Origin of the sequence: Colwellia psychrerythraea, from assembly GCF_000764185.1 — a bacterium.
In the GTDB taxonomy this organism is placed as follows: domain Bacteria; phylum Pseudomonadota; class Gammaproteobacteria; order Enterobacterales; family Alteromonadaceae; genus Colwellia; species Colwellia psychrerythraea_B.
In genome coordinates, this window is the sequence record NZ_JQEC01000071.1 from 115,343 (window position 1) to 173,013 (window position 57,671).

Here is a 57,671-nt window from a genome sequence, read left to right on the forward strand (position 1 = left end):
GGTATTTGTGGTTATGAAACACAACTAGAAACACAAGCATTAGCGCAAACTTATACTTGTAGCTCCACACTTAAAATCCGTTCACAAAACCTAACCTCTGCACAGCAATCATCCGCTTGTTCAACATTAGGTGCTGAGGAAAGCTATTTTCATAACAAAACACAATCTGGCAATGTGCCAATTCCTGGTGATACCAACAATCAATTGCAAATTAATATTTTCGACAGCAGTAATGATTATGGTAAATATGCCGGTCCTATCTTTGATATAAACACCAATAATGGCGGTATGTATTTAGAAGGCGACCCATCAGTTGCTGGAAACATACCTAATTTTGTTGCTTATGAGGCTTCTTATGCTGAAGCTCCGCATTATGTTTGGAACTTAGAACATGAATACGTACATTACCTAGATGGTCGCTTTGATTTATTTGGTAACTTTAATACACCAACAGAAAAAGTTGTTTGGTGGGCTGAAGGTGTTGCCGAATACGTTGCTAATGAAAATAATAACCCATCGGCAATTGATACCATTCATGATGGATCTACTTATACTTTAAGCACTATTTTTGAAACCACTTATGATGGTTTTGATCAAGATAGAATTTACCAATGGGGTTACCTAGCAGTTCGCTTTATGTTTGAAAACCACTTTAACGAAGTTAAAGCAATGATAGGGGAAACTCGTGCTGGCAACTGGACAGCCTATAAAACACGTTTAAATTCTTGGGTAAATAATTACAGCAACGAATTTACCACTTGGACACAAACCGTTAAAAGTGACGGTAGCACTACGCCAAATAATGCCGCCCCGTCAGCCAACGCAAATGGACCATATGCGGGTCAAGCCGGTGAAGTTATTAACTTTACTAGTAATGGCTCAGTAGATTCTGACGGCTCTATTGTTAGTTATAGTTGGAACTTTGGTGACGGTACAACAGGCACTGGTGCTAACGCTAGCCACAGTTACGCAAATGCGAATAATTATACTGCAACATTAACTGTTACAGATGATCAAGGTGCAATGGGTAGCTCAACCGCAGCAGTAACGATATCCTCAGGCGCCAGTCTAGAAATTGTTAATGGTGGTTCAAAGTCAGGCTTATCAGCAAGTACCAATCAAACCACTGATAGCTACTTTATTAATGTTCCTGTTGGCGCAACAAACTTAGTGGTAAATATTAGTGGCGGTAGCGGCGACGCTGACTTATTCATTAAACAAGGTACTGCTCCTTCTTCTAGTAGCTACGATTGCCGTCCTTATCAATCAGGTAATAGTGAAACTTGTACCGTTTCAAGTCCAACTGCTGGCCTTTGGTATATGAATGTTAATGCCTATAGTGCCTTTGCCAATGTTACCCTCACAGCAAGTTTTGATGAAGGTCAAGGCACACCCAATGTAGCACCTGTTGTTCATATTAATGGTCCATATACCGCTGATGAAGGTGTATCAGTAAGCTTTAGTAGTGCTGGCAGTTACGATTCGGATGGTTCAATTGCTACATATAATTGGAACTTTGGTGATGGCACAAGCAGCTCTTCAGCAAACCCAAGCCATATCTATTCTTCAGCAAATAATTATACAGTAACCTTGAGCATTACTGATAATCAAGGCTTAACAGAAACTGCAACTACAATGGCTGATATAAGTGCAACAACAATTCCTGGTGGCAATGTTCCGGATATGTGTGCCATACAAGGCTCACAATCTAGTGGTCAAGTAGCTGATGGAGAAGCCATTTGTCTTGGAAATGTAAGTACTAGTTGGTTAAGCGTTGCTGATGTAAGTGGCCATAGCAGTATAGCTATCACTACAGGTAACGGTACCGGTAATTTGAATATAGAATTTAGCAATACGGGCTGGCCAAATGGTTCAAATCATAATGGAACTTCATATAATGCAGGAAATAGTGAGTGTATTTACTTAACTAATCTATCAGAGTATTGGGGATACATTAAAGTAACGGGTGATAGTAATAATGCATCATTAGTTATTGATTTTGACACTAATGCTTGCCGTTAACACTTTCAATGAAGCTTAGCATTCAAAATTAGACATGTTAACCCCGTGACAGCTAGCGATTTGAAAGTGAGAGCTGTGACTGAATACAACGGGGAAGGTAAAAACTAAAAAGCCAGATTAACTCTGGCTTTTTCTATCATTTCAAAGCAAATAATATAGAGCTAATCTATTTCTTCAATGGCAATACCGATAAGATAACAATTGACGTTTTCTTCTTCAATGCGAACTACACGTCCACGGATATCAAGCGTTTGTACCTGACTACTCGCTGAGTCGACTTTTATCCTCACATGAGTAGAAATCGCTAAAGGATGTTCCATTTCAAACGCCATGCCTGTAGCACTCAAGTCCCGACAAGTAGCAGTCAGTTGACTATTTACTTCATCATCTATAACGGTAACAGTCACTTCACTGTTTAACATCATGCGGTAAAAATCACGTTTATCATCAAAACCGTTCATTCGCTCTCCAAAGCAGACTATTTACGACGCTATTATTTATACTGAGCAAAACCATAAGTGTCAACTAGTGCTCATAAATAATTCAAATTTTTATTGAACAGTTAAGCAATATTATGGTTTAGATGTCGATAATCGCTTAAACATATTACTTAAGCATAGGCTTTTAAATGATTTAAAATTCGTTTTACCGATATAGGTGCTGCAGTACCTAAATTTTGTGCAAATAAAGAAATCCGAAGCTCTTCAATTAACCAACGAGTTGCAAGTAAGTCATTTTCAATGGGCTTATCTTTTCGCTGTTTCTTTATAATGCTCTGGAAAACGTCATTTACTTTATTCACTTCAATCAGTTTTAACCTGTCTTGATTAGGGTCAATGGGCAGTTTTTCTAATCGACGTAACATGCCTTGTAAATAGCGAGTAATATCATCTAATTTAGTTAAACCTGAATAGCTTACAAAACCTTTGAACACTAACTGCTGGCATTGTTGCTTGATATCACCATGGGATTGGATGACATTTAACGGTACGCTACCTTTCATTTTTTTAGTGACTTCATGACGTAAACTTAAGGTGCGTTCAACTTTAATGGCTGCTGCTAAAACACAGTCTGCAATTTCAGCGCGCACATAATCACAACATAGAGAAAATTGTGCTTGCTCTCGTGGTAATTGTCCATCGTTTTGCTGCGATGAAAACTGCTGTACCAAAGACAAACAGGCACCTTGGATACAGTCCTGTAACAGATCGTTGATTGAGCCAAATGGGTTAAAATATAAACCAAGTTTGGCCTTATTAGGTAATTTTTCCTGTAAATACTTTAGTGGTGTAGGGATATTCAGCAAAATGAGTCGGCTGATACCTTTGAGCATAGCTTCTTGGGCATGTTGCTCTTGCTCAAATAACTCAATGGCAACACTGCTTTTATGGTCAACTAACGCCGGAAATGCCTTAATGGTTATATTAGCAACTTTCTTTTCATAACCTACAGGCAATTTTCCAAAATTCCATTGAGTTAAATCTACTTGTTCTATCCCCTTTTCTGCCACCTTTTTTATCGATGCTTTCACTTTTCCTTGCAAATCAGCTTTAAGATCGTTTAGATCTCGACCTTGCTTTAATAACTTACCTTTGTCATCCACCACTTGAAAATTCATGGTTAAATGTACCGGCAGTGAAATATCTTGCCAAGCCTCTTCAGGTAAACGCACACCCGTCATACGTAATAGTTGTTTCGCCAGTGCCGCTTGTAAATGGCCCTCATCACTTGGCATTGCTGCTAAACAAGCCTGTGCGTAATTAGGTGCCGGCACGAAGTTACGTCTTAAAGTTTTAGGAAGGGCTTTAATTAAAGCGATAGCAAGCTCTTCACGCAATGCAGGAATTAACCAGTCAAAACCAATATCATGTACCTGATTTAATAAGGCAATAGGTACAATAATGCTTATGCCATCATCAACATCCCCTGGGCTAAAATGATATTTTAGCGGTAAAGTTATAGCATCTTGTTGCCAAAAATCAGGATATTCCTTAGTACTTAATTTATTGGATGATTCATTCAATAAAAAAGCTTCACTAAAGTCTAATAATTGACCGTCGTCTTGTTTAGCTTTTTTCCACCAAGCGAGAAAACTTCGCTGACAGATAATGGTTTCAGGTAATTTATCACTGTAAAAATCAACCAACTGTTGTTCGTCAATCAAAAAGTCTTTGCGGCGTGCTTTTTGCTCTAACGCTTCAATGCTTGCTACCAATTGTTGATTTTTACTTAAGAATTTTTCTTTAATAACACAATCACCATTAACCAGCGCTTCGCGAATAAATATCTCACGACAAGTAGCGGGTTCAATGGTATTAAAATTAATTTTACGTTTACTGACAATACTTAAGCCATATAAGGTGACTTGCTCAAAGGCCATCACCGCACCTTGCTTTTTCTCCCAGTGCGGCTCACTGTAATTACGTTTAACAAGGTGTTGTGCCAGCGGCTCAAGCCATAGAGGGTCAATTTTAGCGTTCATACGAGCAAATAACCGGCTAGTTTCCACTAATTCTGCCGACATCAGCCACTTTGGTGATTTTTTGGTTAACGCTGAGCCAGGGAAAATAAAGAATTTCATACCGCGAGCACCTTTATACTCGCGGTTTTCATCTTGCTGTCCAATATGGCTAAGCAAACCTGATAATAAGGCTTGATGTACTGGTGTTAATGCCGAGTCCTGTTCACTTTCTTTAGCCTTGCCCTCTGCTTCGTTAGCTTGTTGAGAACTTGGTATTGAGAAGCGGTAATTAACCGAGCTTAACTGTATGTTTTGCTCTTTTAGTGTTAGCTTTAATTGACTAAAAATATCCTGCCATTCACGTAAACGCACATAGGATAGGAACTCACGCTGACATAATTTCCTGAAATGGTTTTGCGTTAAATCTTTTTTCTGCTCATTAATATACTGCCAAAGATTTAGTAAACTTATGAAATCAGAACTCTTGTTTTTAAAACGATTATGCTTTTCATCACTAAGTTGCTGCTTTTCATGGGGCCTTTCACGCGGGTCTTGAATGCTTAAAGCACTAACAATAATAAGTATTTGCTCAATACAACCAAACTCAATGGCAGAGATAACCATCTTAGCTAAACGGGGATCTATGGGGAATTTTGCTAATAAACGGCCTGACTTAGTCAACTGTGTCGTTGTTGGTTTTAGCGCACCTTTCGAAAATTTAGTTTTACTCGATGAATTAACTTTGTCTGGCTTCCCGGGACTTTCAATCGCAGCAATTTCTTCTAATAAACGGACGCCATCGCTAATATTACGATTATCTGGCGCTTCAACAAATGGGAAGTCAGCAATATCACCTAAATCAAGGGCATGCATTTGCAATATTACTGTGGCCAAATTAGTACGTAGAATTTCAGGATCAGTAAACTCAGCGCGACTGTTGTAATCATCTTCTGAATATAAACGAATACAAATACCTTCAGAAACACGGCCACAGCGGCCGGAGCGTTGATTAGCACTTGCCTGTGATACAGCTTCAATAGGTAAACGTTGTACTTTAGTACGATAACTGTAACGAGAAATCCGCGCTGTACCTGGGTCAATAACATACTTAATACCAGGGACAGTTAAAGACGTTTCGGCGACATTGGTCGCTAAGACAATATTTCGACCACTATGGGGTTTAAATATTTGGTTTTGCTCGCTGACAGTTAAACGTGCATACAGTGGTAAAACATGAGTATGTCTTAAATTGGCTTTGTTGAGCGCAGCGGCTGTGTCGCGTATTTCACGCTCACCATTGAGGAAAACAAGAATGTCACCTTGCCCACAATCACTAAGCTCATCAACTGCCGACAAAATACCACTAATAACATCAACCTCTTGAGGTGATTGCTCGTCATCGTCACTGACTACCCGATCATTTAATGGTCGATAGCGCATTTCAACAGGGAAAGTCCTACCTGATACTTCAATAATTGGCGCTGACCCCCCTGTTTTGCTGGAAAAATGCTGAGCAAAACGTTCTGGGTCAATGGTCGCTGAGGTGATTATTAACTTAAGATCAGGGCGTTTAGCCAGAACTTGTTTTAAATAACCTAAGATAAAATCGATATTTAAACTGCGTTCATGGGCTTCATCGATAATGATAGTATCGTATTGACGTAATAATCTATCTCTTTGCATTTCCGCCAGCAAAATACCGTCAGTCATTAATTTAATATAACTGCGGTCACTGACTTGATCATTAAAACGAACTTTATAACCTACCTGATCGCCAAGCGTTGTTCCTAACTCTTCAGCAATACGATTAGCAACGGTTCTTGCCGCAATTCGCCTAGGTTGGGTATGACCAATTAGACCATCCACGCCTCGGCCAAGTTCAAGACAAATTTTCGGGATTTGGGTAGTTTTCCCTGAGCCTGTTTCACCAGCAATAATGACGACTTGATTATCTTGAATAGCTTTGGAGATTTGCTCGGCATTATCTGAAATGGGTAAACCATCTGGATAGGTTATTTTTGGCAGGTTTCTAATTTTTTGTTGTTTATCATTGATTGATTTAAGGATATGTTGTTGTAACTGCTCAACCAATTTAATTTGTTTTATTGATAATAGCAAAGCCGCTATTTCAGTTGATGATTGTTGCCCAGCCTCTTTAACTATTGATTTTTTAAGATTTACTAACCTCTTTTTAAAGCGAAAAGCATCACAATTTTTCGCTTGCGGCATTAGCTCAAAAAGGTTTTGTAAATGGGAAAACGAAGTAATAACAGGCTCAATTGAAACAGACAAAGCAAACTCGGATAGGAAATCAAAAAAGTTATTTTAACAGTAAAATATCGTAATTACAGCGAGTAATAGCAAACGCATTAATTTATTGTTCTGCTTAGCGCTACGTTGGCAAGATTAAAACAAGCAAAAGAAGCTTTACAGCTCCTTTTAAAAAAAGACTACTTATTATAGGTGAGCACCTTAGCTATCAAACTGCCGCGTGCTCTTTCTCTATAGAGGCTCTTGCCTTTCCGTGTTTATAACAAGCTTGTAAAACTTCATTTCGAGAGATAGTGCCAAGTAAATTACCATCATCATCAATTACTGGATAAACTTTAGGTTTATCCTTTATCATGGTTTGGCCTAACTCAATAATACTGTCATAAGGTTTCACTGACAGCACTTTTTTGTTCATAATATCTTTAATAATCGCGACATTTTCATTGAAATAAATGGTTTCTAACATTTTCTCTAAAACATCACCTTCTGAAATAAAGCCAAGCACTTTATAGTTTTGATCTATCACTGGCCCACCAATCTGCTTGGTTTTTAAAAAGCGTAATGACGCCTCCTCCACAGACATACTTTCGGTAAAAGTGACTGGGTAATGATTCATATATTCTTGTATTTTTAGACTCTGCATATGATATTCCTTTTTAACCCCTGACTAAATTGTTATTTAGTTCTTTTATTATTATAAAAACACGAATGATATTATTAATAACTGTAGGTAAGCCTTTGCCAAAAAACCACTTTTTGACTGTCTTTATTGAGAGTTTATAACAAATATATTGAAAATTTATTAATAGACTTAGACACTGTAATGAACAACAATCACTAAAGTGTTAATAGTTATAACAAACGGATTACTTATTTATTTTTGTCCGATTGCTATTTTTACAAGGAATTAAATATGCCCGCTAATTTTTTATCAATTACGACCCTAACCTGTTTTGTATTCATAGTAACCAACAGCATAACGTCCGTGGCTTTTGCACATCAAAATGAACAAAAAAAGTTAGATAAAGCTTGTGAAGCAGCAAGAAAAATTGCGTTAAAACCCAGAAGAAGTGAAATCTTTCAAGAATGTCGGCAAAAATTCAAAAAAAGTGAATCGGTCTGCCACAATGAAGCGAAAGCATATAATGGCAACCGCATAAATGGCGCACCAATGTTCTATGAACTGCCCGCTTGTGAGAAAGCTTTTGCATTTAGGAAAAAGAACACCGAATAATAAGCCTGCCTTTTACAAGGGGCTTGTTTAAATAACTTTAGTTAAGCGGTTATATCCACTGAACGACCTTTTCTATCATCTGGGTCATTTCGGCTTGGCTCAACAGAGCTACTTTCTTGATCTTGGCGATTAACCTCTTGTTGTTGCTCTTTTACCCTTTGCTCGTCTTGCTGAGCCGCTACTTGTTGACGCTGTTGTTGCAATACTTTTGCTACAGAGCCTCCGCCATCAACTGAAGAAACCATTTCAACCTCCTAACACAATGCAAACTAGCAAAAAACAATTAGCTAATAGTGCTGCTTAATACCTCTTATAATTATAGCAGTGTATTTGAACAAGCTAACATCTCTGCAAATTTAGCCACGCTTAACGTATTCGTTATTACTTTGCTATTGCTCAGGTATGGGCAGTAATACTGAATTAGTAATTAGCAGAGCATAAAAACACATCAAAGCTTGCTGCTTTTTAGCAAATAAGAAAGCAGCACACCTACAATTAGAGACAAGAGCAACACCGTGCTATTTCTTTAGGTTTTGCTTCTCCTTACTATTAGACAAACCTCCAACGCCAATAAGATTACCAATAAGCATTAATGCCCCACCAATTAGTAAAGGCAATTCAAATGATTCATTATAAAAGCCCACCCCAACCAATGCGATAAGTGGCAACCTGAAAAAATCCAAAGTAATAATGGTAGTAATTTCAGCATATTGCATTGTTTTAGCTAAACAAAAATGTGCGAATAATGCGCTAAGGCCAATAACTACAAGCCAGAGCCACTGTTCTCCTTTCGGCCAAAGCCAATTTGACCATGATAATAATAAGCCAATGGGTAGTTGAATAACGCACATGTAGAGTAAAATAGTTAAGGGTGACTCTGTTTTTGCTAAATACTTTGTTGTGCTATGTGAGATGGCAAAACAAACTGCAGAGCCCAACACTACCATAGCGGCAAAATCAATTAAGGCATATCCAGGTTGAACAATCGCTATCACGCCTAGAGTACCCAAAAAAATCGCTATCAGTTTATTTACGGTAACTTTTTCATTAAGAAAAATACTGGCAATTAACATCGTCCAAATAGGTACTGTGAACTCTAAAGCAAATACTTCCGCCAACGGCAACAAGCCAATACCAAAAAACCAGCCGTATTGAGCAAGAAAATGAGATACATTGCGAAATAAGTGAAGTTTGAATACGTTAAGCGCTGGCTTAGGCTTTATTTTTAAAGACTGAACTTTAAAAAATCGTGCACGGATAAAGTACACCACAGATAAAAATACCAGTCCAATTGCACTACGAATGGCTAAAGACTGGCTGATACTAAGCACACCGCTGAGCTCCCGTGCGCCAATGGCGAGAATGCAAAAAGAAGCCAGTGCACCTGACATCCATAATAAAAGCGAAATAATAGTTATCCCTTAAGTTTTGCAAATATGAGTGATTCAAACAGAACGTAATAAATTGTAAGCGTATTTATTTAATATATACAATCTGTTATGGTTTAAAAAGTATAATTTACTGGTTGAACACTCTTTGAATTGGATATATTAGCATTGCAAACCTCAATTAGGTTCAAATCATATTCATCAATGGGTCATAACCCATTGTTCACAAATAAAGGGGGACTTTATCATAGGAAATACCTAGATAAAGCCAAGCCATTTTATTTGAAAGTATTCTATTTAAACGATTTTTATTTAAAATAACGTTCTACTTCAAAGATCTTTATTTTAAAGCTCTTTACTTTAAAGTAAGTCAAATACCTAGTTATAACCCAATACATACATAGCATTATCTTCCTGCTCACCAAATTGCTCAGTTAGTAGGGCTAAATTTTGCTCGTGGTTTTGTTCAACGACATCAATACAGTGATCTGTTATCTGGTTATTACTCTTGTATAAAGACAGTAACTCTGCCGGCATTATCATTCGCCTATTGCTGAAATTAGAATTGTTACTCATATGACTACCCTCACTTAGTAAATGGCTCTACCTACTTTTAAGCTTACTCCTGTAGTAATGCATCATCGATGCCAACAGAAGGTTATTGATATACCATTGAAAAATATTAAGCTATTTTAATGACGTTAGAATTTAGCTAGGATGTTTGCATTTTGCAAAAAGAATTCATAGCAAAATAGGACGGAAAGTTACGCCGTTTCAGCGGTAGTTGCTAGATGTAAATGTAGTCAGTAAATTATATTTTATGCTAGCTAGTGTACTCAAAAAATAAAAACGCTTTAGTTGATACTACTCAAAGTGAGATCAGCTAAAGCGTTACATTTTCTAGTTATAGACAGCTAATTATTTTTTATTTGACTCATTAGCGATTTTTTCTTCTGCCGCTTTTAAAGCGTTTTCATGCCAATACTGCCAGTGCATATGTAACTTATCTTCAGTTAAATGTGATGGCTGTAAATAGTCTTTGTAGGTATAACGATAAAATTGACGTGGCTTTTGCGGATTACTATCTTCGGCTTCAGCAACAAAACTGTTGTTATGTTCTACCAACCACTGATTAAATTCATCATTAAATTTTTCACCTGATTCGTCCAATAATTTTTTATAGCCGGCAAAAAAATCTGTTTGTAAGTAATGAGCCATTTTTCTATATTCATCTTGATGATGTTCATTCATAAAACGCACTGCTAGATAACCCCAGCGATAAACTCTGTCAGTACCGTCTTTATATTCAGTATTGAATACATCAGATAGACTTGGCCAATCTTTTGCTTTAGTTTCATTGACCAGCTTAAAGGCCCTTGGGTTATCATCTTCATTAGCCACGTATTCTGCTAGACCTTCAGACCACCACACCATATGACTTGGAAAGTGATTAAAAGTATCATATTTAACGAAACGGCCATCTAAGTAATGAACAAATTCATGATTTAAGTTCCAAACAGCAAATTCAGGTCTTACCCAAAAATGCTCAAATGAATAGAAAGTGGCAATATTATCGGGGTCTTGAGTGGTACCCTCTATGTACATACCGCCATTATCGGTATTAATATCAAAAACTAATTGTCCATATTTATTATATTCAGCATGATTATCGAAAATAACTACACGTAATTTATCATTAAAATCATTTGCTACCGGCTGATTATTCGTTGCTAAGATGTCATGAAAGTTACTTTCTTGAGAGATGAGTTGCTGACAAGAATCATTTAATTGTGCTTTTGTCATCGCTTGCGTCAGAATATATATTCTGTCAGAGCACTCATGATTTATCGGCAGGGCTTGCGCTATTGTTGGTGTTATACAGCGCCCTGCTAAGGTGCCCTCTTCGCATTCTGACTTTCCGCGAAAGGTATTCACTACATAGGGAATACTAAAAAGCGTTTTATTTTGTTCATTCGAAACTTGTTTATGGGTAGTTAATGCAGCCCATACATTATTATCTAGCGCATCCATTTTCTCTTCAACGTTAAGTGATAATTTATCATCATCTAAAAGTTTCTGATCATCGCTTGAGCGTTCATAGTATTCATTCCAATAGTCTTTAGTATACAAGTTATAATATTGTGCTAACGCCCATAACGCATTTTGTTTAGGCCAGTCATCGCCAACTAGAGAATTATTTTTAGCCGTAATGAATTGTATTAACGCCTGTTGTAACTCACCTTCGCCGTGAACTGCCTTAGTAAAAACCTCTTCATTTTTTCTTCTTGCCTCATAGGGCAAAATGGCGCCCGCACGTAATATTTCCCAAAGCGCATAATCTACTGCCTTATCATTTACACTACTGGTTAAATCAGCATTAGCATAAAGGGTAATTAACTGGCTTAACGGTTTAACTTGATCAGTAGTAAACGGTTGTAATGGCGCTAAGAAATACAACCGATATAAAGCAACTGCGTAGTTTTCATGTAAACGTGCGGTAGTTGAATTAACGTCAAAAAATCCAGTCATATTGTGCAAGTTAATTAATGCGCTATTAACGGATTTTGCTGTTTGCTCTGGCCAGTCTTTATCAGCACCAAAACTACTATAAACTCTAAGATAAAAGGTAAGCTTTTCTAAATTATCGCTCGCTAAGTCACCTTTTAATGCTTCAACTGAAATTGCATCAGCAACGGCTTTAAGCATACCTTCTTGGTAATGGTTGAAGTCTTGGCTCCACAACTGGTCAATATCGGTCGCTAATATTTGCGCCACGATAGGGTCAACCTGACTCATTGAAATGCTTTGATTTGAGGTATTAACATCACCACTGACGTTATTGCTACAAGCTGAAATAACCGAAGAGATAGCAATGGCCGCAATTGACATCGATAATTTATTCATAAAGGTTTCTTTATTGTTATATTGAGTGAAAACATTATTGCATACAATATACCAACAGTGTACTGACTATTTAAGTAAGTTGTAACTAACTATGTAACCTAAACCCTGGGTAACGAGTGCCTTATATTTCAATAAAAACAATAACTTACAGCTATTAATAATATAATTTACCGAATTAAATAGCGATATACGCTATCAATGTTTCAATTTATTCGATTATCAAGGCAAAAAGTTTATGAATAACGGGGGATTTATCGACGTTTTAACGCTGATAATTTGATAAAGGGGAATATTGAGCAAATGCTACTTATCCAGAGTTCAGGTTATGAAGATACAAATAGCGTTAATACAAATGGTTTTCTACATTCATTAACTTATTGACTGACTTAATGACTGAGTGAGTGGATAGATAGGTGGCTCAATAAGTGACTAAATGCCCTCTTGCAGAGCCCTTAATGTAAATAGCTATTAACTGTTCAATATTATTGGGGTAAAATCAGCCAACTTAAAAATATATAACACGTTTAATTGAATCTTATGAACATAGTCTGTGGCAACTGCTTTACTACCAATCGTATCCCTGATGATAAAGACTACACCAAAGGAAAGTGTGGTAAATGTCAGCAAGGCGTTTATTCGCCTAAACCGGTGGAGCTCACAAGTAATACTTTTTATGCCTTTGTTGAGCGTAATGACTTACCGGTAATCGTTGATTTCTGGGCTAGTTGGTGCGGCCCATGTCAAAGTATGGCACCTATCTATAACAAAGTAGCCATAGCTTCTCCTTCATTATTATTTGCTAAAATTAACACTGAAAAAGTTCAACAAATTTTCACGGAGGCTAACATTCGTAGTTTACCTACTTTAGTTTTTTTTCACCAAGGTGAAGAGCTTGATAGAATTTCTGGTGGTTTGAATGAAATGCAAATGAAACAATGGATAGTTCAGTGTCTACAGAAGGTAAGCTAAATAGGAGTGATAATATTTAGTAAACCACATAAAGTAAAAGCCGCAATTGCGGCTTTTACTTATCATTTCACAGGGTAAACTACTTACCAAATACTACTGTACTGGAATGGTAATGGTACCTGTTGAAACTTCACCTGTTTTAGTTTCTAAAGAATAATCGAAGCTGATACTATTAGTTTCAGTACTCGTATTATCTGAAATATATACCCAAGTATTAAATCGATAAACCTTTTGAGTTTCTATTTGAGCTGACTTCATTATAACCGGTCTATAAAATGCTTGATTAATTACCGATTCATTTTCAGCTAAGTGAACAATACCTACATCTGCTGCATTTATTATCCCATCGACAACCACACTATATTCTTGAAAATCAACTGATGAAATTCCATTTCTGATGACAGACGTTTGACGTAACGTTAACTTCTGTAACGCATTAATATTCAATGGAAAATATAGCTGGGCGTAATTACTCCAGTTATTAGGGTTAGCAACATCACCTGCCGAATTATTAGCAATAATCGCAACACCATTAGTGGTGTAGTTTTCATTGTCTAATTTAATATCTGCCGCGGAAAAAATGCCATCGGAATTGGCATTAATTTGAAAGGTTAACTCATCATTGTATATATCAGCCTTCTCAAGCGTGGCTTTATTCATCACCGACTTGATATTGTAGTGATATGAATCAGCAATGGTCAACGGAGTCAATGGCGTTACAGTTAAACGTGTATCGTTTAAGCTCAGCGCAAAAGTAACAGGAAAAGATATACCACCAGTAATTAAAGTTGTTCCTGCAGAAATTTGATCATTTTCATCTGCATCCCCCTTTAACACAGTAAAAGCGTGGTCATTGGTTAATAATATATTTTCAACGTCAATTGCTATCCCTTGAGAATAAAAGACACTAAAACTAGAATCTACTAAGTTAACATCAGCAGCAGCAAGCACAACTTCAACTGCTGTTTCGCTTTCAATAATTGCTTGTGGAGCAAGTGCAAAATTGATCACTTCAGTCATTGGAATAACAACACAGCAGTTATTATAAACGCCGTTTTTAACAATACGTAAATTACCATCGTCTAACTTACTGACAGTAAAAGCACTACTTTGATATTTATTACCATTATTAATAAAAGCGGGTAATTGAAGACTAAGGCTATCTTTGATTTGTGTACGAATTACATATTGGTTAGTTGACTCATCATAAGTACTATCAACAACACTGTCCTCTCTATAAAAAGTTGCGCCAAGCAGAGGCTGCGCCGTTTCATCGACTAAGGAAAGTCTTATCTCAAGGTCTGAAGCAGCGTGCACTTCATTAATATAAACTGTTGAGAACTCTTTTGTGTTTGCAGAGCCTATGTATAAATCACGACCGCGTAAAAGATTATTAAGTTCGGGTAAATAATCGACCTCACCGTCTTTATCAATATCTAAGTTAGCACGAATACTGGTATCGATAAATTTTGGTAAGGTAATGGTGTAGATACCCGTATCCGCATTAAATGTTGATACATGCTGATACTTATAAGCCGATGAATTAGTACCTGAGTGCGAAAAAGCAACAAACTCTAATGTAGTTAAAGCACTACTTTTTTCATTGTCTATAACAGAAATTTCAACATCAACTGATTCAGAAACAGCAAAATTACCAAAGTCATCAACGCTATCTTTGCTACCATAGAAAGTTTGGGTAAAGAAAGTTCTTGCAAGGAATTGATTATCCGGACTAGAAATTATGATATCTATATCTGAAGATTGAGGTAAACCCGTTAATTCAAAGTCACCATTGGTAACTTCAAAATTTGAAATGAGCTCTGTAGAGCCAACTTTCACAGTTATTAATGCGTTATCTACAGGTTTTAAATCAAGGGCATCAACAACGACACCTTTGATAGTCATTTTATTATCTTCGGTGATAATTTGAGTTTGATTATCAATTAATGCTTGAATATCGGAGTTGTCGTTGTCTTCCACTTCCAAACAACCATTTAACAGCACTATGGCTAGGAGCGACGTGGCAAGATTTGAATACTTCAATTTTTCTTCCTTTTTTAATAATAAAGCAAAGGAAGTAAGCAATATAAGGTAACGCACTCCTTTACATGGTAATACCAATTAACACTGATAAAAATCGGAATGGATTTTACCCAATACATCAAGAATGCACAAGTATTCATGAACTTAAAAATATTGATATATATTAATACTTTCTAAATATTAGATTTATTAAAAGGTGTATCTTCATCACCTCAATTAGATAATGATTTGTTGCTTTAAGAAGCAAAGGTTCCCTACTTAATCTCATGAGTCGGCAATAACTCCACTCTCATTAATCGACATCTCCGTAAAACTTTTCAAATATTGCATTAACTCATCAAAGAAAATTCAATTATTTAAGGTTACCCATAAACTATTGATTAGCTCTGTTATCTCTTAATTTTGCTAGATTTCAACATTAAATAAAACAAGGACAAAAGATTTTAGGGAGGCACTATAGTGATTTCTTGAATTTAGGGATATTCAATAAAAGTAGTCCTAGACGAATAAAATCGACTATCTAGGACATAGGTTAGTAACTCTAAAGCTCAGCCATAAGGACAATTTTTCTTTAGCAATATTACTCAACTTTGGCTTAAATCAGTGATTGATTACTAACTTTTAATCTTTGCAATTACAGCCGTTACACGCTCTTTATTCATAACTACACCCGCCTGTAAGGTTTGCCACTGCGCTTTAACATCATCTATATTGACTGCATTACCCACTTGGATAACGCCGAGCATACCCAGAGCGAAATGTGGTGTACATTTATATAGGTAAGCGCCTTCTTGTTTGAATTCTACCACTGCAGCTTTTCCCATAGGAGTATTAAACGTAACCCCCCCTTTTGGACTAACTAAAGATTGAGCATTGTGGGATGCATCAGAGGGAATGAAACGCACAGTATCACCTTGCTCTATTTTTAAAAAATTAGGCTCCATGATCATAGTTTGACCGCTTGCATCTGTTGTTAATAATTTTACTTGGTGTTCTTTGGCCGCGAGTACAGTAGGCATTAATAATACCAAGGCAAGAATTAGTTTTTTCATTTTGTTCTTCTTTAGGTTGTTTATGAGTCACAGATGATAACAATTCTCATTATCGATAACAATGACGTTTAAGTACAAATATATGCACAGGTTATGAATCATATTCACGAAGAAGCAAATAGCTCTATCACATCTTTTAGTAAGCTAATCGGCAAGCACTACGGCAACAATATGCCACTTAGCGGATCAATGTTGTTAACTGAACAACTACTAACCTTAAATGAGGCGTAAGATAGTTTAAATAATCAACTAACTATTTACTTAGATCTCCTATAGCCATGTATTTATCAATGCTTAACTTTATTTTACTGTCTCGGTAATCTCCCCCTAAGTACTGGCACAAAATATGCTCTGTGAATATTATTAAGCGTAAAACACCTTAAAATATAAGCAAAGGACGCCTTATTATGATGATTAACAGTAATTATGCTCAACAGGTAGAGCGAGCAAAAAATGATAATGCATTAATAGTTAATTTTGAAAATAACTCTCCTGCAGTACAAGCTACTCCTGGTGAAAAAGATACCTTAACATTATCCGATAAAGCCCTAGCCATGATGAGCGGTAATAAAATTAAAGAAGTAGTCCCAATTTATGTAAGACCCCAAACTGCAAGGGCGTTATTAGCTGAAAGTGAAGAAATCAACTCAAAAAAAACGAATGTCAACAAAGAGCAGCAAGTTGTTGATAAAGGTTTTAGCCAAATAATGCAAAATATTTTGGATCAACGATTGGGTGTCGACCGTGAAAGACTTGCAGAGCTAGAAGCCATGATGGAAGAAATTGGCAACAACGAAAATATGAGCTCCGAAGAAAAAGCAGCGGCCTTAGAGAAATTGGCTGAGATGAGAGAAAAGATAATTGAAGAAAGTAGAGATATTCGAGAAATAGTGCAACAAAAAGATTAATCTTTTATCGGCTCACGTTAACATTAACTAATGGCTAATGCTTTTATCTTTATTTATATTTGAGCTAATGGGTGTCATATTTATATGAAAAAAATAAAAGCTTCTTTAAAACCCCTGATGCAGACCTAGAGTCTCATTTATCAAAATACTTACTTAAGTCTCATAAAGAAGACTTGCTTGCCGCGAAAGAGATAACGGCAGATATCACTGATTGGAGTTTTGCCGATTTATATGGTTCAACCAGAAGCTATGGTGGTAGTGTTTCAAATAACTCGGCAGCATTAATAGACGCATTTGTTGCTCTACCGGGTGCAGGTGTTTCATTTACGAATTCAGGTGCATTTAATGGCCAAATCAGTAACATTTCTCCTTTGCAAAGATTATCACCTAAACACCGTAGCCATTTAATGGAAATTTTAAGGGTAAGAGAAATAAAGAAAGGAAGCGTGACTGTTCAGGACTTAGAGGATACTGAAGAACAGGGTAAATAAGCCCTTATTCATTATCAGCCCTAACACCTGCAATTCGCTTTAAAACAAAAACCGCTAATAAGGCGGTTTTTTATTTTGCTTAAAAAAAGTGACTAACAAATCATCTAACAGAGGCTGCCAGTTATCCCAATTATGGCCAAAACGAACAACCTTATAGTTAACATCGTGGCCATTGCTGACTAAGACGTTTTTGAAATGTCTAATGGCAGATAAGTTATCATTTTTTCTACCTCCAGAAATAAACACTTTAAGTTTTTTAATATCGGCTTGCTCGTATGAGTTCGATACGATTTTTAAGAACTTAGTATTGGCTGGAGACAACATAGCAATACCGCCAAAAACATGTGACGCCCCGCGGCCAAAACACGCCGCATTTAGACCGCCAAATGAAACACCCGCAATAACTCTACTCTCTCTAGTTGACATGACAGAATAGTCTTCTTCAACGCTAGGCATTAATTCATTAACAAAAAAACCTAAATATTTAGCATTACAAAAAAACTCCTGATTGCGTCTGTTATTCCTTAAATCTTCAGGGTTTCGGCTATCAATAAATACAACAACAATAGGTTTTATTTTTCCTTGATTAATTTCGTTATTGATAACCTTAATAATGTTCCCGTATTTAATAAACCATTGGCCATCAACAACATACAAAGTCGAAACTTTTATGTTTTTATCAGAAATCTCAGGAAGATAAACTCTATAATGCAACGAGTAACCTAAGGTTTTACTTTTAAAGAGCATATTAGGCGATAACGAGCCATTGGCATGGCTATATTCAGTACCGAGAAAGGACAACAATATTAGTACAAAAATACGCATTATAAGTTTTGTAATCACAAGGAGTGTTAATAGTAAATATAATGGAGATAAAGATATATAGAAACTAAAAACCGATAATGAATGGCTGTTATTAACAACTGCCAAGTGTATTTTAATTATCAAGTCACTAACCAAACAACTTGTTTGTAAATTTTCTGTGAGGCCGCTACTTTGCTTTCATGTAAAATATAAAAGACATAAGCTAACTGAAATTATCTTCATTAGTATGCTAGCATTACAACTTATTTAGCTGTTCCTGCGATTTAAATGAAAAATATACTTTGTTTTGGTGACTCAAATACTTGGGGCTACACACCTATTACCGGCGAGAGATATGAACGAAGTAACCGCTGGCCTGGTGCTTTACATAACTTCCTTGGCAAGCTATTTCACATTTATGAAGAAGGTTTATGTGGCAGAACCATTGCTAACAACATTGAGGGTAGAGCTCCACGTAGTGGTAAAGAGATATTGCCGGTATTACTTGAAAGTCACCAACCTCTTGATTTAGTCATTGTTGCACTAGGTACTAATGATCTTATGCATAGTTTTGCTCATTCAGCAAAAGGCATTGCCGAAAACATGAAAGAGTTATGCCTTTTAATCAGCGATAACCAATTTATTACACAACATCAACCCAAGACAAAAATACTGATAATATCCCCGCCGCATTTAGCTGCTTTACCAGCAGAAGATCAACTGCTATTTCAATATGGAGTTGAGAAGTCAAAACAATTAGCCGCTCACTATCAACATATTGCCCAGGAACTCGGCATTGCTTTCCTCGATGCACAAACCATTATTCAAACAACTGATTTAGACGGTATTCACTGGACAGTCGAACAACAAAAGCAACTTGCACGAGCGTTGAGCTTTAAAGTTAAGAGCTTATTAACCGATTAACACTGCGCCAAAAAAGATTTCTACTCTAACCACAGGTTACTGACAGTTGTCAAAATGACAATTTCATCACTGAAATGGCCTATGAATATTTCACTTTTCTCTGTCCCGTTAATTTATTTTCATGTCGTTTTGATGATACACAAAACACTTCAATTTTATTTAATTTAACCTGAACTCTGGATAATGAGTGCTTGATGTTTAAATAAATACAAAAACTTGCGGTTATCAAAAATAAAATTTACCAGATTAAATAGCTATATACTCTATCAATATTTCAATTTATTCGATTATCAAGGCAAAACGTTTATGAATAATGGGTTATTTATCGACGTTTTAACGCTAAGAATGGGATAAAGGGGAATATTGAGCCAATGCTGCTTATCCATAGTTCAGGTTAATTTATACTGAACCCGTATATTTTCTATTATTGTTTTTTATTTTTCTTTTAAGCTTCTACACTTAACTGGTGTAATATCGAACAAGGAAGATGTCATGAGTAAAGATATTTGGTTTTATGAACCTTTTAATGCCGATGGATATTTATCCAATTTTGCTAATTACCCCATAAACTTCGAACAACAAGTATGGCAAACCAGTGAACATTGCTATCAAGCAAGTAAATTCACAGATACCAAAATAATTAATCAAATTAAAAAGTCGAAAACACCTAAAGAAACATTTGAGCTAAGCCGAAAATTTTCTGCTCAAGTACGTGATGACTGGCTTGAAATCCGCTACCAACGCATGCTCGACATTGTCAGCGCTAAGTTCGCCCAGCATACTCGACTCGCCTATTACTTAGTTGCCACTGAAGATAAAATCATCAAAGAGCACTCTCATAAAGATGATTACTGGGGTGATGGCGGTGATGGCCATGGCAAAAATGCTCTGGGTAAAATATTAATGCAGGTCAGAGAAGAGCTCAAACAAACCGCACGTTTTTCATTATTACGTTATTCAGAATCAACCAAATTACCAACCCAATATGGTGAGTTTAAAATGCACGGTTTTTTTGAACCAAACACAGGTAAAGAACACGTGGCATTAAGTTTAGGTAACTGGCAACAAGATGAAGCTGTTTTACTTCGTATCCACTCAGAGTGCTTAACTGGTGATGCATTTTCCAGTTTACGTTGTGACTGCGGAGCACAGCTACAGTTTGCCATGAAAAAAATTGCCGAAAATGGCTCAGGTCTTCTTATATACCTTCGCCAAGAAGGCAGAGGCATAGGTTTACTCAACAAAATAAAAGCTTACAACTTGCAAGATAGAGGCGCTGATACTGTAGAAGCTAATGTTTTATTAGGATTTGAATCCGACCAACGCAGCTACTTCTTTTGCAAGGGTATATTTGAATTTTTTAACATAAATACAGTTAATGTAATGACAAATAACCCACTTAAGTTACAAGCACTTGATGAAATAGGTATCAAGGTAAATAAACGCGTACCGTTAAATGATGGCCATAACAGTCATAATAAACATTATCTCACCACTAAGAAAAACAAAATGGGTCATATATTAACTATTGAAGATGTGTAACTTGTGCGTATAAATAATGACTTTTAAGTTGTCGCTGTGATCGTGTATAGCCAAAAGTAAAGACCGTTCTTCTTTTCAAGAGCGGCTAATGCAACTAGGTATTTAATAGAAACTTTATGCGATTACAGGTTTTTGTATAATCGACCTTCACAGTTACGATTACACACAAGGGTTGCTATGTTAAGTAAAATACGAGAGGTTAATAATCACGGTTAATGTTTATATCTGTTAAATCCCCTATAATTATCAAGGTTGATGACAAGCTAATAAAATAAATAACTCTGATGAATTTTCGGGATTACGGCTCTGAACTTGACAACTTTATTAAAAAATTACTGCCCGTGTGAGTTTAGATATGATGAGGTTTATCTTTTATCGCCACTACCCACGAGATTGCGCTTTCAATAGCTGCTGCTCGGTGTGTTTAAAGCTATCAAATAGCATATTGCGCGCCTTTATAACTTCAGGATGTTTTAAGGCTTGCTGTAAGGCAAGTTTACTCTTTTTGTCGGTGCCTAATGTTAATGTTAGATATAACCCCTGACTGCCAAATCCTGCTTCATCAAATACCGCGAGCTGCTCTAGCATATTTAATTCGTAACCTAGGGACTCTAATTTCCCCGAAACGGCAAAAGTAGTACCAACAAAGCGGTCAACACGGCCTTTAATCAGTGCATTTAATGCTTGGGTTGAATTAAGGAACTCAAACACATTATCAGGATGAAAGTATGATCTGATTCCTTTAGCTTTATGAGAGTTTCTCTCCATTGAAACCCGAAGAATCATATTTCTCGGGTCAATAGCATTTCTTTTTTTCCAAATATATTGCTGCCCGGCATATACCGTGGTTAGCCAAATAAAATTATCTATGCGCTGCGGAGTTTTAGAAATAGATAGGATGAGCTTATTGGGTAGCTTAGCATCTTTAATTATGATCCTCGCCCAAGGTTTCGCAGTAAAGCGAGCTGGGATTTGTGCATGTTTTATTAACTTTTTTGCAAAATCATAAACAGGCCCATAACCTTTCCCATTATGATCAACCATTTGAAATGGTGGGTTATGCTCAAAAATAACTTCTAAGGTTTTAGCCTCTAATGACAAAGATAAAATTGGTAAAACAAATAATATAATGTTAAGCATTCTACGCCACGAACGTTTATCAATAGTTAAGTATAATATGAAATCTTTATGAACCCCTGCCATGTTCTCGAGGTTACCTTAGTGATAACCTCGAGAAAATGGCGTTTCTCCTTTTAAATTAGAGCTAAGCCTTAAGTAAAGGGTATGTAAATAAATATAGATGAATCATGTTCAAACAGAAATGGATTAAAATCGCATACCAAAGTTTACCTGTCTTTAGATAAACAAAGCCGTATAAAAAACCTGCCAAGGTAGCGACAAATACATAACTAAAACCGCCCGAAAAATGTGCAATACCAAACAGAAAACTAGCAACAATAAGCCCTGCCATAGGGTTAAATAATTGTACTAATTTATTCTGGATTACCCCTCTAAAGAATACCTCTTCAATAACACAGGTTAGTAATAAATTATTTAACGCAAACAGCCACCACCAGCTTGGTAACTTAGGCTCAATAGTAATTAATGACAGGAAAGTGGCTAAGCTAAAGATCACCAATAAAGTAGCCGATATCACAGTAATAACATGCAGTTTAGTTTCTATTTTAAATAGTCTAATTTTTTTATTATTCATCAACACTGTCGGATACAATATCAAAAGAACAAATAGAATCATCGGTTTATCAAAATTAAGATACATTGTAAAAGGCATACTGTTGATACTTTTTTCTACATTATATAATACTGGTAAGTTATTAAAGCCCGGTAATAAGTGCGCAGCCAATGCAATACAGCATATGAAAATTAACACTGTAATGACCGTTTTAATGCCTTGATTCCACGCATTTTTTGAGGGCATATTTGCAAAATAAGCCAGAGTAAATAACAGTGTAACTACGCCAAGACCTACCAAGTCTATCGCGTTATAAAGCAGTCCGCTCACTAGAGTACAAAGTAAACCAAAAGGCCATAACTTAGGCTTTACAAAAGCTGCTACTAAGGTGATTACTAAGAATAGCCATGGGTATACTGCAGGGAAAATATCTTGTGTTAAAAGCATAGAATAGATCATTAATGTAAATTTTAGCTAAGTTAACATAATGTTAACTTAGCTAAAATGATTTAATAACAATAACATCACGGTGATAGCCTCAGGGATTGTAATTTGAGTTACCATGTACTGTTTATAAAACAACCAGAACCATCTATAATAAACATTGAGTTTAGCTAACTAGGAAACCTTACAATGAATGCTGTGAATTCAACTGCGTCTAATTATGTGGGTCTAGTACAAAAAGCGGTTACAAGGAATACAGTCCATCAAGTTGTTGATGCGAAACAATCTGGTACGCCAATAAACAAAGAAGAGATTAAAGAGTCAAACCAAGAAATTAAAGATAAATCGGTTCAAGCGGGAATTTCTGTTTATCAAGCTAATTTAAAGAAGCAAACTGTAGATACCTATATTCAGTCAACTGAAAAAGCCAATGACATATACGGTACTGATTCATCAGACTCCACAGATACTGAGATTAACAGTTTTGATGCTCAAGCCGTTAACGATGCGCGTTCAACCGTTCACAAACGAGCCATTGGAATATCAGTATATGAACAAGTGCAATCGACTAAAGACGATAAACAAACATTATAATATCTTCCTTTCCGATGGGGCATAACGTGCCTCCCTTCTTCCCTATTAGCCAAAATTTAGCAGAACATTCAATAACAAACGAAGCCTGAGGCTAGGTTATCTTGGTGATAACTTCGAGAGCACGGAGTTTGATTTTCTGCTTGGCGTCGCGGTGGCGACTACACCCAAAGGGAGTCTGCCTCCGGCCTCCCCTTGGAACCCCACGGAGTCCCTACTCAGTGAAAACATGAATAACCATTTTGAGTTTACAGTCAATACCTGCGTTTATTACTCAACAAAAGTCGTCCATGAAAAGCGGCAGTCTTCGCCATCAGGACAATATGCTCCTGCATTGTCTAATAAATCACATCCATGTGACGTCATGGCTCAGCTTGACTGACACTTTTCAAAATGGCCATTCATTCACTGAGATGGGAGTTAGAATACTTGGCACTGATTGATTGACTAATTTCTGTTATCCTCGTGGTGGGTTAGTCGAGGATCCATAGACCTAAAAACTAGATTACCGATTAGACACTTCGGGAATGACAACTTCAAATTCCAATGTCTAACAGCACAAGCACCTACCCCATCAACAAACTTCAAGCCTGCTTTAATCAAGTGCCTAAATGAAAGGCAATATTCACGTATGTTCATCATGACGGTACAGGATGTACCTTATTAGACAATGCAGGAGCATATTGTCCTGATGATGAACAAAGCGATGTAGGCACATGGATGTGCCTTCATTACTGTTACGTCGAAGATATTGCTTTGAATGGAGGATTACACTTGATTAGCAGCGACGGGAGAGTCCAGAGAGGGTTCGTCGTTCAACCCTCTTTGGGTGTCGTCGCCACAGCGACAATATATGAGAAAAAAACTTAGGTATAGTACTAATGAAAAAACTTACTTTAAAAGTTTCTTTATGCCATCTTGTGCTTGTTTGTAACGTAAGTTTATTAGTGTCATGGCAACTTGACCAACATCCTCATAGAGATTGTCTGCAAACTCATGTAGATTTAACGAGGGGTCATAATTTTTTGATAGAACAAAATCTAATATTTTTCGCTCTCTTGATTGAAAGTTAACTCCAGCTTTAACTTCTAAGAAACCTCTCCAAGGCTTTTGTTGCTTTTCATTATTACAGGGCTGACAACAAGGAACTACGTTTCCCCATGCGTGCAAACCTAAAGTAGATTTATTCATTGGTATTAAGTGATCTTGTGACAATGACTTGCGATTGATAATTTCTCCACAAAAACAGCATTGATTCTCAAAGTAATCTAATAACTCATCTTTTTGCGCTATTTTTGGACCGAAAGGCTCAAAACCTCGTTCTTCATCATAGAACTTGCCTACATTTTGTAAAAAGATTCTAATTGCACTATTGGAGATATCTGATTTACTTCTAGCCATAACTTTCCCTACTGACATATAAACAAAAAACCCGCATTCTCTATTAGAAAATACGGGTTTTTATTAAGATTTACAAGCTGTAAGCTACTAGCTTACCATCCTGTTTTCTCTTTAAGTGCTGAGCCAATTTCAGCTAAAGAACGTACAGTTTTAACACCGGCCGCTTCTAGTGCTGCAAATTTCTCATCAGCTGTACCTTTACCACCGGCGATAATCGCGCCAGCGTGACCCATACGCTTACCTTCTGGTGCAGTAACACCAGCAATGTAAGATACTACAGGTTTAGTAACGTTAGCTTTGATATATTCCGCAGCTTCTTCTTCAGCAGTTCCGCCAATTTCACCAATCATTACGATTGCTTCAGTTTGTGGATCGTTTTGGAACATTTCCAATACGTCGATGAAGTTAGTACCTGGAATTGGATCACCACCAATACCTACACAAGTAGATTGGCCGAAACCAAAATCAGTAGTTTGTTTAACGGCTTCGTACGTAAGCGTACCAGAACGTGAAACAATACCAACTTTACCTGGTAAATGGATGTGACCTGGCATGATACCAATCTTAGTCTCGCCCGGCGTGATAACACCTGGACAGTTAGGACCGATCATACGAACGCCAGTTTGGTTAAGCTTAGCTTTAACGTCAACCATATCTAAAGTTGGAATACCTTCAGTAATAGTGATGATAATTTTAATGCCCGCATCGATAGCTTCTAAGATTGCATCTTTACAGAATGGAGCTGGAACGTAGATAACTGTAGCTGTTGCGCCAGTTGCTTCTACTGCTTCACGTACTGTGTTGAATACTGGTAAACCAAGATGCGTTTGACCGCCTTTACCTGGGCTTACGCCACCAACCATTTGTGTACCGTAATCAATAGCTTGTTCTGAATGGAAAGTACCTTGACCACCAGTGAAACCTTGACAGATAACTTTAGTATCTTTATTAATTAATACAGACATTATTTGCCCTCCGCAGCAGCTACAACTTTTTCTGCAGCATCAGTTAATGATTCAGCAGCAATGATGTCTAAGCCAGAGTTTTTAAGAACTTCACGACCTAATTCAGCATTTGTACCTTCTAAACGTACAACTACAGGTACTTTAACGCCAACTTCTTTAACAGCGCCAATAATACCTTCAGCAATCATGTCACAACGAACGATGCCACCAAAGATGTTAACTAAAACAGCTTTAACGTTTTCGTCAGATAAAATGATTTTGAATGCTTCAGAAACACGTTCTTTGTTTGCTCCGCCGCCAACATCTAGGAAGTTAGCTGGCTTGCCGCCGTGTAAATTAACGATATCCATAGTACCCATTGCTAGGCCTGCACCGTTAACCATACAACCTACAGTACCATCAAGAGCTACATAGTTAAGCTCCCATTGTGCTGCATGTGCTTCACGTTCATCTTCTTGAGATGGATCATGGAAAGCGCGCATTTTAGGTTGACGGTAGATAGCATTGCCATCGATACCAATTTTTCCGTCTAAACAGTGAAGATTACCTTCGTCAGTAATTACTAACGGGTTGATTTCAAGTAATGCGAAATCACAATCTTCAAACATTTTAGCAAGACCCATGAAGATCTTAACAAACTGCTTCATTTGCGTAGCGTTTAAGCCTAATTTGAAACCTAATTCGCGTGCTTGGTAAGGTTGAGCGCCAACTAGTGGGTCAATCTCTGCTTGGTGAATTAATTCAGGAGTCTCTTCAGCAATCTTTTCAATGTCAACACCGCCTTCGGTAGATGCCATGAAAACAACTTTTTGTGAAGCTCTGTCAACAACAGCGCCAAGATATAACTCGTTAGCGATGTCAGTACAGCTTTCAACTAAAATTTTAGCTACTGGCTGACCATTAGCGTCTGTTTGATAAGTAACTAAGTTCTTACCTAACCATTGTTGTGCGAAGTCTTTGATTTCTTCTTTAGACTTAACTAGCTTAACACCGCCAGCTTTACCACGGCCGCCCGCGTGTACTTGAGTTTTAACAACCCACATATCGCCGCCGATTTTATCAGCCGCTTCTGCAGCTTCTTGAGGTGTATCGCAAGCGAAACCTTCAGAAACTGGTAAACCATATTCAGCGAATAATTGTTTCGCTTGATACTCATGCAAATTCATGGTGTTTTATCCATTTATCTGTAAATAATGACAGTCAATTGCACTTCAAAGAAATACTTAAAGTCTGCCCGTGAAAAGTATCCCGATTATAGTACAAATGCTCTAGTGACGGTAGTCATAAGAGCTAATACTATAGTCGAGTACCAAATTTTTATAGCTTGATTTTTTACTTAGAAAATACCTAAGAAAACGACTTAGATATCAATTTATATATCTAAAAGAAGACGTGTTGGATCTTCTAACAAATCTTTGATGGTTACTAAGAAACCAACAGACTCTTTACCATCAACTAAACGATGATCATAAGACAATGCTAAGTACATCATTGGTAAAATTTCTACTTTACCGTCAACCGCCATAGGGCGGTCTTGTATCTTATGCATACCTAAAATTGCCGCTTGCGGTAAGTTTAGGATTGGTGTTGAAAGCAATGAACCAAATACACCACCGTTAGTGATAGTGAAGTTACCGCCAGTCATATCTGCAATTGAAAGCTTGCCGTCACGACCTTTAATCGCTAATGCACGAATACCGTTTTCAATACCGGCCATGCTTAGTTGATCAGAGTCGCGTAATACTGGTGTTACTAAACCACGTGGCGTAGATACCGCAATAGAGATATCGAAGAAATTATGATAAACAATATCATCACCATCAATTGAAGCATTGATTGCTGGATAGCGTTTTAACGCTTCCGTTACTGCTTTCACGTAAAAAGACATGAAACCAAGACGAGTATCATGAGTTTTCTCGAACAAGTCTTTATACTGCTTACGAAGATCCATAATTGGCTTCATGTTAACTTCGTTAAACGTTGTTAACATCGCGGTAGAGTTTTTCGCTTCTAATAAACGTGTGGCAATCGTTTTACGTAAACGTGTCATTGGCACACGTTTTTGTGTACGTTCACCTAGCTCTTGAACCGCTGGAGCAGGCGCTGCGGCTTTCGCTACTGGCGCTGCTTTTGGCTTATTCGCTGCGGCTTCCACGTCTTCTTTAGAAATACGACCGCCTTTGCCCGTACCAACCACATCAGATGCTGTTAGGCCTTTTTCAGTCATTAAACGACGTACTGAAGGGCTAGCAAGTTCATCAGAACTTACTGCTTCTTCTGACGTTGCAGTCGCTGTTGTATTCGCTGTAGCGCCGGCATTAAGCTCACCAATTTTTTGAGCGCCTAAAACAGTATCGCCTTCAACATGGATAATTTTACCAATTACGCCATTGTCTTGAGCAACAACTTCAAGTACTACTTTATCAGTTTCAATATCAACTAAATTTTGGTCAACTGATACTGTATCGCCTTCGGCAACATGCCATGTAGCAACTGTTGCATCAGCTACAGATTCAGGTAAAACCGGTACTACGATGTCGATTACGTTAACAGAAGCTGTTGCCGCTGCTGGAGCACTTGCTGCTGCAACAGGTGCAGGAGCTGCTTCGCTTCCTTCAGAGAAAGTACCAATTACTTGATCGCCTAAGACAGTCGCGCCATCAGCTTGGCTGATATCAGTCATAACACCATCGCAAGTCGCTGGTACTTCTAATACGACTTTGTCAGTCTCAATATCAACAAGTACTTGGTCACGTGTAAATTTTTCACCAACTTGTACATGCCAAGTTGCCACTGTTGCATCAGCAACTGATTCTGGTAATACCGGAACTTTGATTTCGGTTGTCATTTTTTATTCCTTACAAACTTTCTTTGCGCTTACTTTCAGTAAAATAAGCGCACCAAAGAGTTAATCTACTGTTAATGCTTGAGTGACAAGCGCTTGCTGTTCTTTAACATGAAGTGACATATAACCAACAGCTGGTGCTGCTGAAGCCTTGCGGCCTGCATAAGTCAAATAAGTACCTTCAGGAATGGCAGCTCTAAAGTGATGCTGCGAACAATACCAAGCACCTTGGTTTTGCGGCTCTTCCTGACACCAAACAAATTGCTTAACATGTTGGTATTCTTTCAATACCGCTTGAAGCTCTTGTTCGGGGAATGGATAAAGTTGCTCAATACGCACAATAGCAACATTATTTAGCTCATTTTTACGACGTTGGTCAAGTAGCTCGTAATAAACTTTACCACTACAGAAAACAACACGTTCAACCGCTTTGGCATCAAGCTCGTCAACTTCACCAATAACACTGTGGAATATACCTGTAGACATTTCTTCTAGTGAAGAAACCGCTAATGGGTGACGTAACAGTGATTTAGGTGACATAACGACAAGAGGACGACGCATAGGACGAACAACCTGACGACGCAGCATATTAAATACTTGCGCGGGTGTTGATGGTACACATACTTGCATATTGTGATCAGCACAAAGTTGTAAGAAGCGCTCTAAACGGGCTGATGAATGCTCAGGACCCTGACCTTCGTAGCCATGTGGTAACAACATAGTTAAACCACATAAACGGCCCCACTTTTGCTCACCTGAACTAATGAATTGATCAAAAACTACTTGTGCACAGTTAGCAAAATCACCAAATTGCGCTTCCCAAATAGTTAAGCCAGCTGGCTCAGCGGTGGTATAGCCATATTCAAAGGCTAATACAGATACTTCAGATAACACAGAATCATGCACATCAAATGGGCCTTGGTCTGCTCTGATATTTTGCAGTGGTAAATAAGTGCTACCATCGTCTTGGTTATGTAAAACCGCATGACGATGGAAGAATGTACCACGCCCTGAATCTTGGCCGGTAATACGCACTCTATCGCCACGATCAACGATGGATGCATAGGCTAAGTTTTCAGCCATCCCCCAATCTAGTAATTTCTCACCTGTTGCCATTTTCAAACGGTCATCGTAAATCTTTTTAACACGAGAATGTATTGGATGACTTTCTGGGTACGTTGACAACTTAAGTGCTAATTCTTTTAGCTTCTCAAGGGAAATCTCTTTGTCGTAGTCATCATCCCACTCATGGCCTAAGTATGGAGTCCAATCAACTGAGTGCTCAGTCATTGGGCGCCATTGCTCAACCGTGCATTGACCTTCATCAAGTAACTTACGGTAGTAGGCTGTTAACTCATCAATTTTTCCGGTAGTTAAACTACCTTCAGCCGCTAATTTATCAGCATACAATTGACGTGGTGTAGGATGTTTTTTAACGATTTTGTACATAAGGGGCTGTGTGGCACTTGGCTCATCAGCTTCGTTATGACCATGACGTCGGTAACAAACTAAATCGATGACAACGTCACGTTTAAATTCATTACGATAATCAAGCGCAACTTGCGTTGCTAAAATAACAGCTTCAGGATCGTCACCATTAACGTGAATGATAGGAGCCTGCACCATTTTAGCAATTTCAGTACAATATTCGCCTGAGCGAGTATCTTCGGCAACGGAGGTAGTAAAACCTACTTGGTTATTCACTACAATACGTACAGTACCGCCAACTTTAAATGCGCGTGCCTGTGACATATTAAAAGTTTCTTGTACTACACCTTGACCAGCTATCGCTGAATCACCATGAATAGTGATAGGTAATACTAAGTCGCCTTGGTCACCTTCAACACCGCCGCGTCTATCTTGTCTCGCTCTTACCGAGCCAATAACAACAGGATTAACGATTTCAAGATGCGAAGGGTTAAACGCAAGGGCTAAATGAACATTACCGCCAGGAGTAACAAAATCTGAAGAATAACCTTGATGGTATTTCACATCACCTGAGCTTGATATTTCATCATGTTTACCGGCAAATTCATCAAATAATTTTGATGGATTTTTACCCATAACATTAACCAGTACATTTAAACGACCACGATGTGCCATGCCCATAACCACTTCTTTGGTACCAGCAGCACCAGCACGTGTGATCAATTCTTTAAGCATGGGAACGAGTGCGTCACCACCTTCTAATGAAAAGCGTTTTGCACCGGGGAATTTTGCACCTAGATATTTCTCTAAACCATCAGCGGCAATTAAACCTTTAAAAACTTCGGTCTTCTCTTCAACGCTTAAATTAGCTTGTGACTGAACTGATTCAAGACGTTGTTGTATCCAACGCTTTTCATCAGTTGAGGTCATGTGCATATATTCTGCGCCAATTGAACCACAATAAGTTGCTTTTAAAGTTTTATATAACTCACCTAACTTCATGGTCTCTTTGCCAACAGCAAATGAGCCTAAATTAAATTCTTTATCAAAGTCGTTTTCTGATAAGTCATGATGTGACAATTGTAAATCACGTACTTTATCACGTTGCCATAAACCCAATGGATCTAAGTTGGCGTTTTGATGACCGCGAAATCTAAAAGCATTAATAAGCTGTAAAACTTTTACCTGTTTAGCATCGCCACCAGAAACTACAACTTGTTTTTGGGTTTGTTTTGCTAAGGTTTTAAATTCATCACGGATAGCACTGTGGCGGTATTCCACCTCACTGCCTTCGACTTTAGGGAGTTGACCGAAGATTTCTTGCCATTCTGTAGATACAGAGGCAGAGTTATCTAAGTATGATTCGTACAATTCTTCAATATAAACGATGTTGCCACCGTTTAAGTGGGAAGACTCTAGCCAAGCCTTCATTACACCTTCTGGCATTGCCTTGTTCCTTTGCTGGTCTGTAGCAAAAAAAATAACGTAATAATTATTTTTTACACTTTGTGAAACTATTTGCTTAAAGTATCTATATATAGAATAAAATCAATACTTTTGCATCAAGATAAACAAATTGCTAATAAAAATCATTACAATGTTTAAAATTATTATAAATAAATACAGAGTATTAACGTAATAGTAACTAATATTTGCAACTATTATAGTGCTTATTAAAGCTCTTTTTAAAGATAGTACTCTGCTTATTCTGTCATAAAAAACAATTAAGTAAATTTAGACTAAAGCAGTAGTTAGATAACTTTAGCTAAGTTTAAGGTTAATTAAACCGCGCGGTTTAATAACATTGATTTAATATGACCAATTGCTTTTGTTGGGTTTAATCCTTTAGGACAAACATCAACACAGTTCATGATACCGTGACAGCGGAAAACACTGTAGGCATCTTGTAAATCATCTAATCGCTCTTCGGTAGCTGTATCACGGCTATCGATTAAAAAACGATAGGCATGTAATAATCCAGCTGGACCGATGAACTTATCAGGATTCCACCAGAAAGACGGACATGATGTTGAACAACAAGCACATAAAATACACTCATAAAGACCGTCTAATTTGTCACGTTCTTCAATAGATTGTATGTTTTCACGGGCTGGCTGCTGAGCATCGTTAATCAAGTATGGTTTAATTTTTTCATATTGCTGATAAAATTGTGTCATATCAATAATTAAGTCACGCACTACCGGTAAACCTGGTAACGGACGTAAAACAATAGTTTTTGCTTTTAATTCTGATAATGGCGTAATACATGCTAAACCATTTTTACCGTTCATGTTCAAGCCATCCGAGCCACAAACACCCTCACGACAAGAACGACGGAATGATAATGTTGAGTCTTCTTCTTTCAAAAGAATAAGCGCATCAAGGATCATCATGTCAGAGCCTTCAGGCACTTCTAGTTGATAATCTTTCATGTATGGCTTAGCGTCTACATCAGGATTGTAGCGGTAAATCGAAAAATTTTGTTTCATCGTATATCTCCTACAATTAAGTCCTTAGTAAACACGTGCTTTCGGTGGGAAAGCTTCGCGGTGAACAGGTTTCATATTAACATCACGTTTAGACATTGCTTCAGTCTCAGGCGTGTAAACCGAGTGACATAACCAGTTTTCATCATCACGTTCGGTGAAGTCTTGACGAGCATGAGCTCCACGAGATTCCGTACGGAAGTTCGCTGCTTTTGCACTACAGAAAGCTGTTTCCATCAAGTTGTCTAATTCTAAACACTCAATACGCTGAGTATTAAACTCAGAAGACTTGTCATCTAAACGTGCATCTTTAAGACGATCACGAATTTCAGATAATTCTTTCATGCCTTGCGCCATAGCTTCACCTTCACGGAATACCGAGAAGTTCATCTGCATACACTGTTGCAAGTCTTTGCGAATTTGTACTGGGTCTTCACCTTTAGTAGATGATTCCCAACGGTTAGTACGGGCAAGTGAGGCTTCTAAATCAGACTCTGAGGCATCAATGCCTGATTGAGTTTCATTTAAGTAAGTGCCTAAGAAGTTACCGGCAGCGCGGCCAAACACCACTAAATCAAGTAATGAGTTACCACCTAATCGGTTGGCACCATGTACAGATACACAAGCAATTTCACCAACAGCGAATAGACCTTCAACGATAGTTTCTTTACCATCAGTGCCAATGTTAAGCGCTTGACCATTAACGTTAGTCGGTACACCACCCATTTGATAATGACAGGTAGGAATTACTGGAATAGGCTCTTCTGCTGGATCAACATGAGCAAAAGTCTTAGATAAGTCACAAACACCTGGTAAACGTTTGTATAAAGTTTCGCGACCTAAGTGATCAAGTTTTAACTTAATATGTGGACCGTATTGAGGATGATCACAACCACGACCTTCACGAATCTCTGTCATCATTGAACGAGCAACAACATCACGACCAGCTAAATCTTTAGCGTTTGGCGCGTAGCGCTCCATGAAACGTTCGCCGTCTTTGTTAAGTAGATAACCACCTTCACCACGACAACCTTCTGTAACTAATACACCCGCACCAGCAATACCGGTTGGGTGGAACTGCCACATTTCCATGTCTTGCATTTGAATGCCAGCACGAAGTGACATACCAACACCGTCACCAGTATTGATATGTGCATTGGTAGTCGAGGCGAAAATACGACCTGCTCCACCGGTAGCTAAAACAGTTGCGCGCGCTTTAAAATAAACGATTTCGCCAGTTTCAATACAAATAGCTGTGGTACCTACAACAGCACCATCATTATTTTTAACTAAATCTAAGGCATACCATTCTGAATAGACGTTAGTTTTATTTTTAACGTTTTGTTGATACAAACAATGAAGTAGCGCATGACCAGTACGGTCAGCGGCAGCCGCAGTACGTGCTGCTTGTTCACCACCAAAGTTTTTAGACTGACCACCAAACGGACGTTGGTAAATTTTACCTTCTTCTGTACGAGAAAAAGGTAAACCCATTTTCTCTAACTCAATGACAGATTCAGGACCCACTTTACACATGTATTCAATAGCGTCTTGGTCACCAATATAATCAGAGCCTTTAACGGTATCGTACATATGCTGTTCCCAGTGATCTTCATGGGCATTACCTAAAGCAACGGTAATACCACCCTGAGCAGATACTGTATGAGAACGAGTTGGAAATACTTTAGAAATCAGGGCACAAGACTTGCCTGACTCAGAAATTGCTAATGCAGCGCGCATACCTGCGCCGCCTGCGCCAATAACTATGGCGTCAAATTCACGAATTGGAACGCTCACTTATACACCCCACACGGTTAAAAAGCCAAACACTAGGTAGGCTAGTAAGATAACTGAAAATACAAATTGCAAAGCACCGCGTAAAAACGCAGGTTTAACGTAATCTGACAATACTTGCCATACGCCAATTTTAGCGTGAGTAAGCAACGCTAACAATGCTACGATTGTCGCTACCTTAACGCTGGTACATGCAAAAAAACCTTGCCATTGTTCAAAGGTAACAGTTGGTGTTACTACAAAGAAACCGGCAAGCAGTAAAGTGTATAGCGCAAGAATAATTGCACTAGCTCTCAAAAGAATAAAATCATGTACGCCATTACGGCCTACTGATGCGACGACGTTTACCATAACCAAACTCCTATTACTGCCGATACTGCTAACCACATAATCATGATTAATTTAGCTGTGGCATTACCTGAAGCTAATTCTTCAAAATAACCCATATCCATAAACAAGTGACGAACACCGGCTAATAAATGGTAGGTTAATGCTGAAAGACAGCCAAAGATAATGAAACTAAAGAATAAGCCATCAAGATAACCTTGTATTTGGGCAAATCCAGCAGCAGAAGAAAGAGAGGTTGAAAGGGTAAACAATAAAATACCGATAGCAAAAACCATAATAACACCAGATATACGGTGTAAAATGGAAGCGTTAGCAGCGGGATGCATCTTTATTGTAGTTAAATCTAGGTTTACAGGACGTTGTTTTTTCACAATTGTTGCCTAAAGAGCTCGAAAGCCTTCAACTTTTATTATTGTTACTCATGAACTACCTTTATTTACTCGACTTTAAACTTAATTGAAACTAAAAAATCAATATAAAAAAAGCAATTCCCGAAAGTGAACGGTAACTTTACACTAGCTTTTATGCGAGCGTACCAATTCGCTTACAATTCTAACCAACTTTATGGCACGATTCTAGTTAGATTTTGTAATAAGACTCAAAAAAATAAAGCTAAAATGAATCTATAATCAAATAGTAGAAAGTTACAGCACGTTAATATTATATAATCGATAACAGTGAATTACAATTTCACTTAGCGCACATAAGTTGACTCTGGATGATTTTTAAACAGTTTGTTGTTCTGTATTAAACTTTAGTATAATTACTCTTACAATTTAAATTCATTTCAGGGTAGAATGGCGCCAGTTTGAAAAACCCAAGAAAAATCACAAAAACTGACTATTTATTCACTACGCTTAGTATGGGAATTGAGCAATTTAGTTGAATGTCAGTAAATGTAAATTAATTATAATTTGATAGGGGAAAACATTATGGCTGAATCAAAAGCCTCTCTGAGTATTGATGGCAAAGAAATTGGCGTATTTCCAGTTTTAAAAGGTACTGCTGGTACTGACGTGATTGATATTAGAACTTTAGGTAGCCATGGCTATTTCACCTACGACCCGGGCTTTCTAGCGACGGGTTCTTGTGAATCATCTATAACCTTCATCGATGGTGCCAAAGGTATCTTACAACATCGCGGTTACCCTATAGATAGCCTTGCCAAGCAAGCAGATTACTTAGAAGTTTGTTATATCTTATTAAATGGTGATGCACCAACTCAGTCTGAATATGATAAATTCAAGTCCATCATTACCACACATACTATGGTACATGAAAAGCTAGCGCATTTTTTCCAAGGTTTCTTACCTGATGCGCATCCAATGGCTATGGTATGTGGTGTTGTTGGCGCTATGTCATCTTTCTATCACAGTGACTTAGATATCACGGATCCGGCTCAGCGTAAGCGTAGTGCCCATAGATTGATTGCTAAAATGCCGACAATTGCAGCAATGGCTTATAAATACAGTGTTGGTCAACCATTTGTTTACCCGCGTAATGAGCTTTCATTTGCTGAAAACTTCCTTCATATGATGTTCTCAGTACCTGCTGAAGAATATATTGTAAGTCCTACAATTGCTAATGCAATGGACAGAATATTTACTTTACATGCTGATCACGAGCAAAATGCTTCTACCTCGACAGTACGTTTAGCGGGTTCTTCTGGCGCTAACCCGTATGCTTGTATCGCAGCAGGTGTTGCCTCTTTATGGGGCCCAGCACATGGCGGCGCGAATGAAGCATGCCTAACTATGCTTGAAGAAATTGGTAGCTTAGATAGAGTTGACGAATATGTTGCTAAAGCTAAAGACAAAAACGACTCATTTCGTTTAATGGGCTTTGGTCATCGTGTTTATAAAAACTTCGACCCTCGTGCAACGGTGATGCGTGAAACATGTCATGAAGTATTGAAAGAGCTAGGCATCAGCGATCCATTACTTGATGTTGCTATGGCTTTAGAGAAAGTAGCACTTGAAGACCCATACTTTATCGAAAAGAAATTATACCCTAACGTAGACTTCTACTCAGGCATCATTCTTAAAGCTATTGGTATCCCTACCAGCATGTTCACAGTAATATTTGCTATGTCTAGAACAGTAGGTTGGATTGCCCACTGGGATGAAATGTTATCTCAGCCGGGTCAAAAAATCGGTCGTCCTCGCCAGAAGTATACTGGTGAAATTAACCGTGAATTTGTACCATTAAACAAAAGATAATGACTTAACTAAGTCATCTTAGTTTTAAAAGGCAGCATTCGCTGCCTTTTTTATGCTTGTTTTAAGGGAAATCCCCTACCCAACCCATAACCCTAGGGTATACCTATCATTCACAAAAGAAATAAAGATAATTGGTATTAGCTAGATATAAAGCCACTTTTTTCGATGTAATATCAAGCCCAATTAAGTTTTTATCTTGTTGTGCTCAGAAAGTCACATCAAAGTAAGGCGCTCGATTAACTAATAACTGGCTATTGTGGTTTAGAGCAAAATCGACTTCGAGTATTTTAACCAGCACAAGTGGCAATTTTTTAATGAAATTGGGATAGGCAGTTAAATTTCATTTCACTCCCTGAAGCTAGCCGTTATAATGTCGTGCTAAAACCTTTCACTTTCACAATAAGACCCCTTTTTACTTATGTCTGAATACTCTTTACGATTCGGCGGTATTAGCCGATTATATGGCGTACATGGCGCTAGCATATTACAACAGTCCCACTTTTGTATTATTGGTATTGGCGGCGTTGGCTCTTGGGCTGCTGAAGCTATTGCCCGTAATGGTATTGGAAAAATCACGTTGATCGATTTAGATGATATTTGTACTACCAACATAAATCGTCAAATCCATGCATTAAGCCAAACTGTTGGTCAGAGTAAAGTTGAGGTAATGGCTGAGCGAATTAAACAGATTAATCCTGAATGCCAAGTCAATATTATTGAAGACTTCGTCACCATGGAGAATTTATCCAGTCTAATTACTAAAGATTTAGATTATGTGATTGATGCTATTGATTCTGTTGACATAAAATCACGTCTCATTGCTTTTTGTAGGGGAAGTAAACTACCCATTATCACTATTGGTGGTGCTGGTGGTCAGGTTGACCCAAGTAAAATAGCAATAACTGACTTGAGTAAAACCTATCAAGATCCTTTACTTGCTAAGGTAAAAAATCAACTACGCCGAGAGTTTAACTTCCCTCGCGCGGATCTTAAAACAGCCGGTAAAAGAAAGTTCTCAATTGATGCTGTATATTCAACAGAGCAATTACGCTATCCAGCTGATAATAACGCAGGTGAAGTTTGTTTGGCAAAACCAGATATCAGTAAAGGTGAAAATACCAGCTCACGACTAGATTGCCATAGCGGTTTTGGTGCCACCACACATGTTACTGCAACCTTTGCCTTTTTCGCCGTTGGTAGGGCAATTGACAAGCTGTTGAAAAAGCGTCAAAAGTAGATTGGTTATGAATAATAGTTACGAATAATTATTCGTAACTATTATTCTTTAGCCAATAATTTAATTTTATCTACAATGGCCAATAAACCATTTCCTCGAGAAGGGCTTAAATGCTGAATCAAACCTAACTGATTAAAATATTCTTTGATATCAAAATTATGAATTTGCTCTGCTGTTTTATGATTAAAAGCAGCAAGTACGATAACCAACAACCCACGAATAATCTTTGCATCACTGTCTGCAGAAAAAAAATATACACCTTGTCTGGTTTGTTCTACTTTCAGCCAAGCAAGACTTTCACAGCCCGTTATAATTGTTTGCTCATTCCGTAGTGCTTGTTCCATACGAGGAAGGTTTTTACCTAACAACATAATTTCTCTATGTCGACTGTCCCACCCTTTAACTGTCGTAAAAAGAGTAATAATATCTTTCATCTCTTTTGTTCTTAAGTTTATTAACTGCTCTGTTTTAGCGTGATTTTTTTGTTGTAACTCTACTTGTACACCTGCTTGGCTGAAATCTTCAAGTAAAACCTCTCTTAAGCAATTGATGAAATAATCAATTTCTTCAATGGTATTATAGGCCGCCAACGAAACTCTCAAACAACCATCAATATTCAAATGCGCCATTAATGGCATAGCGCAATGATGGCCAGAGCGAATAGCAATACCTGATGCATCAAGAGATGTAGCGACATCATGATTATGGTGTCCGGCTATAGTAAAAGCGATCACCCCAATATCAGGTATACCCTCAACAATGAAATTGACTTGCGCTATTTTAGCGAGTTCTTGATAACAATGATTAACCATTTTCTGCTCATAAAGATTATAACCTTTTTGAATATCAGCTAACAAAGGCGCTAAAAAAGTAATGCTTTCACCAAAACCGATAACAGCGGCAATATTGGGAGTTCCGGCTTCAAACTTAAAGGGTAATGAGTTAAACGTCGTTGTTTGAGTAAAACTAACTGTTTTAATCATCTCCCCTCCCCCTTGATATGGAGGCATATTTTCAAGTAATGCTTGTTTACCATAGAGCACGCCAATGCCTGTTGGTCCATACATTTTGTGCGCTGAGAACACATAAAAATCACAATCAAGTGCTCGTACATCTACAGCAATGTGCGCTACTGCTTGGGCACCATCAATCAAACTTATGGCACCTACAGATTTTGCTTTTGCTATCACTGCCTTAATCGGATTTATCCGTCCTAGAACATTGGAAATATGAGCGCAAGCGACAAATTTTGTTTTTTTGCTAATAAACTCATCGAGGTTACTAACATCAATAAAACCTTGCTCATTTAAAGGTAGGATTTTGATCACTGCGCCCGTTTGCTCAGCTACAATTTGCCATGGCACAATATTGGCGTGGTGTTCGCTTGCACAAAGTACTATTTCATCTGCTGATGTTAAGGTATTTCTAGCTAAGCTTTGCACGACAAGGTTAATGCTTTCTGTTGTACCTTTGGTCCAGATAATTTCTTTAATACTGTTCGCACCGATAAATTTTTGAACCAAGGTACGTGCCTTTTCAAAAGCAAAAGTAGCGTTAGTACTTAATTGATGTGAGGCTCTATGCACATTTGCGTTGTACTCACCATAATAACGTTGTTGGCAAGCAATGACTTGTTCTGGCTTTTGCGTTGTGGCCGCGTTATCGAAATAAACAATTGAAGACTTTGACTGACTTTTATCAGTCGAGTATTTAGCATAACGTGTTATCAATGGGAATTTTTGACGAAATTGTTGAGGTACAAAAAGGTTCATATTTAGGATGAAAAACTTATAAAATTAATAAATAAACTGTCTTTTATTATAACTTACTTTCCCTCAGTAATTTAAGTACTTAGTTGAGGAGAAATTTTTTAGCTATGCCTGTAGAACAAGTGTAAGTCTGCTTTGTACTGGGTGAAAACGTAAAGTTTAGGCTATAACTAATAAGGTGTCCTCTAGGAAGGGTATTTAAAATGAGTTTTTTTGCCTATCTTTATCAAGTCAAAGCAAGCTTTAGAAGGTTTTTTTATTCAAGTACCTCTGTTACGCCCGAACAGGAAACGACCCAATATGCGCAAGAAGTTAACGACGAGATAAAGCACAACCTTAAAATAAAATGTCGAAGAGCTGCACAAGAGATACAGTACCTCAGATGCTTTAGTCATTGGCCAATTGCTAGAGCTAAAATAAAAATAGAAAAAAATTCTTTAGTCTACCTAGATATTAGCCGCAGTAAACGCAGTAATTTTGAACATATCGACCAACATAGGGATAAAGTTATCGCACTTAATAAAACAGTACGTCCTAATAAAATAGTGAAGAAGATCCCCTAATATATACTGATAGCATATTTCAAAAAGCCCCTTTGAAAATTCTCGACTTTTTCATCGGGTCATTTTCCCATTTTGATGCTTGTAGCAACCAATATTTAGCATCAACTATATTACCTTGTTTAAATAAAGCTAAGGCAATATTGTAGTGAAAACTAGGCATTAAATATGTCGACGGCTTTGCCTCTAGCAACGTTAGGTATTCTTCAGGAAAATCATTGGCAAAATACCTGAGCTGTGTGCGTCGACTCAAGGGTTTAAAGGCGGTAATATTTGATGATAAGTTATTGACAAAACTTGAATTCTGACAACTTTCAGAAAAATGCAATCCTACGTGTTGTTTAAATTCTATCGGTGTCCCTAATTGCCAGTTTTTCTGCATATTTGAGTTGATATACACTCGTTGCATAATAGGTGTGTCAGCTTTAATACTGGCCGACCAGGGGATTTCCTTCAATATCCTTGCTCTTAATTCTTGTTGCTCTCCTTGATAGTAGCTCTGTAATACCGCAATATTATGCGCAAAAGGGCGTTGCTGTATACGTTGACACTTCTTATGACCTTTTCTTAAGGGGTATTCATCGACAAAACCGAGTAAGTGACTAACTTCATGGCTAAAGACGTTAACATTATCCTCTATATCGAAATAAAGGATGCCTAGATGGACATTAGCACCGCCTTTATTGAGCATTAAACCTATGTGCCGACTATCCACTTCTGTTGCGATACTTTGCCATTTTGTTTCATCACAATTAATGGCTTTGTTTGAGTAAGTCATACAGTCAAGTTGTTTAACACTAATATATCTTGGGGCTGGCAAACATATATATTTCGCTAGGGGTAATTTCTCTTTGAAGGCTTTAATCAATTGATCAAGATGCTTTAAATGTGAAAGGTTAGTAGCAAAAAGCTGTAAACTAGTAGTACAACTCAATGAAGCGCTGAGCTGAAGACTCTTATTACCTCTCACATTGCTTTTCATTAATGTTTTGTTTTTTATTACTGCATATCGTTTTAGGTCATAAAAAAGACTCTTTATTTGGTTAGTATCAGCTATATTAAACACGTAAGAGCCTATCAACTTTTCAACTTGGTCCACATTTCCTAACGCTACAGCGATCTTAATACGTAAAACCAATGCAGTTGTTACTAAGTGATTTTCATTTATATTTACAGACAAACGTTGCAATGTCGCTTGTGCCTTTGATAACTTACCTTGCTGAAAATATAGCTGAGCGAGCGTGACTACACCTTGCTGAGAATTTAATCGAATAGCTTGCTCAAACCACATAATAGCAGTGTTAAATAGTGTAGTGCTTGATTTATACTGATCCTGTTGCTCATACCAATAACCAAGTTCTAATGCGGAACTCTTTTTGCTTTTCGCTAACGCTTGATTTAGAGCAAGCCAATTCATACTGCCATAGTCTGCTTTATCTTCGGCTAAAGTTAATGCTGCTATGTTCTTACTCTTTAGCGCATAATTAAATTGTCCTATACGATAATTATTTCCCTCTAGTTGTTCTGTTAAATAATCAGATAAAAAAAATGAGCTTGTGGACAAAAATGTCATCAAACTCATGAGGGTTATCACTATTAATACTTTTCGCGAGAACATGTACACTGGTTTAACGTTTAAGGCTGAGTATTATTAGCTTTTTGAATACGCATAAGATCTAATTCAAGCTTAGCGTATCTATGTTCAACAAATTCATAAACATTAGTGCCTAATGCTAGTTTAAAGAAGTTAGCCGCACTTCCCTGATAACCGAGTGTTTGGTTATACTTGCCTAAGTAAAAATAGGCTTCGCATAACCGCTCGGTCAGCTCTTTGTTTGAACGAACGTTTTTAGTCAAGTTTTTAACAAATTGACCTTGTGAAATTTCACCTAGATAAAGATATATTACCTGTTTCGCCCAAATACGATCATCAACTAACTCTGCTCGCTGTTTTAATGAGTATTTTGCTGCCAGCGGGTCAACTTCATATTCAGTTAAATACAACCATAATAGACGATATGGGTCATCTTGTTGCTTTTGATGAAAGGCTTTAAAATCAAGACTAGCCAGCTCTGGCCTTTCGCCATAATAAAGGGCTATGCCACGATTTAAATAAGCATACTCATGTTCAGGAGCTAACTCTAATGCAGAATCAAATTTTTCATAGGCTTGGGAAAACTCCTGCAACTGTGTGTAATGTATACCTAAGAAATTATAAGCATCAATTAGATCAGGTTTTAATCGAAGCGCATGAGTAAAGTCGAACCTTGCTAACGAACGTAAGCCAACACTGTCGTATAAAACACCACGGTCATAAAAAAGTTGTGCCCTTTGCTCATCAGATATTTGGGCATTATTTATCACTTCCGATAAACGTGCGATGGCAATTTCACTTTTGAAGTTAACCGTGAGCGGCTCAGCGATAACAAGGTTATTCATTATTGCTGAGGAAGTATCTCCCCCTCCTTGGCTTGAAGCACAACCTTGGGTCAGCAGTGTACTAGTTAACAATAAAATTAGAAGCGTTGTTTTGAGAAGTGAATGCACAAAAATGCCTTATAAATAAATAACTAACAATAAGAATTAATTCATTATAAACAAAAAAGGAGCCGTATGGCTCCTTTTTTACTGAATGAAATGTAAAAGTTTTTTACTTTATCAGTAAACTATTACTCAGCAGCAGGTGTTTCTGTTGTTGCTGGTTTTTCCATTGCTTCTTTAATACTTAAACGTACACGACCTTGGCGATCAACTTCAAGTACTTTAACTTTCACTTCTTGACCTTCTGTTAAGACTTCGCTTACGTTATTAACACGCTCTTCAGAGATTTGTGAAATATGAACTAAACCATCTTTACCCGGAAGTACGTTAACAAAGGCACCGAAGTCAACGATACGCACTACTTTACCAGTGTAAAGTGTACCTACTTCAATTTCAGCTGTTAATGCTTTAATACGGTTGATAGCATCTTGTGCTTGATCATTCGAGGTTGCGGCAATTTTAACAGTACCGTCATCTTCAATTTCAATCGTTGTACCCGTTTCTTCAGTAAGTTGACGAATTGTTGCGCCGCCTTTACCGATGATGTCACGAATTTTATCTTGGCTTACTTTCATAGTATGAATGCGTGGAGCGAATTCAGAGATATCATCTCTGTGGCCACCGATTGCTTCATCCATTACAGATAAGATGTGAGTACGTGCAGCTTTTGCTTGGTTTAAAGCAATTTGCATGATTTCTTGGGTAATGCCTTCAATTTTGATATCCATTTGAAGTGCAGTAATACCACCTGTAGTACCGGCTACTTTAAAGTCCATGTCACCTAAGTGATCTTCATCACCTAAAATGTCAGAAAGAACCACGAATTTCTCGCCTTCTTTAACTAGACCCATTGCGATACCAGCAACAGAAGCTTTGATTGGTACACCCGCATCCATTAGTGCTAATGAAGTACCACAAACAGAAGCCATTGAAGAAGAACCATTTGATTCAGTGATTTCAGAAACAACACGTACTGCGTACGGGAATTCTTCAAGTGAAGGCATAACAGCTAACATGCCGCGTTTTGCTAAACGGCCATGGCCGATTTCACGACGCTTAGGGCTGCCAACAAAACCAGTTTCGCCTACACAGTAAGGAGGGAAGTTGTAATGAAGCATGAATGGGTCAGTTTTATCACCCATTAAAGTATCAAGACGTTGTGCATCACGTTGAGTACCAAGTGTAGCAGTAACTAATGCTTGAGTTTCACCACGAGTGAATACAGCAGAGCCGTGAGTTCTTGGTAATACACCTGTCATTACGTCTAACGCACGGATTGACTCAGGATCGCGACCATCAATACGAGGGTTGCCATCAGTGATACGGCCACGTACAACAGTTTTTTCTAGGTCGTGAAATAAATCTTTAGTTTCTTGCACGTCTAAGTCAGCATCTTGTGCTAATAACGTTTCAACTACTGAGTTACGAATTTCTTTAATTTTTTCATAACGAACAGCTTTTTCAGTAATTTGGTAAGCTTCGTTTACTTGCGCTTCACTTAACTCAGCGATTTTTGCTAATAACTCAGCGTTTTTAACTGGTGCAGTCCATTCCCATACAGGCGTGTTTACTTCAGCTTTAAATTCTTTAATTGCTGAAACAGCTACTTGCATTTGCTCATGGCCGTACATTACCGCGCCAAGCATGACTTCTTCAGATAATACATCGGCTTCAGACTCAACCATTAATACCGCTGAATCAGTACCTGATACCACTAAGTCTAATTGACTTGTCGGTAATTCAGCTTGTAGTGGGTTAAGTATGTATTGACCATCAACATAACCAACACGTGCAGCGCCAACAGGACCATTAAATGGAGCTCCTGAAATAGCTAATGCCGCAGAAGCACCGATTAATGAAATGATGTCAGGGGCAATTTCAGGATTAACTGAAACAACCGTGATGATAACTTGAACTTCGTTAATAAACCCTGCAGGGAATAATGGGCGAAGTGGACGGTCAATTAAACGAGCAATCAATGTTTCTTCTTCTGAAGGGCGACCTTCACGTTTGAAGAAACTACCTGGGATTTTACCCGCGGCGTAGGCACGCTCTTGATAGTTTATTGTTAGTGGGAAAAAGTCTTGGCCTGCTTTTGCTTCTTTCTTAGCAACAACACTCACTAATACACAAGTATCATCCATGCTTGCCATTACAGCACCAGATGCTTGACGAGCAATAGCGCCAGTTTCAAGTGTCACGGTATGTTTACCGTATTGGAATTTTTTAGTAATTGGATTTAACATCTAATTAGTTTCCTTAAATTTTGTCTTTATTAATAATATTTACCAATCTGTACAATTATTTATTCACTGGATATTTTATGCCAAAAGTATGGCTACCAAGTCGAACAAAAAATTATACAGTTTGGATTGGTTAGTGTTTTAAAAAATAACTATGCCGCTTTCAAGTTTATGCAAAGAACAACACAGGTAAATTTTCACCGACATTATACTAAGTAAGCAGGTGAATACTAGCGTCAAAGCGTAATTAGTACTGTAAAGCATAGATTAACTGACATTTATTTTTCAATTGATAAAAGCATAAGCGTCAGAAAACAAAAAAGGAGCCAATAGGCTCCTTTTCAAGTCGTTTAAGTTACGTTCTTTAGCAAGCTGCTATTAACGACGTAGACCTAATTTACCGATTAACGCGCCGTAACGGTCAACGTTTTTACCTTTTAAGTAATCAAGTAATTTACGACGTTGAGCAACCATGCGTAATAAACCACGACGTGAATGGTGATCATGGATGTGTGCTTTAAAGTGACCTTGTAAGTGGTTGATTTGTGTAGTTAACAAAGCAACTTGAACTTCTGGAGAACCAGTATCACCTTCTGATTGAGCATATTCTGCAACGATTGCAGCTTTTTCTGTAGCATTTAAAGACATAATTAATCCTTAGTGTGTTAACCCTGACTCAATTACATTGAGATGAGAGTATTGAAATACGCATCAAGCCGAACACTAATTCAGCTTTGATGACGAAAGAGCGCGTATTCTAGCAGCCAATAACTAAAATGCAAGCGAATAGTACGTTGGAACGCCATATATATTCACCTGCCAAAAATTACAGCCTGCCTCGCTAGTACTGTTCTATAACTACGATGCGTTTAGGTGCAAGTAAACCATCATCATTGATAAAACCAACACCAATGAATTCAGCATTAGCATCATTTTCATCCTCACCAAGATACACCTGTACACTACCTGATTCAGGTTGATTATAGGCTTGAACAGGATTACCGTGGCGTAAGAAGTTTGCCGACATATCATCAACATACACGCAGTGCATACCATCAACTGCACTATTCATTGGTAATAATAATGGGTCAAGTACATCTGACGGTGTTATTTTATCTTCATTAGCTTGTTCAAGTAATGCTTCAAGCTCTGGTAAGGTAATCATTTTATCAACAGGATAATTACCTACCGCTGAACGTCTAAGATGAGCAACATGTGCACCACAACCTAATAACTCGCCTAAATCATCTACAATAGTGCGAATATAAGTGCCTTTAGAAACATGAATACTCAGTTCAACGTCATCACCTTCGAAGCGTAATAGCTCAAGGTTAAAGACGGTTATAGCTCTTGATTCACGAGGTACTTCAATGCCTTCTCTTGCATATTTATACAAAGGTTGGCCTTTGTGTTTAAGCGCTGAATACATTGAAGGTACTTGCTGAGTTGTACCGCGAAAACTATCTAATGCTTCTTCTAACTGCTCACTTGATACATCAACTGACTTTTCACTAACTACTTCACCACCAGCATCACTGGTTGTTGTACGAACGCCTAACCTAGCAGTCACTTGATAAGTTTTATCCGTATCAAGTAAATACTGTGAGAACTTGGTACCTTCACCTAAGCAAATGGGTAACATACCCGTTGCTAAAGGATCTAGTGCACCGGTATGCCCAGCTTTTTGGGCAAAATAGATGCGCTTAACAGTTTGTAATGCATGGTTTGATGACAGTCCATGAGGCTTATCTAATAACAAAACACCATTGACCGGACGGCCTTTTCTACGTTTTGCCATGACTTATTCGCCTTTCTCACTATCAGTATTTTTGTCTATATTTTCTGATTCATCGTCAGCTGGTGATTCATTATTTTGATCACTCGCAACCGCTTGATCAACTAAAGCGCTCATGCGTACACCTTCACTCATTGAACTATCATAAACAAAGCGTAAGTGCGGCATAATACGAGCACGTAAGCGTTTGCCTAATAATGAGCGAATATAACCTTCAGCTTCAGCAAGTACTTCTAGTGATGCTTTAATTTCATCTGCATTGTCGTTAAAAAAGGTAACAAATATTTTTGCGTAAGCTAAGTCACGAGTAACTTCAACAGCAGAAACAGTCGTCATACTTAAACGTGGATCTTTAATTTCGCGCATTAAAATAACGGCGATTTCTTTTTGGATTTGCTGACCAACTCGGTCAGTACGGGCGAATTCTCTAGCCATCGTATACTCCTATGAAGCTATTATTTATAACAGCTTTCAATTATCAATAATTAACACAAAAGGGGCATAAGCCCCTTTTGAAAAATAGTTAACTATTAGCTCGAAGCTAGTTGGTTCAAGTATAAGGCGGAAGCACGGAGTTGACGCATGTCAATGAGTACTTCCAACGTAATAGTTGATTCTACTAGCAATGAGTTAATAGTTATAATGAACGTTTTATTTCAACCGTTTCAAATACTTCTATTTGATCGCCTACACGTACATCATTGTAGTTCTTAACGCCGATACCACACTCAGTACCGTTGCGAACTTCTTGCACGTCATCTTTAAAGCGACGTAATGACTCAAGTTCACCTTCGTAGATAACAACGTTTTCACGTAATACACGAATTGGCGCTGAACGTTTGATAATACCTTCAGTAACCATACAACCAGCAATTGCACCAATTTTAGGTGATTTGAATACATCACGAACTTGCGCAAGACCAATAATTTCTTGTTTAAATTCTGGCGCTAACATACCACTCATGGCTTGTTTAACTTCTTCGATTAATGCGTAAATAACGCTGTAATAACGCAAGTCGATATTTTCAGTTTCAATCACTTTACGGGCAGCAACATCAGCACGTACGTTAAAACCAACCATGATAGCATTTGATGCAGCAGCAAGAGTTGCATCAGTTTCAGTGATAGCACCAACACCTGAGCCGATGATTTTAACTTTTACTTCATCCGTTGAAAGTTTAAGTAAAGAGTCGGTGATTGCTTCAAGTGAACCTTGAACGTCTGATTTAAGTACCACATTAACTTCTGATATTTCACCAGATGCCATACTAGCAAACATATTTTCAAGTTTAGCTTTTTGCTGACGAGCAAGTTTCACATCACGGAATTTACCTTGACGGAATAAAGCAACTTCACGTGCTTTTTTCTCATCTTTCACGACAGTAGCTTCATCACCTGAAATTGGTACACCGCTAAGACCGATAATCTCTACAGGAATCGAAGGACCCGCTGATTGAATTGCCTTACCATTTTCATCGCGCATTGCACGTACACGGCCGTATTCCAGACCACACAAAACGATATCGCCTTGATTTATAGTACCTTCTTGAATCAGAACTGTTGCAACAGGACCGCGGCCTTTATCTAGTTTAGACTCAACCACAACACCGCTTGCCATCTTATCAACAACAGCCGTTAATTCTAAAACTTCTGATTGTAATAATATTGCATCGAGTAATTCATCAATACCTAAACCAGTTTTGGCTGATACATGACAGAATTGAACGTCACCGCCCCACTCTTCTGAAAGTACATCGTGTTGTGATAACTCACTCTTAACGCGATCTGGATCAGCTGACTCTTTATCCATTTTGTTAACAGCAATAATGATTGGCGCATCAGATGCTTTAGCATGTTGAATTGCTTCAATGGTTTGTGGCATAACGCCATCATCGGCAGCAACAACAATAATAACGATATCAGTCGCTTTAGCACCACGAGAACGCATTGCAGTAAAGGCAGCATGACCTGGAGTATCTAAGAAAGTGATCATACCATGACCCGTTTCTACGTGATAAGCACCTATATGCTGAGTAATACCGCCAGCTTCGCCATCTGCCACTTTCGCTTCACGAATGTGATCAAGTAGTGATGTTTTACCATGATCAACGTGACCCATGATAGTAACAACTGGTGCACGAGTAATCGCATCACCTGTATCACCACGATCAGCAAGTACCGCTTCTTCCAAGGCATTTTCTTTAACAAGTACTACGTTAAAGCCCATTTCTTCAGACACTAACGCGGCAGTTTCTTGGTCAATAACTTGGTTAATGGTCGCCATAGCACCCATTTTAAACATAGCTTTAACAACTTCAGCGCCTTTCTTTGCCATTTTATTAGCAAGTTCAGCAACAGAGATTGTTTCGCCAATGCGAATGTCTTGTAATTTCGTTTCAACTGGCTTAGTAAAGCCATGTTTTAAACTTTGTGGGGCAGATAAAGTAGCTTTGCGGCCACCTCGAGCATTACGTCCACCACGAGCATTACGATCTGCTGGTTTTTTCTTCTTACGGCGTCGACCTGCTGTTTCATCGGCAGCATCAACTTTATCTTCTGCTTCTTGCGCATATACTGAAGAAGTTACATGAACAACTTCTTTTTCTTTCACTTTACGCTCAGCTTCTTGTTCTTTCCAGCGACCTTCATTTTCTTCGGCTAATTTCTTAGCAGCATCACTAGCTTCTTTCGCCTCAGCTTCAATCTTAGCTGTAGCTTCTTTTTCTTGTATTAGACGAAGTTTTTTAGCTTCTTCAGTTTCAGCAACTTTTTCAGGCGCTTTTTCAATATTCTTAGCTTTTTCTACTGCTACTTGTTTAGCTTTAGCTGCTGCTTCAACTTTAGCTTCTGCTTTCTTTTCTGCAGCAACTTCAGCCTTAACGACCGCTACGGCTTTAGCATTTTCAGCTTCTTTTGCTGCAGCTTCAGCTTTAAGCTTTGCATCAGCTTCGGCCAAAATAGCTGCTTCAGCTGCTGCTTTCTCCGCTTCTTCAGCTAACTTCTGATCTTCTACGTCACTACGTTTTACATAAGTGCGCTTTTTGCGAACCTCAACATTAACCGATTTAGCTTTACTACCATGACCCATGGTCAAAGTTGATTTAGTTTTACGGTTTAAAGTGAGTTTGTTCGGTTTTGCTTCCGACTCATCACCATGTTGCTTTTTAAGGTGTCCTAATAAGGATTCTTTTTCATCTTGCGAAATAGCATCGGTAGCCGATTTATTCACGCCTGAGTCAGCTAACTGACTTACTAAGCGATCCACCGGTGTTCCGATTTCTTTGGCAAGTTCTGCTACAGTTATATCTGCCATCTATTATATTCTCCGGTGTTATTATTCTTCGTTAAACCAACAAATGTTACGAGCAGCCATGATTAGCTCACCCGCTTTGGTTTCAGTTAATTCTTCAATATCACTTATTTCATCAAGACCTTGCTCAGCTAAGTCTTCAAGAGTGCGAACACCTCGGCTAGCTAAAACAAATGCTAAATGACGCTCTAAACCTTCAAGGTCAAGTAAGTCTTGCGCAGGCTCTGCACCTTCTAAAGTCTCTTCGCTAGCAAGGGCTTGTGTAGTCAACGCTTCTTTAGCGCGTTCCCTTAGCTCTTCAATAATTTCTTCATTCAAGCCGTCAATGTCTAACATTTCAGCTGCAGGTACGTAAGCAATCTCTTCTAGTGAAGTGAAACCTTCCTCTGCAAGTAATGTAGCAAAATCTTCATCAAGGTCTAACTTGTCGATAAATAAGTTTAATACTTTATCGTTTTCAGCTTGATGTTTCTCTTTCATGTCAGCAACAGTCATAACATTTAGTTCCCAGCCAGTTAACTGACTTGCTAAACGAATGTTTTGACCACTACGGCCAATGGCCATCGCTAAATTGCTTTCTTCAACAGCAATATCCATGGTGCCTTTGTCTTCATCAACAATGATTGAGGCTACTTCAGCAGGTGACATAGCGTTAATGACATATTGAGCAGCGTTGTCGTCATATAAAACGATGTCAACACGTTCGCCACCTAGCTCGCCAGATACTGCTTGGACACGTGAACCACGCATACCAACACAAGCACCAACAGGGTCAATGCGCTTATCATTACTTTTAACAGCAATTTTAGCACGTGAACCTGGATCGCGAGCAGCACCCTTAATTTCTAACATCTCTTCGCCAATTTCTGGCACTTCAACGCGGAAAAGCTCTATTAACATTTCAGGCTTAGTACGACTTACAAAAAGTTGTGCGCCGCGTGCTTCTGGTTTGATTTCATATAACAAACCACGGACACGATCACCTGGACGAAATGATTCTCGTGGCAACATATCATCGCGGTAAATAACGGCTTCAGCGTTATTACCTAGATCAATGATGACACTTTCACGGCTTGCCTTTTTAACAACACCGGTAACAATCTCACCTAATTGATCTTGATACGCTTCCGTTATCAAAGCACGTTCAGCTTCACGTATCTTTTGAACGATAACTTGCTTAGCTGTTTGCGTAGTAACACGGTCAAATTTTACTGACTCAATTTGATCCTCCGAATAATCACCTAAGTTTAACGTAGGATCATCGTATTGTGCTGCAGCTAAACCAATTTCAGCATATGGGTTTTCCATTGGCATACTGCCATCTTCAACGATTAACCAACGACGAAAAGTTTCAAATTCACCACTTACACGGTCAATAGAAACACGTACTTCAATGTCACCTTCGTATTTTTTCTTGGTAGCCGTTTCTAAAGCGGTTTCCATCGCTTCAAAAATGCTTTCTCGTGGTAATGCTTTTTCATTAGAAACCGCATCAACAACCAGTAATATTTCCTTACTCATGCTACTTAGCCTTTAATTTATGTTAACTGTTCTTAAAATTATTTAACGTTTAAAACTTTGCGACAAGATTCGCTTTATCTACGTTGTTGATAGCTAGTTCGTAATCAATGCTGTCAACTTCTACAATTAAGGTATCGTTTTCTATAGCAACTAATGGCCCTTTAAATTTGCGACGACCATTTAATGGCATCGATAATTTTACATTAATCGTTTCACCAATCACTTCTTGAAAATGTGCCAACTCAAATAAAGGACGGTCAACACCAGGTGATGAAACTTCTAAGTTGTATTCACTGCTAATAGGGTCTTCTACATCTAATAGTGCACCAACTTGACGACTCACTTCTGCACAATCATCAACATTAATGCCATTTTCATGGTCAATAAACAAACGTAAAACCGAGTTGTTACCCGCACTGATAAATTCAATACCTAGTAATGTTTTGCCTGTTTCTTCAACTGCAGGTCTTATTAATTCAGTTAGTTTTTGCTCAAATTTAGCCAAGCGTTATCTCCTATTATCTACGCTTATGATAAATTCATAAGCAGTACAATCAAAAATTTAGATATAAAAAAAGGGCATATAGCCCAGCGAAATTTTTACTACATTCGCTTTTATCACAAAATTATCAGGCAATAAAAACAAAAAAACCCCAATTGAGGGGCTTATTTCACTGCTTTCCCCCTAGATTAAACGGTTTACGCTGTTTAATCTGGTTATTATTAGCTGAGCTAACAATAATATTAATAAGAATATAAACCACACAACACTTGTGAGCTTATTCAGTGACATCTTACTAAGTTCTATTGCCGCAAATTATATAGTGGTGCGCTACTAAGCGCAAGGGGCATTAAGCAATATCGATTAGAAAAGTACATTATTTTACTACCCTCTGACGAATAAATGACCGTAAAACATTTGCTATAATTAATTTATATTTTACAATGCGTTAGTATTGAACCTATAATATAGCTATCATTTCCAGCAAAAAATTTGCAAATAGGAGCGAGCCCTTGCTTCTTGGTAGGATTTAAACGGAGCATTTAATTTCATCATGTATAAGTTTTCTAAGCTATTCATCAAAAACATATTATTTGCGTTAATATTTATTATGGCTCTTGCAGTCATAACATTCTTATTATTATCTACCTATATAGATAATAAAACCCAAGAGCACCAGCAAAGCATACAAGCTATTAGTCAGCAACTTGCTAGCAATGATGTTTCTATCGAAGAAATGGCGTCAAAACTCGCTGCCATATTAACCGCCAGCACAGATTACCAGACATTAATTATAAAAAATAATTCTAAAATTTTATTCAATTATAAAAATAACCAAGTGCAACCGCTTGATTTCGGCTTTACAAAACGTAAAACAACCTCTGCTGGTAGACTGAACCTACAGGTTCAATACCAACTCAACTTTACTACTATCTTTAATTTCCTAAGCCAGCTATTCATGGGCATTGTTGCTTTATGTGTTGTGTTTGTTTTTATTTCAGCAAAGCTCAATTATAAATTGCAAACCGTTATCTTTGGTATTATCAGTAAACAAATTAGTAATGAATTAGCCAAGATTAACAATGCTGATTTTATCACTAATGAAAACGGTAACGATCAATTATTAGATATCCCTGCTTTGCAAGATGGCATTGCGGAAATCAGGTCAATGATGACCGAGCAATTTAAAAACACCACCAGTTTAGAAATAGAGGCCCATGTTGATACTTTGACGGGCATTGAGAATCGAAATCGTTTTGTGCAATTCTATGAAAACAACATAGTTAAAGACAGCCCGGTTAAATTTGGTGTGCTACTTATTACTCGTTGCTCTGAGCTACAAACCATTAACCAAGTGCATGGTTATAACTCAGGCGACAACTACATTATAAAAGTTGCTGATATCATAAAAAGCGCATTATCAACTAGACCAGCAGGTAAAATATTTCGTTTAAATAGTTCAGATTTTGCCACTATATTACCTAATGAACAGTTAAGGTTTGCTGAAGATTACGCGAAGGAGTTAACGCTTAAATTTAATGACTATCAGCAAGTCAATGAGTTAGAGTCTGTTGCTTTTACAGGTTTAGTTTATTTTGATAAGTCGAAACCTCTTGGTGAATTGTTAGCATTAGCCGATACCGGAGTCAGTGTTGCTCAAACTCAAAAAACGAACTCTTGGTATTCACAAACGGATGTCAACATTTTAACAGATAATAGCGCTAATTTTGGTAGTCAAAATTGGCGACAAGAAATAGATAGTGTTTTAGATGGTGGCCGTATCAACTTGTTAGTTCAACCCATTCAACCAAGTGGTCGTAATAATAAAGTCTATGGAGAAATATTAGCGCGTTTTCTAAATGCTAATGATGACATGTTACCCACAGCCACATTTATCGCAATGGCAGAGAAGCTTGATAAAATAATAGATGTAGATCGGTTAATCATTGAAACAGTAATCAAAGAAATCACCAGCAAAAACATGCTCGATAGCAGCTATGGTATCAATATCAGCGCTCGAAGCATTAATGATGAACATTTTATGATTTGGCTAGAGCGTAAATTATTACGAGAGCCTGCGGCGGCTCCTCGCTTAGTGTTCGAAATATCTGAACTAGGATTACAACAAAACATAAAAACAGCTAAACGCTTAGTAGACATGTTACATCGTGTTGGTTCAAGAGTTACCGTAGAGCGTTTTGGTGTTGGTTTAACGTCCTTTAAATTCTTCAGAGATTTAACGCCTGATTACATCAAAATGGATAGCTCTTATACACGTGATATCGACGATGATAAAAACAACCAATACTTTTTGCGTTTGATGGTTGATTTAGCGCATAGACTAGGCATCAATGTATTAGCCGAAAGTGTCGAAAGCCAAGAAGAAAAACACACCTTAGAGAAATTATTTATTGATGGTTGTCAGGGTTATTATGTAGGCAAGCCTTCTCAATTATAATGATTTAAACCGCAATAATATTTAAAGCCGAATGGTTCACTCTCATTCGGCTTTTTTGCAGAGTCCTCCTTTGTTATTTTAATATAAAGAAAATAGAAAAAAGTGTAATACCCTTACTGCTGGTGTGTTGTTAAATAGTATAAAAACACGGATAATGGCGACATTATTATAACTAATAACCTAATGACCTTTAAGTAAATGACTGATTACCTGTTACTACTCGTTGGCACTATCCTGGTAAATAACTTTGTTTTAGTGCAATTTCTTGGCCTATGTCCTTTTATGGGGGTTTCTTCACGTACTGAAACTGCTATCGGTATGTCATTCGCCACTGTTTTTGTCATGACTTTGGCATCTCTACTTAGTTACTTAGTTACCACATACCTGCTCGTGCCCCTGGATCTTGAATACCTCACCACCATGAGTTTTATCTTAGTGATTGCTGTAGTTGTGCAATTTACTGAAATGATTGTCCATAAAACTAGTGCCAGCCTTTACCGGTTATTAGGAATATTCTTGCCATTAATCACTACTAACTGTGCAGTATTAGGTGTGGCATTATTGAATTTAAGATTACAACACGGTTTCTTTGAGTCTATTATCTATGGTTTTGGTGCTGCAGTAGGCTTCTCTTTGGTATTGGTGATGTTTTCTGCCATGCGTGAAAAATTAGCTCATGCGGATGTTCCAGGTCCATTTAAAGGTACTGCTATTGCGATGATCACCGCTGGTTTGATGTCATTAGCATTTCTTGGTTTTACTGGTTTGGTGAAAATTTAACATGAACATCCTCCTTGCCATTGTTGTTCTGGGCAGTATTGCCGCAATTTTTGGTGCATTATTAGGTTTTGCATCCGTTCGCTTTAAAGTCGATGCTGACCCCATCGTAGATCAACTTGATGCCCTACTGCCACAAACGCAATGCGGTCAATGTGGCTATCCTGGCTGCAAGCCATACGCACAAGCTGTTGCCGATGGCGAAGCCATCAATAAATGTGCTCCAGGTGGCGAAGACACCATCAAAAAAATTGCAGATTTAATGGGCGTTGAAGTTCAGCCTCTTGATGATAGTCACGTAAGTGGCGATGCTGTGCAAAGTAATCGCCCTAAAGTTGCCTTTGTTATTGAAGAAGATTGTATAGGTTGCACCAAATGTATTCAGGCTTGTCCTGTTGATGCCATTATCGGCGCAGCCAAACAAATGCACACTATTATCATAGATGAGTGTACGGGTTGCGACTTATGTGTTGCGCCCTGCCCAGTAGATTGTATTGAAATGCGTGAAGTGCCAGATACTATTAATAATTGGCAATGGGATTTAACCAGTATTCCAGTAAAACAACTGGATTAGGAGAGTATGGTGGAATCAGTAATCGAGCGTATCACGCGTGGACATTTTTGGGATTTTCATGGCGGCATTCATCCCCCAGAACAAAAATTTCTAACTGCAAGTAAACCTATCAAGCAGCTGGCATTACCAAAGCAATTAATTATCCCACTGCAACAGCATATCGGCCGTGAAGGTGATTTGTTAGTAAGTATTGGCGATCACGTATTAAAGGGACAAGCGCTAACGCTAAGCACTAACCTTATGGTTGTGCCCATTCATGCACCTACCAGTGGTACTATTAGCGCAATTAAAACCTCAATTATTGCCCACCCTTCTGGCTTTAGCCAGTTGTGCATTTTTCTCGATGTAGATGGTGAAGATACTTGGCGTAAAAGAAAAGTTTGTCCTGATTTAGAACAATTATCTAATCATGAAATCATTAAAAAAATTGCCGATGCTGGTATTGCTGGTATGGGCGGAGCGGGCTTTCCTACTCATATAAAAGTAAATAGTAAACCTGACATTAACTTTCTTATCATCAATGGCGCAGAGTGTGAACCCTATATCACGGCTGATGATCTATTAATGATGGAGCAAAGTGACGCCATTGTAGATGGCATAAAAATTCTTGATAAACTACTCAGCCCGGCTTTTATTTTAATTGCTATCGAAGACAATAAACCTAAGGCAATTAAAGCGTTACAGCAAGCCACTGCTGGCATTGAAAAAATAAAAGTTTGTGTTGTACCGACAAAGTACCCTGCAGGGGGCGAGAAGCAGTTAATTCAAATTTTAACGGGTAAAGAAGTTACCTCAGGTCAACTGCCTATTCATGCCGGTATCGTAATGCAAAATGTTGCCACTTGTTTTGCTATTAATGAAGCCGTGAGACACGATACACCACTTATCCGCCGTGTTGTTACGGTAACTGGGCAAGCCTTAGATAAACCACAAAATGTGTGGGCCTTATTGGGAACTCCCGTTAATTTTTTACTTGAAAAATGTGCCGTGCAAGCGCTTGAAAATGAGAAACAGCCGGTAATCATGGGCGGACCTATGATGGGCTTTAGCATTGCTAGCGAGCTAGTACCTATCGTTAAAACCAGTAACTGTATTCTAGTACCAAGTAAAACTGAAATGCCGAGTGCGTTTGAGAAAGAAAGTAACGAAGTCGAATG

The 57,671-nt window shown here is 37.9% G+C and carries 46 protein-coding genes and 1 pseudogene (2 of these 47 running past the window's edge); 16 read left to right on the plus strand and 31 right to left on the minus strand.

Going from position 1 to position 57,671, the window contains the following annotated elements; translation table 11 throughout:
• Positions 1–2,022, plus strand: the 3' portion of a protein-coding gene (locus GAB14E_RS01845) for a collagenase (RefSeq protein WP_033084324.1). The gene continues 1,077 nt to the left of window position 1, outside the view; 2,022 of the gene's 3,099 nt are visible here — the last part of the coding sequence; its start codon lies off the left edge, out of view; its stop codon occupies positions 2,020–2,022.
• 161 nt (positions 2,023–2,183) lie between these two features.
• Here GAB14E_RS01845 and GAB14E_RS01840 read toward each other — a convergent pair whose 3' ends face one another.
• From GAB14E_RS01840 to GAB14E_RS01830, 3 genes are all read right to left on the minus strand, one after another.
• Positions 2,184–2,483, minus strand: coding sequence for a PilZ domain-containing protein (locus tag GAB14E_RS01840; RefSeq protein ID WP_033084325.1), 300 nt, complete (start codon positions 2,481–2,483; stop codon positions 2,184–2,186).
• 149 nt (positions 2,484–2,632) lie between these two features.
• Complete coding sequence (gene hrpA, locus GAB14E_RS01835) at positions 2,633–6,712, minus strand: ATP-dependent RNA helicase HrpA (RefSeq protein WP_033084404.1); 4,080 nt, start codon at positions 6,710–6,712, stop codon at positions 2,633–2,635.
• Positions 6,713–6,962: 250 nt separating this feature from the next.
• Positions 6,963–7,397 carry a CBS domain-containing protein gene (locus tag GAB14E_RS01830; RefSeq protein ID WP_033084326.1) on the minus strand — a complete coding sequence of 145 codons (435 nt, stop codon included), beginning with the start codon at positions 7,395–7,397 and terminating at the stop codon, positions 6,963–6,965.
• A gap of 270 nt (positions 7,398–7,667) precedes the next feature.
• Here GAB14E_RS01830 and GAB14E_RS01825 point away from each other — a divergent pair, with 270 nt between their 5' ends.
• Positions 7,668–7,988 carry a hypothetical protein gene (locus GAB14E_RS01825; protein WP_033084327.1) on the plus strand — a complete coding sequence of 107 codons (321 nt, stop codon included), beginning with the start codon at positions 7,668–7,670 and terminating at the stop codon, positions 7,986–7,988.
• Between the two features lie 41 nt (positions 7,989–8,029).
• On the opposite strand, the gene GAB14E_RS01820 is transcribed toward GAB14E_RS01825, so the two are convergent.
• The 4 genes from GAB14E_RS01820 to GAB14E_RS01810 all read right to left on the minus strand — a co-directional run bounded on the left by GAB14E_RS01820 (position 8,030) and on the right by GAB14E_RS01810 (position 12,280).
• Positions 8,030–8,233, minus strand: a complete 204-nt coding sequence (locus GAB14E_RS01820) for a hypothetical protein (RefSeq protein WP_033084328.1) — start codon at positions 8,231–8,233, stop codon at positions 8,030–8,032.
• A 273-nt stretch (positions 8,234–8,506) separates the two neighbouring features.
• On the minus strand, positions 8,507–9,379 hold the full coding sequence (locus tag GAB14E_RS01815) for a DMT family transporter (RefSeq protein WP_033084329.1): 873 nt from the start codon (positions 9,377–9,379) through the stop codon (positions 8,507–8,509).
• 375 nt (positions 9,380–9,754) lie between these two features.
• Complete coding sequence (locus GAB14E_RS24970; RefSeq protein WP_156115799.1) at positions 9,755–9,952, minus strand: hypothetical protein; 198 nt, start codon at positions 9,950–9,952, stop codon at positions 9,755–9,757.
• A gap of 342 nt (positions 9,953–10,294) precedes the next feature.
• On the minus strand, positions 10,295–12,280 hold the full coding sequence (locus GAB14E_RS01810) for a collagenase (protein WP_033084330.1): 1,986 nt from the start codon (positions 12,278–12,280) through the stop codon (positions 10,295–10,297).
• A 537-nt stretch (positions 12,281–12,817) separates the two neighbouring features.
• Between GAB14E_RS01810 and trxC the strand changes: the two genes are divergently transcribed.
• A complete protein-coding gene (gene trxC / locus GAB14E_RS01805) occupies positions 12,818–13,249 on the plus strand; it encodes a thioredoxin TrxC (RefSeq protein ID WP_033084331.1) in 432 nt (143 codons plus the stop codon).
• A gap of 93 nt (positions 13,250–13,342) precedes the next feature.
• Here trxC and GAB14E_RS01800 read toward each other — a convergent pair whose 3' ends face one another.
• Positions 13,343–15,292 carry a hypothetical protein gene (locus tag GAB14E_RS01800; RefSeq protein ID WP_156115800.1) on the minus strand — a complete coding sequence of 650 codons (1,950 nt, stop codon included), beginning with the start codon at positions 15,290–15,292 and terminating at the stop codon, positions 13,343–13,345.
• Between the two features lie 614 nt (positions 15,293–15,906).
• Positions 15,907–16,344, minus strand: a complete 438-nt coding sequence (locus GAB14E_RS01795; RefSeq protein WP_033084333.1) for a plastocyanin/azurin family copper-binding protein — start codon at positions 16,342–16,344, stop codon at positions 15,907–15,909.
• Positions 16,345–16,751: 407 nt separating this feature from the next.
• On the opposite strand from GAB14E_RS01795, the gene GAB14E_RS24310 reads away from it, so the two are divergent.
• Positions 16,752–17,252 carry a hypothetical protein gene (locus GAB14E_RS24310; protein ID WP_052094092.1) on the plus strand — a complete coding sequence of 167 codons (501 nt, stop codon included), beginning with the start codon at positions 16,752–16,754 and terminating at the stop codon, positions 17,250–17,252.
• Between the two features lie 71 nt (positions 17,253–17,323).
• Entirely contained in the window at positions 17,324–17,743 is a 420-nt protein-coding gene (locus tag GAB14E_RS01790) for a hypothetical protein (protein ID WP_033084334.1), read from the plus strand.
• 54 nt (positions 17,744–17,797) lie between these two features.
• On the opposite strand, the gene GAB14E_RS01785 is transcribed toward GAB14E_RS01790, so the two are convergent.
• On the minus strand, positions 17,798–18,568 hold the full coding sequence (locus GAB14E_RS01785) for an alpha/beta hydrolase (protein WP_156115801.1): 771 nt from the start codon (positions 18,566–18,568) through the stop codon (positions 17,798–17,800).
• 267 nt (positions 18,569–18,835) lie between these two features.
• Here GAB14E_RS01785 and GAB14E_RS01780 point away from each other — a divergent pair, with 267 nt between their 5' ends.
• The 3 genes and pseudogenes from GAB14E_RS01780 to ribA all read left to right on the plus strand — a co-directional run bounded on the left by GAB14E_RS01780 (position 18,836) and on the right by ribA (position 21,013).
• The gene (locus GAB14E_RS01780) at positions 18,836–19,471 is read left to right on the plus strand and encodes an SGNH/GDSL hydrolase family protein (protein WP_033084336.1); all 636 of its coding nucleotides are present in this window, start codon (positions 18,836–18,838) and stop codon (positions 19,469–19,471) included.
• Between the two features lie 492 nt (positions 19,472–19,963).
• Positions 19,964–20,386 (plus strand): annotated as a pseudogene (locus GAB14E_RS25610) (NADAR family protein); the annotation flags it as partial.
• Positions 20,375–21,013, plus strand: a complete 639-nt coding sequence (ribA, locus tag GAB14E_RS25615; RefSeq protein ID WP_052094103.1) for a GTP cyclohydrolase II — start codon at positions 20,375–20,377, stop codon at positions 21,011–21,013. The pseudogene GAB14E_RS25610 and the gene ribA, both read left to right, overlap by 12 nt.
• A gap of 381 nt (positions 21,014–21,394) precedes the next feature.
• Here the strand turns inward: ribA and GAB14E_RS01775 are convergent, their stop codons facing one another.
• Both GAB14E_RS01775 and GAB14E_RS01770 read right to left on the minus strand, forming a co-directional pair.
• A complete protein-coding gene (locus tag GAB14E_RS01775) occupies positions 21,395–22,153 on the minus strand; it encodes a substrate-binding periplasmic protein (RefSeq protein WP_197061251.1) in 759 nt (252 codons plus the stop codon).
• A 124-nt stretch (positions 22,154–22,277) separates the two neighbouring features.
• The gene (locus tag GAB14E_RS01770; protein ID WP_033084338.1) at positions 22,278–23,153 is read right to left on the minus strand and encodes a CPBP family intramembrane glutamic endopeptidase; all 876 of its coding nucleotides are present in this window, start codon (positions 23,151–23,153) and stop codon (positions 22,278–22,280) included.
• Positions 23,154–23,339: 186 nt separating this feature from the next.
• On the opposite strand from GAB14E_RS01770, the gene GAB14E_RS01765 reads away from it, so the two are divergent.
• A complete protein-coding gene (locus GAB14E_RS01765) occupies positions 23,340–23,744 on the plus strand; it encodes a hypothetical protein (RefSeq protein ID WP_033084339.1) in 405 nt (134 codons plus the stop codon).
• An 888-nt stretch (positions 23,745–24,632) separates the two neighbouring features.
• Here the strand turns inward: GAB14E_RS01765 and GAB14E_RS01760 are convergent.
• The 9 genes from GAB14E_RS01760 to sdhC all read right to left on the minus strand — a co-directional run bounded on the left by GAB14E_RS01760 (position 24,633) and on the right by sdhC (position 35,379).
• Positions 24,633–25,142 carry an HNH endonuclease gene (locus tag GAB14E_RS01760; protein ID WP_033084340.1) on the minus strand — a complete coding sequence of 170 codons (510 nt, stop codon included), beginning with the start codon at positions 25,140–25,142 and terminating at the stop codon, positions 24,633–24,635.
• 92 nt (positions 25,143–25,234) lie between these two features.
• A complete protein-coding gene (gene sucD / locus GAB14E_RS01755) occupies positions 25,235–26,107 on the minus strand; it encodes a succinate--CoA ligase subunit alpha (protein ID WP_033084341.1) in 873 nt (290 codons plus the stop codon).
• Entirely contained in the window at positions 26,107–27,273 is a 1,167-nt protein-coding gene (sucC, locus tag GAB14E_RS01750) for an ADP-forming succinate--CoA ligase subunit beta (protein ID WP_033084342.1), read from the minus strand. The genes sucD and sucC overlap by 1 nt, the downstream gene beginning before the upstream one ends.
• Positions 27,274–27,479: 206 nt before the next feature.
• Positions 27,480–28,955: a 2-oxoglutarate dehydrogenase complex dihydrolipoyllysine-residue succinyltransferase gene (odhB, locus tag GAB14E_RS01745; RefSeq protein WP_033084343.1), complete on the minus strand. Its 1,476-nt coding sequence runs from the start codon at positions 28,953–28,955 to the stop codon at positions 27,480–27,482.
• Positions 28,956–29,015: 60 nt separating this feature from the next.
• Positions 29,016–31,826 carry a 2-oxoglutarate dehydrogenase E1 component gene (locus GAB14E_RS01740; RefSeq protein ID WP_033084344.1) on the minus strand — a complete coding sequence of 937 codons (2,811 nt, stop codon included), beginning with the start codon at positions 31,824–31,826 and terminating at the stop codon, positions 29,016–29,018.
• Positions 31,827–32,161: 335 nt separating this feature from the next.
• A complete protein-coding gene (locus tag GAB14E_RS01735) occupies positions 32,162–32,869 on the minus strand; it encodes a succinate dehydrogenase iron-sulfur subunit (RefSeq protein ID WP_033084345.1) in 708 nt (235 codons plus the stop codon).
• Between the two features lie 24 nt (positions 32,870–32,893).
• Complete coding sequence (gene sdhA / locus GAB14E_RS01730; protein ID WP_033084346.1) at positions 32,894–34,663, minus strand: succinate dehydrogenase flavoprotein subunit; 1,770 nt, start codon at positions 34,661–34,663, stop codon at positions 32,894–32,896.
• Positions 34,664–35,011 carry a succinate dehydrogenase, hydrophobic membrane anchor protein gene (gene sdhD / locus GAB14E_RS01725; protein ID WP_033084347.1) on the minus strand — a complete coding sequence of 116 codons (348 nt, stop codon included), beginning with the start codon at positions 35,009–35,011 and terminating at the stop codon, positions 34,664–34,666.
• Positions 35,005–35,379 (minus strand): succinate dehydrogenase, cytochrome b556 subunit, encoded by a 375-nt coding sequence (gene sdhC / locus GAB14E_RS01720; RefSeq protein ID WP_033084348.1) that lies wholly within the window; start codon positions 35,377–35,379, stop codon positions 35,005–35,007. Before sdhC ends, sdhD begins: the two co-directional genes overlap by 7 nt.
• 561 nt (positions 35,380–35,940) lie before the next feature.
• On the opposite strand from sdhC, the gene GAB14E_RS01715 reads away from it, so the two are divergent.
• Both GAB14E_RS01715 and tcdA read left to right on the plus strand, forming a co-directional pair.
• Positions 35,941–37,227 carry a citrate synthase gene (locus tag GAB14E_RS01715; RefSeq protein ID WP_033084349.1) on the plus strand — a complete coding sequence of 429 codons (1,287 nt, stop codon included), beginning with the start codon at positions 35,941–35,943 and terminating at the stop codon, positions 37,225–37,227.
• Between the two features lie 418 nt (positions 37,228–37,645).
• The gene (gene tcdA, locus GAB14E_RS01710) at positions 37,646–38,464 is read left to right on the plus strand and encodes a tRNA cyclic N6-threonylcarbamoyladenosine(37) synthase TcdA (RefSeq protein ID WP_033084350.1); all 819 of its coding nucleotides are present in this window, start codon (positions 37,646–37,648) and stop codon (positions 38,462–38,464) included.
• 41 nt (positions 38,465–38,505) lie between these two features.
• On the opposite strand, the gene GAB14E_RS01705 is transcribed toward tcdA, so the two are convergent.
• Entirely contained in the window at positions 38,506–40,236 is a 1,731-nt protein-coding gene (locus GAB14E_RS01705; RefSeq protein WP_033084351.1) for a SufS family cysteine desulfurase, read from the minus strand.
• 200 nt (positions 40,237–40,436) lie between these two features.
• Here GAB14E_RS01705 and GAB14E_RS01700 point away from each other — a divergent pair, with 200 nt between their 5' ends.
• Positions 40,437–40,796, plus strand: coding sequence for a hypothetical protein (locus tag GAB14E_RS01700; RefSeq protein WP_033084352.1), 360 nt, complete (start codon positions 40,437–40,439; stop codon positions 40,794–40,796).
• A gap of 19 nt (positions 40,797–40,815) precedes the next feature.
• Here GAB14E_RS01700 and GAB14E_RS01695 read toward each other — a convergent pair whose 3' ends face one another.
• The 9 genes from GAB14E_RS01695 to rimP form a co-directional block, all read right to left on the minus strand.
• Entirely contained in the window at positions 40,816–42,366 is a 1,551-nt protein-coding gene (locus tag GAB14E_RS01695; RefSeq protein WP_231562122.1) for a tetratricopeptide repeat protein, read from the minus strand.
• Between the two features lie 62 nt (positions 42,367–42,428).
• Entirely contained in the window at positions 42,429–43,340 is a 912-nt protein-coding gene (gene nlpI / locus GAB14E_RS01690) for a lipoprotein NlpI (protein ID WP_033084354.1), read from the minus strand.
• Positions 43,341–43,462: 122 nt separating this feature from the next.
• Positions 43,463–45,580 (minus strand): polyribonucleotide nucleotidyltransferase, encoded by a 2,118-nt coding sequence (gene pnp / locus GAB14E_RS01685; RefSeq protein ID WP_033084355.1) that lies wholly within the window; start codon positions 45,578–45,580, stop codon positions 43,463–43,465.
• A 375-nt stretch (positions 45,581–45,955) separates the two neighbouring features.
• Positions 45,956–46,225 carry a 30S ribosomal protein S15 gene (gene rpsO, locus GAB14E_RS01680; RefSeq protein ID WP_011043025.1) on the minus strand — a complete coding sequence of 90 codons (270 nt, stop codon included), beginning with the start codon at positions 46,223–46,225 and terminating at the stop codon, positions 45,956–45,958.
• 193 nt (positions 46,226–46,418) lie between these two features.
• Positions 46,419–47,375, minus strand: coding sequence for a tRNA pseudouridine(55) synthase TruB (truB, locus tag GAB14E_RS01675; protein ID WP_033084356.1), 957 nt, complete (start codon positions 47,373–47,375; stop codon positions 46,419–46,421).
• A gap of 3 nt (positions 47,376–47,378) precedes the next feature.
• Complete coding sequence (gene rbfA, locus GAB14E_RS01670) at positions 47,379–47,807, minus strand: 30S ribosome-binding factor RbfA (protein WP_033084357.1); 429 nt, start codon at positions 47,805–47,807, stop codon at positions 47,379–47,381.
• Positions 47,808–48,009: 202 nt separating this feature from the next.
• Positions 48,010–50,685 (minus strand): translation initiation factor IF-2, encoded by a 2,676-nt coding sequence (infB, locus tag GAB14E_RS01665; RefSeq protein ID WP_033084358.1) that lies wholly within the window; start codon positions 50,683–50,685, stop codon positions 48,010–48,012.
• Positions 50,686–50,706: 21 nt separating this feature from the next.
• On the minus strand, positions 50,707–52,203 hold the full coding sequence (gene nusA / locus GAB14E_RS01660; protein WP_033084359.1) for a transcription termination factor NusA: 1,497 nt from the start codon (positions 52,201–52,203) through the stop codon (positions 50,707–50,709).
• Positions 52,204–52,252: 49 nt separating this feature from the next.
• Entirely contained in the window at positions 52,253–52,708 is a 456-nt protein-coding gene (rimP, locus tag GAB14E_RS01655; protein WP_033084360.1) for a ribosome maturation factor RimP, read from the minus strand.
• Between the two features lie 607 nt (positions 52,709–53,315).
• Between rimP and GAB14E_RS01650 the strand changes: the two genes are divergently transcribed.
• The 4 genes from GAB14E_RS01650 to rsxC all read left to right on the plus strand — a co-directional run.
• Entirely contained in the window at positions 53,316–55,163 is a 1,848-nt protein-coding gene (locus GAB14E_RS01650) for an EAL domain-containing protein (RefSeq protein ID WP_231562123.1), read from the plus strand.
• 198 nt (positions 55,164–55,361) lie between these two features.
• Positions 55,362–55,943, plus strand: coding sequence for an electron transport complex subunit RsxA (gene rsxA / locus GAB14E_RS01645; RefSeq protein WP_033084362.1), 582 nt, complete (start codon positions 55,362–55,364; stop codon positions 55,941–55,943).
• A gap of 1 nt (position 55,944) precedes the next feature.
• Positions 55,945–56,514, plus strand: a complete 570-nt coding sequence (rsxB, locus tag GAB14E_RS01640; RefSeq protein WP_033084363.1) for an electron transport complex subunit RsxB — start codon at positions 55,945–55,947, stop codon at positions 56,512–56,514.
• 6 nt (positions 56,515–56,520) lie between these two features.
• A protein-coding gene (rsxC, locus tag GAB14E_RS01635; RefSeq protein WP_033084364.1) for an electron transport complex subunit RsxC crosses the window boundary here: on the plus strand, positions 56,521–57,671 show its beginning. Its footprint extends 1,171 nt past the window's final position; 1,151 of the gene's 2,322 nt are visible here — the first part of the coding sequence; its start codon is at positions 56,521–56,523; its stop codon lies off the right edge, out of view.

Coding starts and splice junctions, on each gene's coding strand:
- sdhD (WP_033084347.1), bottom strand. CDS start 35,011: ATGGTAAACGTCGTCGCATCAGTAGGCCGTAATGGCGTACATGATTTT.
- GAB14E_RS01795 (WP_033084333.1), bottom strand. CDS start 16,344: ATGAAAAAACTAATTCTTGCCTTGGTATTATTAATGCCTACTGTACTC.
- GAB14E_RS01770 (WP_033084338.1), bottom strand. CDS start 23,153: ATGCTTTTAACACAAGATATTTTCCCTGCAGTATACCCATGGCTATTC.
- GAB14E_RS01765 (WP_033084339.1), top strand. CDS start 23,340: ATGAATGCTGTGAATTCAACTGCGTCTAATTATGTGGGTCTAGTACAA.
- GAB14E_RS01830 (WP_033084326.1), bottom strand. CDS start 7,397: ATGCAGAGTCTAAAAATACAAGAATATATGAATCATTACCCAGTCACT.
- rbfA (WP_033084357.1), bottom strand. CDS start 47,807: ATGGCTAGAGAATTCGCCCGTACTGACCGAGTTGGTCAGCAAATCCAA.
- nusA (WP_033084359.1), bottom strand. CDS start 52,203: ATGAGTAAGGAAATATTACTGGTTGTTGATGCGGTTTCTAATGAAAAA.
- GAB14E_RS24310 (WP_052094092.1), top strand. CDS start 16,752: ATGATGATTAACAGTAATTATGCTCAACAGGTAGAGCGAGCAAAAAAT.
- GAB14E_RS01700 (WP_033084352.1), top strand. CDS start 40,437: ATGAGTTTTTTTGCCTATCTTTATCAAGTCAAAGCAAGCTTTAGAAGG.
- GAB14E_RS01650 (WP_231562123.1), top strand. CDS start 53,316: ATGGCTCTTGCAGTCATAACATTCTTATTATTATCTACCTATATAGAT.
- GAB14E_RS01840 (WP_033084325.1), bottom strand. CDS start 2,483: ATGAACGGTTTTGATGATAAACGTGATTTTTACCGCATGATGTTAAAC.
- GAB14E_RS01695 (WP_231562122.1), bottom strand. CDS start 42,366: ATGACATTTTTGTCCACAAGCTCATTTTTTTTATCTGATTATTTAACA.
- GAB14E_RS01810 (WP_033084330.1), bottom strand. CDS start 12,280: ATGAATAAATTATCGATGTCAATTGCGGCCATTGCTATCTCTTCGGTT.
- GAB14E_RS01715 (WP_033084349.1), top strand. CDS start 35,941: ATGGCTGAATCAAAAGCCTCTCTGAGTATTGATGGCAAAGAAATTGGC.
- infB (WP_033084358.1), bottom strand. CDS start 50,685: ATGGCAGATATAACTGTAGCAGAACTTGCCAAAGAAATCGGAACACCG.
- rsxA (WP_033084362.1), top strand. CDS start 55,362: ATGACTGATTACCTGTTACTACTCGTTGGCACTATCCTGGTAAATAAC.
- pnp (WP_033084355.1), bottom strand. CDS start 45,580: ATGTTAAATCCAATTACTAAAAAATTCCAATACGGTAAACATACCGTG.
- GAB14E_RS01780 (WP_033084336.1), top strand. CDS start 18,836: ATGAAAAATATACTTTGTTTTGGTGACTCAAATACTTGGGGCTACACA.
- GAB14E_RS24970 (WP_156115799.1), bottom strand. CDS start 9,952: ATGAGTAACAATTCTAATTTCAGCAATAGGCGAATGATAATGCCGGCA.
- sucC (WP_033084342.1), bottom strand. CDS start 27,273: ATGAATTTGCATGAGTATCAAGCGAAACAATTATTCGCTGAATATGGT.
- hrpA (WP_033084404.1), bottom strand. CDS start 6,712: ATGCCGCAAGCGAAAAATTGTGATGCTTTTCGCTTTAAAAAGAGGTTA.
- GAB14E_RS01705 (WP_033084351.1), bottom strand. CDS start 40,236: ATGAACCTTTTTGTACCTCAACAATTTCGTCAAAAATTCCCATTGATA.
- GAB14E_RS01815 (WP_033084329.1), bottom strand. CDS start 9,379: ATGTCAGGTGCACTGGCTTCTTTTTGCATTCTCGCCATTGGCGCACGG.
- trxC (WP_033084331.1), top strand. CDS start 12,818: ATGAACATAGTCTGTGGCAACTGCTTTACTACCAATCGTATCCCTGAT.
- sucD (WP_033084341.1), bottom strand. CDS start 26,107: ATGTCTGTATTAATTAATAAAGATACTAAAGTTATCTGTCAAGGTTTC.
- GAB14E_RS01735 (WP_033084345.1), bottom strand. CDS start 32,869: ATGAAACAAAATTTTTCGATTTACCGCTACAATCCTGATGTAGACGCT.
- GAB14E_RS01740 (WP_033084344.1), bottom strand. CDS start 31,826: ATGCCAGAAGGTGTAATGAAGGCTTGGCTAGAGTCTTCCCACTTAAAC.
- GAB14E_RS01820 (WP_033084328.1), bottom strand. CDS start 8,233: ATGGTTTCTTCAGTTGATGGCGGAGGCTCTGTAGCAAAAGTATTGCAA.
- tcdA (WP_033084350.1), top strand. CDS start 37,646: ATGTCTGAATACTCTTTACGATTCGGCGGTATTAGCCGATTATATGGC.
- rpsO (WP_011043025.1), bottom strand. CDS start 46,225: ATGTCTTTAAATGCTACAGAAAAAGCTGCAATCGTTGCAGAATATGCT.
- GAB14E_RS01775 (WP_197061251.1), bottom strand. CDS start 22,153: ATGCTTAACATTATATTATTTGTTTTACCAATTTTATCTTTGTCATTA.
- GAB14E_RS01825 (WP_033084327.1), top strand. CDS start 7,668: ATGCCCGCTAATTTTTTATCAATTACGACCCTAACCTGTTTTGTATTC.
- truB (WP_033084356.1), bottom strand. CDS start 47,375: ATGGCAAAACGTAGAAAAGGCCGTCCGGTCAATGGTGTTTTGTTATTA.
- GAB14E_RS01785 (WP_156115801.1), bottom strand. CDS start 18,568: ATGCGTATTTTTGTACTAATATTGTTGTCCTTTCTCGGTACTGAATAT.
- ribA (WP_052094103.1), top strand. CDS start 20,375: ATGCAGGTCAGAGAAGAGCTCAAACAAACCGCACGTTTTTCATTATTA.
- odhB (WP_033084343.1), bottom strand. CDS start 28,955: ATGACAACCGAAATCAAAGTTCCGGTATTACCAGAATCAGTTGCTGAT.
- rsxB (WP_033084363.1), top strand. CDS start 55,945: ATGAACATCCTCCTTGCCATTGTTGTTCTGGGCAGTATTGCCGCAATT.
- GAB14E_RS01760 (WP_033084340.1), bottom strand. CDS start 25,142: ATGGCTAGAAGTAAATCAGATATCTCCAATAGTGCAATTAGAATCTTT.